General features: G+C 72.9%; 57 protein-coding genes, 1 tRNA gene and 1 pseudogene (1 of these 59 cut by a window edge). 19 read left to right on the top strand and 40 right to left on the bottom strand.

Annotated features, from left to right (window positions below; all coding sequences use genetic code 11):
- The 3 genes in view from ACYVP9_RS05440 to ACYVP9_RS05430 are tightly spaced (each overlapping or abutting the next) and all read left to right on the top strand, a layout consistent with a single transcriptional unit that may run on beyond the window.
- Window positions 1-605: the 3' portion of a S8 family peptidase gene (locus ACYVP9_RS05440; protein ID WP_460603685.1), read on the top strand. Its footprint begins 751 nt before the window's first position; 605 of the gene's 1,356 nt are visible here — the last part of the coding sequence; its start codon lies off the left edge, out of view; it ends in the stop codon at window positions 603-605.
- Window positions 602-1,393, top strand: coding sequence for a 2OG-Fe(II) oxygenase (locus tag ACYVP9_RS05435; protein WP_460603684.1), 792 nt, complete (start codon window positions 602-604; stop codon window positions 1,391-1,393). Before ACYVP9_RS05440 ends, ACYVP9_RS05435 begins: the two co-directional genes overlap by 4 nt.
- Entirely contained in the window at window positions 1,390-2,106 is a 717-nt protein-coding gene (locus ACYVP9_RS05430; protein ID WP_460603683.1) for an SDR family NAD(P)-dependent oxidoreductase, read from the top strand. Before ACYVP9_RS05435 ends, ACYVP9_RS05430 begins: the two co-directional genes overlap by 4 nt.
- On the opposite strand, the gene ACYVP9_RS05425 is transcribed toward ACYVP9_RS05430, so the two are convergent.
- The 6 genes from ACYVP9_RS05425 to ACYVP9_RS05400 form a co-directional block, all read right to left on the bottom strand.
- Window positions 2,093-3,322 carry a type VII secretion-associated serine protease mycosin gene (locus ACYVP9_RS05425; protein ID WP_460603682.1) on the bottom strand — a complete coding sequence of 410 codons (1,230 nt, stop codon included), beginning with the start codon at window positions 3,320-3,322 and terminating at the stop codon, window positions 2,093-2,095. The two genes, ACYVP9_RS05430 and ACYVP9_RS05425, sit on opposite strands and share 14 nt — an antisense overlap.
- Complete coding sequence (tatA, locus tag ACYVP9_RS05420; protein ID WP_460603681.1) at window positions 3,319-3,678, bottom strand: Sec-independent protein translocase subunit TatA; 360 nt, start codon at window positions 3,676-3,678, stop codon at window positions 3,319-3,321. The genes ACYVP9_RS05425 and tatA overlap by 4 nt, the downstream gene beginning before the upstream one ends.
- Window positions 3,679-3,821: 143 nt before the next feature.
- Window positions 3,822-5,219 (bottom strand): HflX GTPase family protein, encoded by a 1,398-nt coding sequence (gene hflX / locus ACYVP9_RS05415; RefSeq protein ID WP_460603680.1) that lies wholly within the window; start codon window positions 5,217-5,219, stop codon window positions 3,822-3,824.
- On the bottom strand, window positions 5,216-6,064 hold the full coding sequence (gene dapF / locus ACYVP9_RS05410) for a diaminopimelate epimerase (protein WP_460603679.1): 849 nt from the start codon (window positions 6,062-6,064) through the stop codon (window positions 5,216-5,218). The genes hflX and dapF overlap by 4 nt, the downstream gene beginning before the upstream one ends.
- On the bottom strand, window positions 6,061-6,978 hold the full coding sequence (gene miaA, locus ACYVP9_RS05405) for a tRNA (adenosine(37)-N6)-dimethylallyltransferase (protein ID WP_460603678.1): 918 nt from the start codon (window positions 6,976-6,978) through the stop codon (window positions 6,061-6,063). Before miaA ends, dapF begins: the two co-directional genes overlap by 4 nt.
- Window positions 6,971-7,714, bottom strand: a complete 744-nt coding sequence (locus ACYVP9_RS05400) for a class III extradiol ring-cleavage dioxygenase family protein (RefSeq protein WP_460603677.1) — start codon at window positions 7,712-7,714, stop codon at window positions 6,971-6,973. Before ACYVP9_RS05400 ends, miaA begins: the two co-directional genes overlap by 8 nt.
- A 69-nt stretch (window positions 7,715-7,783) precedes the next feature.
- Here ACYVP9_RS05400 and ACYVP9_RS05395 point away from each other — a divergent pair, with 69 nt between their 5' ends.
- The gene (locus tag ACYVP9_RS05395; protein ID WP_460603676.1) at window positions 7,784-8,983 is read left to right on the top strand and encodes a DUF349 domain-containing protein; all 1,200 of its coding nucleotides are present in this window, start codon (window positions 7,784-7,786) and stop codon (window positions 8,981-8,983) included.
- Window positions 8,984-9,043: 60 nt separating this feature from the next.
- Complete coding sequence (locus ACYVP9_RS05390) at window positions 9,044-9,559, top strand: limonene-1,2-epoxide hydrolase family protein (protein ID WP_460603675.1); 516 nt, start codon at window positions 9,044-9,046, stop codon at window positions 9,557-9,559.
- Here the strand turns inward: ACYVP9_RS05390 and miaB are convergent.
- Complete coding sequence (gene miaB, locus ACYVP9_RS05385; RefSeq protein WP_460603674.1) at window positions 9,556-10,977, bottom strand: MiaB/RimO family radical SAM methylthiotransferase; 1,422 nt, start codon at window positions 10,975-10,977, stop codon at window positions 9,556-9,558. The two genes, ACYVP9_RS05390 and miaB, sit on opposite strands and share 4 nt — an antisense overlap.
- Before the next feature lie 56 nt (window positions 10,978-11,033).
- Here miaB and ACYVP9_RS05380 point away from each other — a divergent pair, with 56 nt between their 5' ends.
- Both ACYVP9_RS05380 and ACYVP9_RS05375 read left to right on the top strand, forming a co-directional pair.
- Complete coding sequence (locus ACYVP9_RS05380; protein ID WP_460603673.1) at window positions 11,034-11,396, top strand: hypothetical protein; 363 nt, start codon at window positions 11,034-11,036, stop codon at window positions 11,394-11,396.
- On the top strand, window positions 11,393-12,391 hold the full coding sequence (locus ACYVP9_RS05375; RefSeq protein WP_460603672.1) for a serine hydrolase domain-containing protein: 999 nt from the start codon (window positions 11,393-11,395) through the stop codon (window positions 12,389-12,391). Before ACYVP9_RS05380 ends, ACYVP9_RS05375 begins: the two co-directional genes overlap by 4 nt.
- A 28-nt stretch (window positions 12,392-12,419) precedes the next feature.
- Here the strand turns inward: ACYVP9_RS05375 and rny are convergent, their stop codons facing one another.
- From rny to ACYVP9_RS05355, 4 genes are all read right to left on the bottom strand, one after another.
- Window positions 12,420-14,162, bottom strand: a complete 1,743-nt coding sequence (gene rny, locus ACYVP9_RS05370) for a ribonuclease Y (RefSeq protein WP_460603671.1) — start codon at window positions 14,160-14,162, stop codon at window positions 12,420-12,422.
- A gap of 304 nt (window positions 14,163-14,466) precedes the next feature.
- On the bottom strand, window positions 14,467-15,258 hold the full coding sequence (locus ACYVP9_RS05365) for a regulatory protein RecX (protein WP_460603670.1): 792 nt from the start codon (window positions 15,256-15,258) through the stop codon (window positions 14,467-14,469).
- 41 nt (window positions 15,259-15,299) lie between these two features.
- Window positions 15,300-16,349, bottom strand: a complete 1,050-nt coding sequence (recA, locus tag ACYVP9_RS05360) for a recombinase RecA (protein ID WP_460603669.1) — start codon at window positions 16,347-16,349, stop codon at window positions 15,300-15,302.
- A gap of 257 nt (window positions 16,350-16,606) precedes the next feature.
- A complete protein-coding gene (locus ACYVP9_RS05355) occupies window positions 16,607-16,798 on the bottom strand; it encodes a DUF3046 domain-containing protein (protein WP_460603668.1) in 192 nt (63 codons plus the stop codon).
- A gap of 58 nt (window positions 16,799-16,856) precedes the next feature.
- Between ACYVP9_RS05355 and ACYVP9_RS05350 the strand changes: the two genes are divergently transcribed.
- Together ACYVP9_RS05350 and ACYVP9_RS05345 are read left to right on the top strand one after the other, a co-directional pair.
- Complete coding sequence (locus ACYVP9_RS05350) at window positions 16,857-17,501, top strand: GNAT family N-acetyltransferase (protein WP_460603667.1); 645 nt, start codon at window positions 16,857-16,859, stop codon at window positions 17,499-17,501.
- Window positions 17,498-18,160, top strand: a complete 663-nt coding sequence (locus ACYVP9_RS05345) for a DUF429 domain-containing protein (RefSeq protein ID WP_460603666.1) — start codon at window positions 17,498-17,500, stop codon at window positions 18,158-18,160. Before ACYVP9_RS05350 ends, ACYVP9_RS05345 begins: the two co-directional genes overlap by 4 nt.
- A 3-nt stretch (window positions 18,161-18,163) precedes the next feature.
- On the opposite strand, the gene ACYVP9_RS05340 is transcribed toward ACYVP9_RS05345, so the two are convergent.
- Window positions 18,164-18,517 (bottom strand): PNPOx family protein, encoded by a 354-nt coding sequence (locus tag ACYVP9_RS05340; RefSeq protein WP_460603665.1) that lies wholly within the window; start codon window positions 18,515-18,517, stop codon window positions 18,164-18,166.
- A 14-nt stretch (window positions 18,518-18,531) separates the two neighbouring features.
- Between ACYVP9_RS05340 and ACYVP9_RS05335 the strand changes: the two genes are divergently transcribed.
- Window positions 18,532-19,368 carry a DUF72 domain-containing protein gene (locus ACYVP9_RS05335; RefSeq protein ID WP_460603664.1) on the top strand — a complete coding sequence of 279 codons (837 nt, stop codon included), beginning with the start codon at window positions 18,532-18,534 and terminating at the stop codon, window positions 19,366-19,368.
- Window positions 19,369-19,395: 27 nt separating this feature from the next.
- Here the strand turns inward: ACYVP9_RS05335 and ACYVP9_RS05330 are convergent, their stop codons facing one another.
- The 13 genes from ACYVP9_RS05330 to rpe all read right to left on the bottom strand — a co-directional run bounded on the left by ACYVP9_RS05330 (window position 19,396) and on the right by rpe (window position 31,189).
- Entirely contained in the window at window positions 19,396-21,615 is a 2,220-nt protein-coding gene (locus ACYVP9_RS05330; protein WP_460603663.1) for a serine/threonine-protein kinase, read from the bottom strand.
- A 1-nt stretch (window position 21,616) separates the two neighbouring features.
- Window positions 21,617-21,688, bottom strand: a tRNA-Gln gene (locus ACYVP9_RS05325).
- A gap of 78 nt (window positions 21,689-21,766) precedes the next feature.
- Window positions 21,767-23,737 carry an acetate--CoA ligase gene (gene acs, locus ACYVP9_RS05320; RefSeq protein WP_460603662.1) on the bottom strand — a complete coding sequence of 657 codons (1,971 nt, stop codon included), beginning with the start codon at window positions 23,735-23,737 and terminating at the stop codon, window positions 21,767-21,769.
- A gap of 127 nt (window positions 23,738-23,864) precedes the next feature.
- On the bottom strand, window positions 23,865-24,341 hold the full coding sequence (locus tag ACYVP9_RS05315) for a PH domain-containing protein (RefSeq protein WP_460603661.1): 477 nt from the start codon (window positions 24,339-24,341) through the stop codon (window positions 23,865-23,867).
- A gap of 14 nt (window positions 24,342-24,355) precedes the next feature.
- On the bottom strand, window positions 24,356-25,204 hold the full coding sequence (gene hisG / locus ACYVP9_RS05310) for an ATP phosphoribosyltransferase (protein WP_460603660.1): 849 nt from the start codon (window positions 25,202-25,204) through the stop codon (window positions 24,356-24,358).
- A gap of 39 nt (window positions 25,205-25,243) precedes the next feature.
- Window positions 25,244-25,507: a phosphoribosyl-ATP diphosphatase gene (locus tag ACYVP9_RS05305; protein ID WP_460603659.1), complete on the bottom strand. Its 264-nt coding sequence runs from the start codon at window positions 25,505-25,507 to the stop codon at window positions 25,244-25,246.
- 27 nt (window positions 25,508-25,534) lie between these two features.
- Window positions 25,535-26,614 carry an adenylate/guanylate cyclase domain-containing protein gene (locus ACYVP9_RS05300; RefSeq protein ID WP_460603658.1) on the bottom strand — a complete coding sequence of 360 codons (1,080 nt, stop codon included), beginning with the start codon at window positions 26,612-26,614 and terminating at the stop codon, window positions 25,535-25,537.
- A 10-nt stretch (window positions 26,615-26,624) separates the two neighbouring features.
- Window positions 26,625-27,071 (bottom strand): universal stress protein, encoded by a 447-nt coding sequence (locus ACYVP9_RS05295; protein ID WP_460603657.1) that lies wholly within the window; start codon window positions 27,069-27,071, stop codon window positions 26,625-26,627.
- Between the two features lie 57 nt (window positions 27,072-27,128).
- Window positions 27,129-27,620: a 6,7-dimethyl-8-ribityllumazine synthase gene (gene ribH, locus ACYVP9_RS05290; protein ID WP_460603656.1), complete on the bottom strand. Its 492-nt coding sequence runs from the start codon at window positions 27,618-27,620 to the stop codon at window positions 27,129-27,131.
- Window positions 27,617-28,861: a bifunctional 3,4-dihydroxy-2-butanone-4-phosphate synthase/GTP cyclohydrolase II gene (locus ACYVP9_RS05285; RefSeq protein WP_460603655.1), complete on the bottom strand. Its 1,245-nt coding sequence runs from the start codon at window positions 28,859-28,861 to the stop codon at window positions 27,617-27,619. Before ACYVP9_RS05285 ends, ribH begins: the two co-directional genes overlap by 4 nt.
- Window positions 28,858-29,469, bottom strand: a complete 612-nt coding sequence (locus ACYVP9_RS05280) for a riboflavin synthase (protein WP_460603654.1) — start codon at window positions 29,467-29,469, stop codon at window positions 28,858-28,860. Before ACYVP9_RS05280 ends, ACYVP9_RS05285 begins: the two co-directional genes overlap by 4 nt.
- Before the next feature lie 11 nt (window positions 29,470-29,480).
- Window positions 29,481-30,530, bottom strand: a complete 1,050-nt coding sequence (gene ribD / locus ACYVP9_RS05275) for a dihydrofolate reductase family protein (RefSeq protein ID WP_460603653.1) — start codon at window positions 30,528-30,530, stop codon at window positions 29,481-29,483.
- Window positions 30,527-31,189 (bottom strand): ribulose-phosphate 3-epimerase, encoded by a 663-nt coding sequence (rpe, locus tag ACYVP9_RS05270; protein WP_460604300.1) that lies wholly within the window; start codon window positions 31,187-31,189, stop codon window positions 30,527-30,529. Before rpe ends, ribD begins: the two co-directional genes overlap by 4 nt.
- A gap of 208 nt (window positions 31,190-31,397) precedes the next feature.
- Here rpe and ACYVP9_RS05265 point away from each other — a divergent pair, with 208 nt between their 5' ends.
- Window positions 31,398-32,306, top strand: coding sequence for a hypothetical protein (locus ACYVP9_RS05265; RefSeq protein WP_460603652.1), 909 nt, complete (start codon window positions 31,398-31,400; stop codon window positions 32,304-32,306).
- A gap of 5 nt (window positions 32,307-32,311) precedes the next feature.
- On the opposite strand, the gene ACYVP9_RS05260 is transcribed toward ACYVP9_RS05265, so the two are convergent.
- The 3 genes from ACYVP9_RS05260 to def are packed head-to-tail and all read right to left on the bottom strand — an operon-like array spanning window position 32,312 to window position 35,155.
- On the bottom strand, window positions 32,312-33,685 hold the full coding sequence (locus ACYVP9_RS05260) for an RsmB/NOP family class I SAM-dependent RNA methyltransferase (protein WP_460603651.1): 1,374 nt from the start codon (window positions 33,683-33,685) through the stop codon (window positions 32,312-32,314).
- Window positions 33,678-34,604: a methionyl-tRNA formyltransferase gene (gene fmt, locus ACYVP9_RS05255; RefSeq protein WP_460603650.1), complete on the bottom strand. Its 927-nt coding sequence runs from the start codon at window positions 34,602-34,604 to the stop codon at window positions 33,678-33,680. The genes ACYVP9_RS05260 and fmt overlap by 8 nt, the downstream gene beginning before the upstream one ends.
- Window positions 34,604-35,155 (bottom strand): peptide deformylase, encoded by a 552-nt coding sequence (def, locus tag ACYVP9_RS05250; protein ID WP_460603649.1) that lies wholly within the window; start codon window positions 35,153-35,155, stop codon window positions 34,604-34,606. The genes fmt and def overlap by 1 nt, the downstream gene beginning before the upstream one ends.
- Window positions 35,156-35,233: 78 nt before the next feature.
- On the opposite strand from def, the gene ACYVP9_RS05245 reads away from it, so the two are divergent.
- The gene (locus ACYVP9_RS05245) at window positions 35,234-37,063 is read left to right on the top strand and encodes an MFS transporter (RefSeq protein ID WP_460604299.1); all 1,830 of its coding nucleotides are present in this window, start codon (window positions 35,234-35,236) and stop codon (window positions 37,061-37,063) included.
- Between the two features lie 19 nt (window positions 37,064-37,082).
- On the opposite strand, the gene ACYVP9_RS05240 is transcribed toward ACYVP9_RS05245, so the two are convergent.
- Window positions 37,083-37,769, bottom strand: a complete 687-nt coding sequence (locus tag ACYVP9_RS05240; RefSeq protein WP_460603648.1) for a hypothetical protein — start codon at window positions 37,767-37,769, stop codon at window positions 37,083-37,085.
- A 193-nt stretch (window positions 37,770-37,962) separates the two neighbouring features.
- Between ACYVP9_RS05240 and ACYVP9_RS05235 the strand changes: the two genes are divergently transcribed.
- The gene (locus ACYVP9_RS05235) at window positions 37,963-38,241 is read left to right on the top strand and encodes a GlsB/YeaQ/YmgE family stress response membrane protein (RefSeq protein WP_460603647.1); all 279 of its coding nucleotides are present in this window, start codon (window positions 37,963-37,965) and stop codon (window positions 38,239-38,241) included.
- A gap of 9 nt (window positions 38,242-38,250) precedes the next feature.
- Here ACYVP9_RS05235 and ACYVP9_RS05230 read toward each other — a convergent pair whose 3' ends face one another.
- The 4 genes from ACYVP9_RS05230 to rpoZ form a co-directional block, all read right to left on the bottom strand.
- Window positions 38,251-40,143, bottom strand: a complete 1,893-nt coding sequence (locus tag ACYVP9_RS05230) for a primosomal protein N' (protein WP_460604298.1) — start codon at window positions 40,141-40,143, stop codon at window positions 38,251-38,253.
- A 174-nt stretch (window positions 40,144-40,317) separates the two neighbouring features.
- Window positions 40,318-41,511 (bottom strand): methionine adenosyltransferase, encoded by a 1,194-nt coding sequence (gene metK / locus ACYVP9_RS05225; protein WP_460603646.1) that lies wholly within the window; start codon window positions 41,509-41,511, stop codon window positions 40,318-40,320.
- Between the two features lie 131 nt (window positions 41,512-41,642).
- Window positions 41,643-42,878 carry a bifunctional phosphopantothenoylcysteine decarboxylase/phosphopantothenate synthase gene (coaBC, locus tag ACYVP9_RS05220; protein ID WP_460603645.1) on the bottom strand — a complete coding sequence of 412 codons (1,236 nt, stop codon included), beginning with the start codon at window positions 42,876-42,878 and terminating at the stop codon, window positions 41,643-41,645.
- A gap of 22 nt (window positions 42,879-42,900) precedes the next feature.
- Entirely contained in the window at window positions 42,901-43,188 is a 288-nt protein-coding gene (gene rpoZ, locus ACYVP9_RS05215; RefSeq protein WP_460603644.1) for a DNA-directed RNA polymerase subunit omega, read from the bottom strand.
- A 281-nt stretch (window positions 43,189-43,469) separates the two neighbouring features.
- On the opposite strand from rpoZ, the gene ACYVP9_RS05210 reads away from it, so the two are divergent.
- The gene (locus tag ACYVP9_RS05210; RefSeq protein WP_460603643.1) at window positions 43,470-44,750 is read left to right on the top strand and encodes a serine/threonine-protein kinase; all 1,281 of its coding nucleotides are present in this window, start codon (window positions 43,470-43,472) and stop codon (window positions 44,748-44,750) included.
- A 4-nt stretch (window positions 44,751-44,754) separates the two neighbouring features.
- On the opposite strand, the gene ACYVP9_RS05205 is transcribed toward ACYVP9_RS05210, so the two are convergent.
- Complete coding sequence (locus ACYVP9_RS05205; protein WP_460603642.1) at window positions 44,755-46,017, bottom strand: hypothetical protein; 1,263 nt, start codon at window positions 46,015-46,017, stop codon at window positions 44,755-44,757.
- Window positions 46,018-46,043: 26 nt separating this feature from the next.
- On the bottom strand, window positions 46,044-46,487 hold the full coding sequence (locus ACYVP9_RS05200) for a hypothetical protein (protein WP_460603641.1): 444 nt from the start codon (window positions 46,485-46,487) through the stop codon (window positions 46,044-46,046).
- A 118-nt stretch (window positions 46,488-46,605) separates the two neighbouring features.
- On the opposite strand from ACYVP9_RS05200, the gene ACYVP9_RS05195 reads away from it, so the two are divergent.
- The 3 genes from ACYVP9_RS05195 to pntB all read left to right on the top strand — a co-directional run bounded on the left by ACYVP9_RS05195 (window position 46,606) and on the right by pntB (window position 50,174).
- On the top strand, window positions 46,606-47,058 hold the full coding sequence (locus tag ACYVP9_RS05195) for a hypothetical protein (RefSeq protein ID WP_460603640.1): 453 nt from the start codon (window positions 46,606-46,608) through the stop codon (window positions 47,056-47,058).
- Between the two features lie 150 nt (window positions 47,059-47,208).
- On the top strand, window positions 47,209-48,735 hold the full coding sequence (locus ACYVP9_RS05190; protein WP_460603639.1) for an NAD(P) transhydrogenase subunit alpha: 1,527 nt from the start codon (window positions 47,209-47,211) through the stop codon (window positions 48,733-48,735).
- Window positions 48,732-50,174: a Re/Si-specific NAD(P)(+) transhydrogenase subunit beta gene (pntB, locus tag ACYVP9_RS05185; protein WP_460603638.1), complete on the top strand. Its 1,443-nt coding sequence runs from the start codon at window positions 48,732-48,734 to the stop codon at window positions 50,172-50,174. Before ACYVP9_RS05190 ends, pntB begins: the two co-directional genes overlap by 4 nt.
- Before the next feature lie 6 nt (window positions 50,175-50,180).
- Here the strand turns inward: pntB and gmk are convergent, their stop codons facing one another.
- Complete coding sequence (gmk, locus tag ACYVP9_RS05180; RefSeq protein WP_460603637.1) at window positions 50,181-50,759, bottom strand: guanylate kinase; 579 nt, start codon at window positions 50,757-50,759, stop codon at window positions 50,181-50,183.
- A 44-nt stretch (window positions 50,760-50,803) separates the two neighbouring features.
- Between gmk and ACYVP9_RS05175 the strand changes: the two genes are divergently transcribed.
- Complete coding sequence (locus ACYVP9_RS05175) at window positions 50,804-51,745, top strand: aldo/keto reductase (protein ID WP_460603636.1); 942 nt, start codon at window positions 50,804-50,806, stop codon at window positions 51,743-51,745.
- A 54-nt stretch (window positions 51,746-51,799) separates the two neighbouring features.
- Here the strand turns inward: ACYVP9_RS05175 and ACYVP9_RS05170 are convergent, their stop codons facing one another.
- Window positions 51,800-52,639, bottom strand: a complete 840-nt coding sequence (locus tag ACYVP9_RS05170) for an isopenicillin N synthase family oxygenase (RefSeq protein ID WP_460603635.1) — start codon at window positions 52,637-52,639, stop codon at window positions 51,800-51,802.
- A gap of 214 nt (window positions 52,640-52,853) precedes the next feature.
- Between ACYVP9_RS05170 and ACYVP9_RS05165 the strand changes: the two genes are divergently transcribed.
- The gene (locus ACYVP9_RS05165; RefSeq protein WP_460603634.1) at window positions 52,854-53,330 is read left to right on the top strand and encodes a molybdenum cofactor biosysynthesis protein; all 477 of its coding nucleotides are present in this window, start codon (window positions 52,854-52,856) and stop codon (window positions 53,328-53,330) included.
- A 15-nt stretch (window positions 53,331-53,345) separates the two neighbouring features.
- Here ACYVP9_RS05165 and ACYVP9_RS05160 read toward each other — a convergent pair whose 3' ends face one another.
- The 3 genes and pseudogenes from ACYVP9_RS05160 to ACYVP9_RS05150 form a co-directional block, all read right to left on the bottom strand.
- Window positions 53,346-53,918, bottom strand: coding sequence for a hypothetical protein (locus ACYVP9_RS05160; protein ID WP_460603633.1), 573 nt, complete (start codon window positions 53,916-53,918; stop codon window positions 53,346-53,348).
- Window positions 53,915-54,340, bottom strand: coding sequence for an alkaline phosphatase family protein (locus ACYVP9_RS05155; protein WP_460604297.1), 426 nt, complete (start codon window positions 54,338-54,340; stop codon window positions 53,915-53,917). Before ACYVP9_RS05155 ends, ACYVP9_RS05160 begins: the two co-directional genes overlap by 4 nt.
- 261 nt (window positions 54,341-54,601) lie before the next feature.
- Window positions 54,602-55,941: pseudogene (locus ACYVP9_RS05150) on the bottom strand (alkaline phosphatase family protein); the annotation flags it as partial.
- Window positions 55,942-56,174 lie beyond the last annotated feature (233 nt).

Raw genomic sequence — 56,174 nt, 5'->3', positions numbered from 1 at the left:
GCCCCGGCGCCCGCATCATCGGCGTCGACACGTCCGCCGCATCCGGTTACGGCTACGCGTTCGGCACCAGCGAGGCCGCCGCGATCGTCAGCGGTGGTTTTGCGCTGTTGCGCGCAAAATATGCGGACGAGTCCCCGCGCCGCATCGTCGCACGCATGCTCTACACCGCCCGCCAGTTCGAGGGCAGGCAGGGCGCCCGCAACTCGTCCTGGGGTTTCGGCGTCGCCCGGCCACGGGTCGCCCTCACCGACCCCGTCCCGACGGACGCCCCGAACCCGATCTACGACGCCCTGGACCAGCTCGACGGCTCCGGCTCGCCGTCGTCGCCCGGTTCGTCGCCGACCTCGGCCCCGAGTTCGGCACCGACGGCGGGCACCCCGGCCTCGGGACCGGTCACCGACACACCGGGCGGCGCCACCACCCCGGCCCCCGGTGCGCAGGGTGACGACGACGGCGGTGGCGACGGGGTCATCATCGGCGTGCTCGTCGCCGTCGTGGTGCTGCTGGCGATCGTGCTGGCCGTGGTGCTCGCCCGCCGCCGCCGTCCGTCCGGCCCTCCCGGCGGGTACCCGCCGGCCCCGCCGACCGGGTGGGGTGGGCCGTGACCACCGCGACCACGGCGCCACCCGCGCTCGAGGACGTCCTCGCCAACCGCCGGTGGGTGAGGCGCGGGTTCCCGTTCCCTCACGTGGTGGCGCAGAACGTCTTCACCCCCGAGTTCTACGGCCTCCTCGACGCCGAGTTCCGCCGTATCGAACGCGAGCAGCCCGAGGCGTTCCAGCGCAACATGGCCGGTTACGACGCGACCGGCGCGATGCTCGACCACCATCGCGACGGCCCGCTCGGCATCTTCGTCAGCCGGGCCTGGCACGACCTGCTGGCCGGGGTCGGTGGCATCGACGATCCCACCGGCGACATGACGGCGAGCCTGCACCACCACGAACCCGGCAGCGCCGACGGCTGGCCGCACCAGGACCTCAACCCGGGCTGGTTCGGCGAACCCGCCGGCCCGGACGAGGTGCGGCTGCCCTACGACGGCCCGCCCGAGCGACGCGTCGCCTACCACCACGGCACCCGCGCCGAGGGCGTGCCGGCACGCGAGACCGTCCGGGCGGTGTCGGCGTTGTTCTACCTCGCCAACCCGCCCTGGGAACCGGGCGACGGCGGCGAGACGGGCCTCTACACGGTGGGCGGGCAGTCACGGCCGACGCTCACCGTGCCGCCGGTCAACAACTCCCTGGTGCTGTTCGAGTGCAGCCCGTTCTCGTGGCACGGGTTCCTGTCCAACCGCGTCAAGCCGCGCAACAGCGTGGTCATGTGGATCCACCGGCCGAAGGACGAGGTCGTCCGACGGTGGGGCGACGACAGCATCCGCTACTGGAGCACCCCGTGACCGAGCGCAAGCGGGTGTGCGTCCTCACGGGAGCGGGCGGCCGCCTGGGGGCGGCGTTCTGCCGGGCCTACGCAGCGCAGTACGACATCCTGGCCGTCTGCCACCGGCGGGGCCCCGCGGTGCCGTCGCAGCACGAACGGTTCGTCGACCCGCTCGACGCCGACGCCGTGCTGCCCGAGAACGAGGCGTCGGTCTACGCGCTGTACGCCGATCTCGAGCAGGACGGTCAGGTGCAACGCGTCGTCGACGTCGCCCTCGCCCGGTACGGCCGGGTCGACCTGCTCGTCAACAACGCGGCAGTGCAGCACTTCCACCCCGCGGGGCTGCTCGACCCGGTCGGGTCCTTCGCCGACGCCGAACGCTTCTTCCGCCTCAACGTGGTGGTGCCCGCCCAGCTCGCGGGCACGCTCGCCCACGAGTCCTGGCGCCACCGCGCCGACGAGAACCGGGCCGCGAACGCGAACGTCGTCAACATCTCGAGCACGTCCGGCTCCCGTGTCTACGGCGGCGGACAGGCGGTGTACGCCTCGTCGAAGGCCGCGCTGAACCACATGACACGGCACCTCGCGGCCGAGTTCGCGGCCTTCGGGGTGCGGGCCAACGCGGTGGCGCCCGGCGCGTTCCCCGCTCAGGTCGCGACGGAGACCGTCGCCGCCGCGATCGCGCGGCTCGACCGCGAGGACGTCACCGGCAAGGTGCTCATCGTCGAATGAGGTCGCGGTCGTCGAGCGCCGCCGGGGGCAGCTGCGCCGGCCGACGCCGACGCATCACGGTCGCCGCCGTGACCGCCACGACCGACAGGGCCAGCAGCGCGTAGGCGACGCCGAGGGCGAGGTGCTGCAGGCTGCGATCGGGGGCGGCGGGCAGCGGCGGCGCGGCGACCCGGCGGGCACTCGGCGTGGGCAGCGGCTGCGGATCGTCGGCCACCGGCGAGGTCACCGCGAGGTACGGGTTCACGATGCCGTAGCCGTAGGTCGGGCTGGGCACGTCGGTCGGCGGGGCGTCGGCGGTCGCCTCGATGCGGTCGCGCACCTGGGCGGCGGTGATGCCCTTGTGCGAGGCGATCACCAGGGCTGCCGTGCCGGCGACGTACGGCGCGGCGTAGCTGGTGCCGCTGTCGACGGCGAAGCCCTGCAGCGCGCTCAGGACCGGCACGTTCACGCCCGGCGCGGCCACCGAGACGTACGAACCCCTGTCGGAGAACTTCGGTACCACGTCGGTGCTGTCGGAGGCCGACACCGCGATGATGTTGTCGTACTTCGGTGACCACGCGGCCGGGTAGGCCGGCGGCTTCGCCTGCTGCTGCCCGTCGTTGCCGGCCGCGGCGACGAGCACGATGCCCTTGCGCTGCGCGTAGGCGACGGCCGCCTCGAGCGCGGGGGTGGGGCTCGCGACGGTGAGCGAGAGATTGACGACGCGTGCCCCCCGCTGGATCGCCGCGACGATCCCGCGCGCGAGCCCGTCTGAGCCGCCGACGCCGTCCTTGTCCGACTGCCGGATCGGAACGATGGCGGCCGCGGGTGCGATGCCGACGAAGTTCGAGGAGTCGGACGGCTGCGCCACGATCAACGAGGTGACGGCGGTGCCGTGGCCGATGCAGTCTGTGAGGTCGGTCGGCGCGTACCCCTTCCCGACCACGTTCAGGCCCGGACGGATATCGGCCCTGCGCAGCTGCGGCTGGGTGTCCGTGCCGGACGCGCTCCAGTTGAGCCCGCTGTCGACGACGCCGATGGTGACGCCGGCGCCCCGGGTCACCGACCACGCGCGGGCGAAGTTCAGGCGCTGCTGTGGCCAGAACGACGTCGCCTCGCCACCGGGTTTGACCTCGCACTGGTCGTCGGGGGCCGCCGAGGCCGCGACCGGAGCGCCGAGACCGGCGGACAGACCGCCGAGCAGGACCAGCGCGGCCAGCGCCGCGCGGCGCCTCACCGGGCGGAGCGGCCGTTCGGGCTCGGCGTGGGGCGCGGACGGCTGCGGGCCGGCTCGGCCGCCGCGGTGGAGCCGGCGGACGGATTGCGCACGACCTGCGCCTGCGGAACCGGACGCTGGGCGGGCGCGATCTGCTTCGCCTGCGGAGCCTGCTCGACCTCTCGGTGGGCCGACTGCTCGTCGCGGGCTTCCTCGCGCGCCTTGTCGTCCTCGTTCAGGCCCTTGATCTCGGTCTTGAACACGCGCAGCGACCGGCCGACGGAGCGCGCCATGTCGGGCAGCTGCTTCCAGCCGAAGAACAGGATCGCGCCCACGACGGCGATCACGATCCAGTGCCAGATCTGGAACCCACCCATCGGTGCGCCTCCTTCGTGGTGCGGTGCGTTTCGCCCAGGCTACGCCGGGACGGGTGTCGACGCGGTGTCCGGCAGGGGTGCCGCCCGGTGAACACAGGCAGTTCGTGCCCGACGCCCAGCCCGGTTCCGTCCGGCGGCGATCCTCAGACCCCGGCGGACGCGAACGGCTCGAGCTGGCGGGCGAGCATCTGGTCGACGCGGGCGTGCAGCAGGGTGCCGCCGGCGGTGTGGTCCTCGCGCAGCACCTCGCCGCGCTCGTGCACCTTGGCGACGAGCTCGCCGCGGTCGTAGGGCACCAGCGCGGTGATCTCGACGTCCGGGCGCGGCAACCGCGCCGCGACGACCGCGCGCAGCTCGGCCAGTCCGGTGCCGGTGCGCGCCGAGACGAAGACCGGGCCGTGGTCACCGGCGCCGGGGCCGGACGCCAGCTGACGCAGCCGGATCACGGTCTCCTCGTCGATCGCGTCGCACTTGTTGAACACGATCTGCTCGGGGACGTCGGCGGCGCCCGCGATCTCGGCGAACACCTGGCGGACGGCCTCGATCTGCGCGGCCGGGTCGGCGTCGGAGGCGTCGACGACGTGCAGGATCAGATCGGCGTCGGCGACCTCCTCGAGGGTCGAGCGGAACGCCTCGACGAGCTGCGTGGGCAGGTGCCGGACGAACCCGACGGTGTCGGCCAGCGTGTACGCGCGGCCATCGTCGGTCTCGGCCTTGCGGACGGTCGGGTCGAGCGTCGCGAACAGGGCGTTCTCGACCAGCACCCCGGCGTCGGTGAGCCGGTTGAGCAGCGACGACTTGCCGGCGTTGGTGTAGCCGGCGAGCACCACGCTCGGCACGTGGCGGGCCGAACGCTGCGACCGTTTCACGTCGCGCGCCGTCTTCATGTCCTTGATCTCGGAGCGCAGCTTGCTGATGCGCGAGGAGATGCGGCGGCGGTCCATCTCGATCTTGGTCTCACCGGGGCCGCGGCCACCGATGCCGACACCGTTCGCGGCGCGACCGCCGACCTGCCGGGACAGCGACTGACCCCAGCCGCGCAGCCGCGGCAGCATGTACTGCAGCTGGGCCAGTTCGACCTGCGCCTTGCCCTCCTTGGAGCGGGCGTGCTGCGCGAAGATGTCCAGGATCAACGCGGTGCGGTCGACGACCTTCACCTTCGTGACCCCCTCGAGCTGGCTGAGCTGGCCGGGGGTGAGCTCGCCGTCGCAGATGACGGTGTCGGCGCCGTGGGCGACGACGAGATCGCGCAGCTCCTTGGCCTTGCCGGAGCCGATGTAGGTGGCGGGGTCGGGCTTGTCGCGGCGCTGGATCACGCCGTCGAGCACCTGGGAGCCGGCGGTCTCGGCGAGGCGCGCGAGCTCGGTCAGCGAGTTCTCGGCGTCGACGGCGGTGCCGGAGGTCCAGACACCGCAGAGCACGACGCGTTCGAGGCGCAGCTGGCGGTACTCGACCTCGGTGATGTCCTCGAGTTCGGTCGAGAGGCCGGCGACGCGCCGCAGCGCGTTGCGTTCTTCGAGATGGATGTCGGGTTCGGTCATCGTCCGTCCATGGTGGCACGCAGCCACGCGTCGTCCACGTCGATTTCGGCGAGCAGCACGGCGGGACCGGTCAGTTCGACGTCGCCGGGGGTCCACCGGACCCAGCAGGTGCCGCCGGGGACGTCCACGCGCCATTCGCTGCCGTCCGGGCCGACACCGTCGGAGGTGGCCGCTGCCACGGCGGCCGCGCAGATGCCGGTGCCGCAGGAGCGGGTCTCCCCCGAGCCCCGCTCGTGCACCCGCATCGCGAGGTGGCGCTCGCCCCGGCGCACGACGAACTCGACGTTCTGGCCGTGCGGCAGCGGCGGCTCGACGACCGGCGGGCGGGACAGGTCGAGCCCGGCGAGCGTCACCTCGTCGGGGACGGGCACGACGACGTGCGGGTTGGGGATCTCCAGCGCCGTGCCGGCGGCGGAGAAGTGAGGAGCGGCGGTGGCGATCGGCCGGTCGGCAAGGACCCGGGGCAAACCCATCAGCACAGTGACGTTTCCGTCCCCGCGGGCTCGCGCACTTCGGATCCCGCCGCGAGTCGCCACCGCCGCTTCCTGCTCAACGAGCGACCCCCTCTGGAGGTATCGCAGAAAAACGCGCAATCCGTTTCCGCACATCTCGGCGACGGATCCGTCCGCGTTGCGGTAGTCCATGAAGAAGGCCGCGCCGGCCGCGAACTCCTTCGACTCGGGGTGGTTCTCGCTGCGGACGACCCGCAGCACGCCGTCGGCGCCGACGCCCGCGCGCCGGTCGCACAGCAGGCGGACGGCCTCCGGCGGCAGGTCGATCGCGCCGTCGAGGTCCTCGAGGATCAGGAAGTCGTTCTCCGTCCCGTGCCCTTTGACGAACTTCACACGTCCACGATACGGAGTGCGGCGTCCACGAGCCCGGGATCCGCGGCGTCCAGCCAGTGCACCCGCGGGTCGCGGCGGAACCACGTGCGCTGCCGCTTCACGAACCGGCGGGTGCCGAGGACCGTCAGCTCGATCGCCTCGTCGAGGTCGCCGGTCACCTCGCCCGCGTCGTCCACGACGGCGAGCAGCTGCTGGTAACCCAGCGCCTTGCCGGCGGTGGGGCTGTCGCGCAGCCCGGCCGGCAGCAGGGCGCGGATCTCGTCGAGCAGGCCGGCGGCCATCATGCGGTGCACGCGGACGGACACCCGCTCGCGCAGGTCGTCGCGGTCGAGCCCGACCTGCACGGTGTCGTAGACGGAGTCGAAGCCCGGCATGCGCGCGACGAAGGGCCGTCCGGTCAGCTCGATGACCTCCAGCGCGCGGACGATGCGCCGACCGTTGGACGGCAGGATCGCCGCCGCGGCCACCGGATCGCGCTCGGCCAACCGGGCGTGCAGCGCCTCGGGGCCCTGGTCCTCGAGCGCGGCGTACAGGCCGGCCCGCAGCGCCGGCGACTCCCCCGGGAAGTCGAGGTCGTCCAGCGCCCCGCGGACGTACAGCCCGGACCCGCCGACCATGATCGGCAGCTTGCCGCGCGCGGCGATCGCGTCGATCGCCTCACGGGCCAGCGCCTGGTACTGCGCGACCGCGGCCGACTTGGCGAGCGGCCAGACGTCCAGCAGGTGGTGCGGCACGCCCCCGCGCTCGTCCTCGCACAGCTTGGCGGTGCCGATGTCCATGCCCACGTAGAGCTGCATCGAGTCGGCGTTGACGATCTCGCCGTCGAGCCGTTGCGCGAGCGCGACGGCGAGGTCGGACTTGCCCGTCGCCGTCGGCCCGACGACGGCGAGCACCCGGACGGAACGGTCAGGCACGCAACCACGTCGCCACGAAGTAGCCGACGCCGAACGGCGCGTCGTCGTAGGTCACGTCCGCCTGCCAGCCGTCGGTGAGCCCGGCGCGGGTCAGCAGGTCGGCCGTGGCGCGCCAGGCGGGGACGCCCGCGGCGAGCTGCCGGGCACCCTCGTCCGCATCGAGCCCGGCGAGCGCGAATGCGCGCCCGGACGCGAGCGCGGCGGCGACGTCGCGGTCGTGCGCGCCGGCCCGCTCGTCCAGGTAGCCGGGGGCCTTCTCGGTACGCCGCGCCGACCCGTCACCGACCACGAGCAGCGCCACCTCGCGCTCGCTCATCAGGACGTCGTCGACGGGGACGCCTCCCGGCCAGTCGTCGCCGACCGACACGGCGAGGGCGGGCAGGCGGATGCCGGCCAGGTTGTGCAGCAGGTGCGCGCCCACCGTCAGCGCGGGGGTCAGCGGCACTCCCCCGCCGCACGACACGCCGCCGAGCTGCACCTCGTAGCCGGCAGCACCGCCGGCGCCGCCGGGCTCGAACCCGTCCAGCCCGCCGCGGCTGAAGCGCGTGTGCACGGTGCTCGGGTCGGACGGCTGCGCGGCCCCGCCGACCACGACGACGTGGTGCGCGCCGGCACAGACGGCCTGCACCGCGGCGCGGCAGGACGCCCGCGCCGGACCCAGTTCGATGTCCAGCCCGCGCCCCACCGTCGGCACCAGCGCGGGCGCCTGCGGCACGAAGGCGACAGCGGTGATCACGTGGTCCGAGCCTAGTGGGGCCCGGTACGCGCGACACGCCGCTACGACACCCGTGTTTGAATGCTCGCTATGACTTCCGGAGGGTCGTCGGACTGGGGACGCATCGACCCCGACGGCACTGTCTACGTCCGCACCGCCGACGGCGAACGGGCCATCGGCTCGTGGCAGGCCGGCGACGTCGCGGCGGGACTCGCGTTCTACACGCTGCGCTACGACGACCTCGTCGCCGAGGTGACGCTGCTCGAGAAGCGGCTCGCGTCCGGCGCGGGCGACCCGAAGGCGGTGCGCACGCAGGCGGCAACCCTGCGCGAGTCGCTCGCGACCGTCGCCGCGATCGGCGACCTGGACTCCCTCGGCACCCGTCTCGACGCGATCGCCGCGACGGCCGACGAGAAGGCGGGCGAGGCGGCCGCCGCCAAGCAGCAGGCGCGCGCCGACGCGATCGCCGCGAAGGAGGCGCTGGTCGCCGAGGCGGAGAAGATCGCGTCCTCCGGCACGTCGTGGAAGGCGTCTGGCGACCGGCTGCGGGCCATCGTCGACGAGTGGCGTCGCATCAAGGGCATCGACCGCAAGACCGACGACGCGCTGTGGAAGCGGTTCGCCGCCGCCCGTGACGCGTTCGGGCGTCGGCGCGGCCAGCACTTCGCGCAGCTCGATGCCGAACGCGGCCAGGTCAAGCACGTGAAGGAACAGCTCATCGCCCGCGCCGAGGAGCTGTCGTCGTCCGACGACTGGCGCGAGACGACGCAGGCGATGCGCGATCTCATGACGGAGTGGAAGGCCGCGGGCCGTGCCGGACGCGACGTCGAGGACCAGTTGTGGGCGCGGTTCCGTGCCGCGCAGGACGCGTTCTTCGCGCGCCGGTCCGAGACGTTCGCCGAGCGCGACGCCGAGCAGCTGGGCAACCAGAAGCAGAAGGAGGAGTTGATCGCCAAGGCCGAGGCGATCGACGTCTCCGACCCCAAGTCGGCGCAGTCGCACCTGCGCGACCTCCAGTCGCAGTACGACGAGATCGGCCACGTGCCGCGCGACGCCATGCGCCGACTCGACGACCGCATGCGCGCGGCCGAACAGCGCGTGCGTGACGCGGTCGACGCCGAGTGGCGGCAGGGCAGCGCCGAGTCGAACCCGTTCCTCACCGCGCTGCGCGAGCGGCTCGCAGAGGCCGAGGCGAAGCTCGAACGCGCCCGCAAGGCCGGTGACGAAGCGCGTATCCGCAAGGCCGAGGACGAGGTCGCCCAGCGCCGCGCGCTGCTGCCCGATCGGTAGCCCGGCCGCGCCCGAAATCGGGTCTCCCGACACGCCGAGAGGTGGGGTTATGGTCTGCCGATGCCATCGACGCCCACCCCGGCCTCGGCCGCGCTGCCGAGTGATCCGATCACCACGCCGTCGGCGCCGCAGCCGGTCGTGGAGGCGTTCCTCGACGCGCTGGTGAGCGCCGATCCCGAGCGGGCGTCAGAGCTGCTGGCCCCCGACGTCGTGTACTCGAACGTGGGTCTGCCGAGCATCCGCGGCCGCGACGCGGTGGTCCGCACGATCGCGCGTCTCGACCGTCCGCGGGTGTCGTTCGAGGTGTACGTGCACGCCATCTCGGCGGGCGTGACCACCGTGCTGACCGAACGCACCGACGTGCTCGCGTACGGCCGCTTCCGCATGCAGTTCTGGGTCACCGGCCGCTTCGACGTGGTCGACGGCCGCATCACGCTGTGGCGCGACGCATTCGACTACGTCGACGTGCTGCGGGGGTCGCTGCGCGGGCTCGTGGGTCTCGTGGTGCCGCGCTGGACCCCCGCGGTGCCGATCCACCCGGCGACCGCGCCGGGGCGCCACACCCGCAAGCGTTAGACCGGCCGCGTCCCGATCGTCAGCAGCTGCGGTTGCGGCACGTGGGCCGAGGGCGTGCCGCGCCAGGACCGGTGCTGCCGGACGCCGCCGTCGGCGGTCAGGTGGTGCGGCGCCGCGGCGGTCACCTCGGCGGTGACGACGTCACCCGGGGCGGCACTGCCCAGCACGTGCACCAGCCGTCCGTCACGGGCACGTCCCGAGACGCGTCCGGTGGCCGCGTCCTTGCGTCCGCCGGTGGTGTTGACGAGCACCTCGACCTCGGTGCCGACGAGCGCCGACGCCTCCTCGGCCGCGATGCGCTCCTGCAGCGCGATCAGCCGGTCGTAGCGTTCGGTGACGACGGCAGCCGGCACCTGCTCGTCCATCGTTGCGGCGGGCGTGCCGGGCCGCTTCGAGTACTGGAACGTGAACGCGGACGCGAACCGCGCCGCGGCGACGACCTCGAGGGTCTGCTCGAAGTCGGCGTCGGTCTCGCCCGGGAACCCGACGATGATGTCGGTGCTGATCGCGGCGTGCGGCATGGCGTCGCGCACCCGCTCGACGATGCCGAGGTAACGCTCGCGGCGGTAGCTGCGGCGCATCGCGCGCAGCACGGCGTCCGACCCCGACTGCAGCGGCATGTGCAGCTGCGGCATGACGTTCGGTGTCTCGGCCATCGCGGCGATGACGTCGTCGGTGAAGTCGCGCGGGTGCGGGCTGGTGAACCGCACCCGCTCGAGACCGTCGATGTCGCCGCACGCCCGCAGCAGCTTCCCGAACGCCTCGCGGTCGCCGAACGAGCGTCCGTAGGAGTTGACGTTCTGGCCGAGCAGGGTCACCTCGACGACGCCGTCGTCGACCAGCGCGCGGATCTCGGCCAGCACGTCACCCGGACGGCGGTCGGTCTCGGTGCCGCGCAGGCTCGGCACGATGCAGAACGTGCAGGTGTTGTCGCACCCGACGCTGATCGACACCCACGCGCTGTGCGCCGAGTCGCGGCGGCTGGGCAGGTCGGACGGGAAGTTCTGCAGCGCCTCGACGATCTCGACCTCGGCCTGACGGTTGTGCCGCGCGCGCTCGAGCAGGACAGGCAGACTGGCCAGGTTGTGCGTGCCGAAGACGACGTCGACCCAGGGCGCGCGCTCGACGATGCGGCCGCGGTCCTTCTGCGCGAGGCACCCGCCGACCGCGATCTGCATGGCGGGGTTCGCCTGCTTGGCGGGGTACAGGTGGCCGAGATTGCCGTACAGCCGGTTGTCCGCGTTCTCGCGCACCGCGCAGGTGTTGAACACGACGAGGTCGGCGGTGGCGTCGTCCGCCTTGACGTAGCCCGCGCCCTCGAGCAACCCCGCGAGCCGTTCTGAGTCGTGCACGTTCATCTGGCAGCCGTACGTGCGGATCTCGTACGTACGGGGCGGGGTCTCGGTCGGCGCGCTCATCTCGGCACCGAGGATACGGACCGGCGGGAATTCGACGCGGGTGGTGCAATAGCCGGGTGAGCCTGACGGACGCCCGCATCGTCGACGTGAGCAACGCCGTCCTGCGCGTGCTCGGTCTGCCACCGAACGCCGAGATCGGCTCCGACGACGGTGAGTTCGTGTTCGTGGCGACGACGACCCCGGACGGCGAGGACGTGGTCGGCAGCCAGGGCATCGTCCGCGGGGCGTCCGCGTCCGAGGCCGCGGTGCAGCTGCTCGACGGGCTCACGAACGACATCAGCGAGACGTCCGCGTTCTGGGGTGTCGCGTTCCCCCGCTGCCCCGGCCACGACCACCCGGCCGACTACGCGGCGGACGGTGACGCCGTCGTGCTGCGCTGCCCGGCCGACGGCCGCGAGCTCGTGCGGGTGACCCCGTGACGCGCACCAGCCCGGACCTCGCCTCCGCCCTGCACGACGTGACCGACGGCTTCTCCGGCGTGGTGTCGGTGAGCCGGGGGACGTCCGTCGAGTTCGAGCAGGCGTACGGGCTCGCGGACCGCGCGCACGGTGTCGAGATCACCGTCGACACCCGCTTCGGCATCGCGAGCGGCACGAAGGGGTTCACGGCCGTCACGGTCGCGGCGCTGCTCGGACGGGGGCTGTCGCTCGACACCATCGCCCGGTCGCTGCTCGGCGGGGACCTGCCGCTGGTGCACCCGGACGTCACCGTGGCGCACCTGCTCGCACACACGTCCGGCATCGGCGACTATGTGGACGAGGACGCCGGCGGGTCGGTGGACGACTACGTGCTGCGTGTGCCGGTGCACACGCTCGGCGACACCGAGGGCTATGTCGCCGCGCTCGACGGCTTCGCCCAGACGTCGCCGCCGGGCGCGCGCTTCGCCTACAACAACTCCGGCTACGTGCTGCTGGCGATCATGGCCGAGCGCGCCACCGGGACGCCGTTCCCGGCCCTCGTCGGGCAGCACACGTTCGGGCCGGCCGAGATGTGGGAGTCGGCGTTCCTGCGCTCCGACCGGCTGCCGGGCAACGCCGCCATCGGCTACCTGGACGACGGGCGGACGAACGTGCTGCATCTGCCGGTGCGCGGCTGCGGCGACGGCGGCGTCTACTCGACGGCGGGCGACCTGCGCCGGTTCTGGACGTCGCTGTTCGCCGAGCGCATGGTGCCGCGGCACCGCGTGGCCGAGCTGGTGCGGCCACGCAACGCCGTGCCGTCCGAGGGCAAGCGCTACGGCCGCGGGTTCTGGCTGCACGCGACCGGCCCGCAGGTGATGCTGGAGGGCTGCGACGCGGGTGTGTCGTTCCGCTCCGTGCACGACCCGACGTCCGGTCTCACCCACACCGTGCTGTCGAACACGACCAGCGGGGCGTGGCCGGTGACGCGCCGGCTGGACGACCTGGTGCGCTGAACGCGGTCAGTAGGCGGTCAGTGCGCGGTCAGTGCGCGATCTCGGTCGAGCGCGACTCGCGCACGACCGTCACCCGGATCTGACCGGGGTAGGTGAGCTCGTCCTCGATCTGCTTGGCGATCTCGCGCGCCATGACCGACGACGCCAGGTCGTCGACGGCGCCGGGCTCGACCATGACCCGCACCTCGCGTCCGGACTGCATCGCGAACACCTTCTCGACACCGTCGTGCTCGCGGGCGATCTCCTCGATGCGGGCCAGCCGCTTGACGTAGTTCTCGAGCGACTCGCGGCGCGCACCCGGACGGGAGGCCGAGCAGGTGTCGGACGCCTGCGTCAGCACGGCCTCGATCGTGCGCGGCCGCACCTCGTTGTGGTGGGCCTCGACGGCGTGCACGACCGCCTCGTCCTCGCCGTACTTGCGCAGCAGTTCCGCGCCGACGATGGCGTGGCTGCCCTCGACCTCGTGGGTGAGCGCCTTGCCGATGTCGTGCAGGAACGCGCTGCGCTTGACGAGGGTGGGTTCGATGCCCAGCTCGGCCGCCATGACCCCGGCGATGTGCGCGGTCTCGAGCAGGTGGCCCAGCACGTTCTGGCCGTAACTGGTGCGGTACTTCAACCGGCCGATGGTGGGCATGAGCCGCTCGTCGACGGGCCCGATGCCGGCCTCGGCGACGGCGTCGCGGGCGGCCCGGAGGCACTTCTCGTCGACCTCGGCCAGGCTCTGCTCGTAGGCGTCCTCGATGCGGTGCGGGTGGATGCGGCCGTCGGCGACGAGCTTCTCGAGCGTGAGCCGGCCGACCTCGCGGCGCACCGGGTCGAAGCAGCTGAGCAGCACGGCCTCGGGGGTGTCGTCGATCAGCACGTTGACGCCCGTGACCGCCTCGAACGAGCGGATGTTGCGGCCCTCGCGGCCGATGATGCGCCCCTTCATGTCGTCGGCCGGCAGGTGCAGCACGCTGACGACGGCCTCGGAGGTCTGCGAGCTCGCAACGCGCTGCACCGCCTCGGTGACGATGGCGCGGGCGCGTTCGGTGCCCTCGGCGCGGGCCTCGTCCTCGATCGTGCGGGCGAGGACGGCGGCGTCCCGGCGCGCGGACGTCTCGACGGCGGCCAGCAACTCGGCGCGCGCGGTCTCGGTGTCGAGGCCGGCGATGCGCTCGAGCTCGGCCCGGTGCTCGGCCTCGGCACCGCGCAGCGCCGCGCGGGCGGCAGCGAGTTCGCGCTCGCGGGCCTCCAACGTCTCCCCCGCCGATTCGAGCTCGGCGGCCTGGCGCTGCAGTTCGGCGGCACGTTGCGCGAGGCGGGTCTCGTGCGCGTCGAGGCGGGACTCGGTCTCGTCGAGCCGCTGGACGCGGGCGGTGAGGGCGGCCTGCTGGCGCTCGAGGTCGGCCGTGAGCGCGGCGACCCGGTCGTCGGCGGCACGGCGCGCCTCGGCGACCACGGCGGCCGCCTGCTCGCGGGCCTCGGACACGAGGGCGGCGGAGGATCGGCGCGCCTCGGCGAGCGCGGTGTCGGCCTGCTGGCGGGTGGCGTCGGCGTCGGCCCGGGCCTGGCGGCGAGTCTGGTCAGCGTCGGCCCGCGCCTGCGCGCGGGTCGTCTCGGCCGCTGCCCGTTCGGCGGACGCCGCCTCGGCGGACGCCCGTTCGATGGAGGTGGAGTCCTGGTCGGCGCCGTGACGGCCCGCCGGGCCCGGTCGGCGGGACCAGGCGAACACCGCGAGGACACCCAGGACGAACACCGCTGCGACCGCCGCGTACCAGACCCCGGTCATGTGCGCGTCTCCTGTCGCTCGACGGACGGGCGACCGTGACGACGGCCGCCGAACCAGGACGAGCGCTGCGTGCGCTGCACACGCGTCCCGCGGCGTGCGGGCGCGTGCTCAGGTCGGGACGGTCCGGCGATGACGCCGGGGCGGGGCGGCTCCCTCCAGCATCGGCGACGAGGACGTTATGTGCGGGCGATCGGTCCCGAGGGGACCCGAGCGCCTCGGCAAGGCGTTCTTCCTGGTCTGTCAACACTATTAACGGCAGCCAGACAATTCAAGTGCGGCGCCGTGCGGCCGATCGGACCCCCGGTCAGTCGGGCTCGAGGAACCCGCTCTCGGCAGCGGGGTCGGCGTCCGACTCGGCCACGGCGGCACGGACGACCTCGTACGCCAGACCGCTGGAGTAGCCCTTGCGGGCGAGCAGCCCGACGAGCCGGCGCATCCTGACCTCGGCAGGCAGGGCCGACAGGGAGCGCAGTTTGCGGGCGACCAGGGCCTCGGCGCGGCGGCGTTCGTCGTCGGCGTCGATACCGGCCACGGCCTCGCGGACCGTGTCGTCGTCGAAACCACGCTGGCGCAGCTTGGTGGCGATGGCGCGTCGCGCCAGGCCGCGCTCGCGGTGCTGTGCCCCGGCGACGGTGACCGCGAGCTCGGCGTCGTCGATCAACCCGACCTCGGTGAACCGGTCGAGCACGGCTGCGGCCACGGCGGAAGGGATCTCGCGTTTCGCCAGGGCCTGCTCGAGCTCGGACCTGCTGCGGGCACGACGCTCGAGCAGCCGCAGGCACACGATGCGGGCGACGGCGGCCGGATCACCCGGCGGGTCGTGGCGCGTGTCCTCGGGCGGCGGTGCTGGCGTGTCGTCGGCGCTGCGCCGGGCTGCCGGACGTGAGGTCCGGCGCGACGCGGGACGTTCGGCGGTAGGGCCCCCCAGCCTTTCCGCCGTCGTCCCGCGTCGCGCCGTGTCACGGGCGGCCGGGCCACCACGGGTGCCGGACATGCGTCCGGCCGCGGCGTCACGCGCCTGCTGTGGGCCGGGGGCTGCGTCGGCGGCGGCCTCCCGGGCGTTCAGTTCGGCGACGAGTTCCTCGGCCGAGCGCACGATCTCGCGTTCCTGTTCTCGTGGTGGCGCGACACGCCGGGTCAGAAGTCGACGGGCGCCGGCAGCGGCTCGACCGCGCCGTCGGCGACGCTGGCGCCGATGCCCAGCTTCTCCTTGATGCGCTTCTCGATCTCGTCGGCCAGGTCGGGGTTGTCACGCAGGAAGTTGCGGACGTTCTCCTTGCCCTGCCCGAGCTGGTCGGTCTCGTACGTGTACCAGGCGCCGGACTTGCGGATCAGCCCCTGATCGACGCCGACGTCGATGAGCGAGCCCTCGCGGCTGATGCCCTCGCCGTAGACGATGTCGAACTCGGCCTGCTTGAAGGGCGGGGCGACCTTGTTCTTGACGACCTTCACGCGGGTGCGGTTGCCGACCGCCTCGGTGCCGTCCTTGAGGGTCTCGATGCGCCGGACGTCCATGCGGACGGAGGCGTAGAACTTCAGCGCCTTGCCACCCGTGGTGGTCTCGGGCGAGCCGAACATGACGCCGATCTTCTCGCGCAGCTGGTTGATGAAGATCGCGGTCGTGCCCGAGTTGTTGAGCGCGCCGGTGACCTTGCGCAGCGCCTGGCTCATCAGCCGGGCCTGCAGGCCGACGTGGCTGTCACCCATCTCGCCCTCGATCTCGGCGCGGGGCACGAGCGCGGCGACGGAGTCGACGACGATGATGTCGAGCGCGCCGGAGCGGATCAGCATGTCCATGATCTCGAGCGCCTGCTCACCGGTGTCGGGCTGGCTGACCAGCAGCGAGTCGGTGTCGACGCCCAGGGCGCGGGCGTACTCGGGGTCGAGTGCGTGCTCGGCGTCGATGAACGCGGCCACGCCGCCGGCCGCCTGCGCGTTGGCGACCGCGTGCAGGGCGACCGTGGTCTTGCCGGAGCTCTCGGGGCCGTAGATCTCGATGATGCGACCGCGGGGCAGGCCGCCGATGCCGAGCGCGACGTCGAGGGCGATCGAGCCGGTGGGGATGACCTCGATGGGCGCCGCCACCCGGTCGCCCAGCCGCATGACCGCGCCCTTGCCGTGCTGCTTGTCGATCTGGGCCATCGCGACCTCGAGGGCCTTGTCGCGGTCGAAGCTGGTTGCTGGCATGAGAACCCCTCTGGGTGTGGAAGTGCCGCATTCGGTTGGTCAGGGGCGACGCTAGGACGACCCACCGACAGAACTGGCGCGGCTCGCACGACCTGGGGACAACGGGCCGCGGGAGCTGGTGCGTCAGACCATCTGTGGACGGCCGGCGTGCCGTCGTGGGGCCGACAGTAGCCGAACACCTGTTCGACTGGGGTACGACACGCGGCGTGTCGCCCGCAGGTGTCGGCGCGGCTGCGCGAGCAGCTACGAGAGCAGGTTCAGCGCAGCTGGGAGGGCATCTCGAACTCGGCGCACACGGCGCGCCAGACCTCCTTGGCGTCGACCCCGTCGGCCAGCGCCTCGTCGATGGTCCTGCCGAGTCCGGGCAGCCGGTAGTCGTGCGCGAGGCTCGCGGCGTAGGCGGCGCCGAAGCGCTCGTCCATCCGTCCCCAGAATTCCGTCAACCGCACGCGTCCCACAGTAGGCAAGCCCGGCACACGTCCGCGACGCGCCTGGGACGATCGTGTCGTGCCGACCCCTCCCAGCACTGCCGCCGTCCCCGACCTGTGGTTCGCCCTGCCCGTCCTCGCCGGTTCGCTGGTCCGCCTCGAACCCCTGGCGTGGGAGCACGCACCCGGCTACCTCGCAGCCGGCCGCGACGACGAGGACCTGTTCCGGTGGCTCAACACGCCCGGGTCGGTGTCGGGCGCCCCGCGCGGCGAGGACGACGCCCGCGCCGACATCGCCGCGGCCCTCGCCGCCCGCGCCCGCGGCGAACGGTTCGCCTACGCCCAGCTCGACGCGGCGGACGGGCGGTTCGCCGGCACGACGTCGCTCTACGACGTGCACCCGGCCACCCGCACCCTCGCGATCGGCCACACCTGGCTGGGCGCGCGGTGGCGCCGCACGGGCCACAACACCGAGTCGAAGCTGCTGCTGCTGTCGCACGCCTTCGACTCCCTCGGCGCCGCGCGCGTCGTCTGGCACACCGACATCCACAACACGCGGTCGCAGGCCGCGATCGCCCGGCTCGGCGCGACCCGCGAGGGCGAGCTGCGCAAGCACCGGCTGCGCCGGGACGGGTCGTGGCGGACCACCGTGCAGTACTCGATGACCGACGACGACTGGCCCGCTGCCCGGCAGTTCCTCTCCGACCGGCTCGCGCGCGGATGACCGTCGTCGGCGTCGACGGCTGGAAGGGCCGGTGGGTGGCCGCCGTCGTGTCGGGACGACGACTCGGCTGGCAGGTGCACGCCACGTTCGCCGACGTGCTCGACGCCCATCCGGACACCGTCGTCGCCGTCGACATGCCGATCGCGACGACGGACGGCCCGCGCGACGTCGACGCCGCCGGACGCGGCTGGCTGCGTGCCCACGGCGGCCCGTGGCAGTCGATCTTCCTCGCCCCGACGACGAGCACGGTCGCCGCGTTCGAGGCGGGTCGGACGCACGCCGAGGCGATGGCGGGCCTGCCCGCCGGGGCGCGCACCTCGATCCAGGCGTGGAACCTGATCCCGGCGATCGTCCAGGTGCGCGACGCGCTCGCGGAGCGCCCGTCCGCGGTGGTGGTCGAGGCGCACCCGGAGTGCTCGTTCCGGGCGATGGACGAGCGCATCGGGCTCGCGTCGAAGAAGACTGGGCGCGGCGCAGGCGTCCGGTTGCGAGCGTTGTCGCTCGACCTCGACGTCGACCTCGCCGCCGCGCCCGAACTCGTGCCCGTCGACGACCTGCTCGACGCGGCCGCGGCCGCGTGGACGGCCGCGCGCTACGAGCGCGGCGCGCACCTCACGCTGCCGGAGGGGGCGGCCGCCGCTCCGCGGATCGTCGTCTGAGGTTCAGAACGCGATGCGGACGGTGACCGAGCCCGTCGGGCCGCGCTCCACCCGGGCGAACCCGTCCTTCTCCTGCCCGCCGGTGCGCACCCTGACCGCGCCACCCGAGCCGGTGAAGTTGCGCCACCAGGTCTTCGCGGACGGCACGGCGACCAGCACGAGCAGGTCGCCGGTGGCCTTGTCGCGGCGGTAGTTCACCGGCACCGTGATCCGGCGGCCGGAACGCCGTCCGGTGTAGCTCAGTTCGGCGAACCAGCGCCCGAGCAGCCGCCCGCCGGGGCCGGTGTGCAGCAGCGGCTGCATCGCGTGGCGGTTGAACGTGGCCACGGTGCGGCGGAGGAGGGCGGCGGCGTCCACGGCACCATGATCCCGTGGCGCAGCCGGGGAACACCGCGGGGGTGAGCGTGCGCATCGGGACGTCCGGGTGGCGCTACCCGCCGTGGCGCGGGGTCTTCTACCCGAAGGGCCTCGCCCAGCGCCGCGAGCTCGAGTACCTGTCCCGGGCGATGAACAGCGTCGAGATCAACGGCACGTTCTACAGCCTGCAGCGACCCGAGAGCTTCGCGCGGTGGCGGGACGAGACACCCGACGGCTTCACCTTCGCGATCAAGGGTCCGCGGTTCGTGACGCACATGAAGAAGCTCGCGGACGTCGAGGCCCCGATGGCCAACTTCTTCGCCAGCGGCCTGCTGGCGCTCGGCCCGAAGCTCGGACCGGTCCTGTGGCAGCTGCCGCCGAACCTCGGCTTCGACCCCGCGCGGCTGGAGCGGTTCTTCGCGCTGCTCCCCCGTGACACCGACGAGGCGGCGTGGCAGGCACGTCATCACGACGAGCGGCTGACCGGCCGCGCGTTCACCGACGTGCTCGCCCCGGGACGACTGCGGCACGCCCTCGAGGTGCGGCACCGCAGCTTCGTGACGCCCGCGTTCGCCGACCTGCTGCGCGAGCACGGCGTCGGGTGCGTGCTCGCCGACACCGCCGGACGGTGGCCGGTGCTCGAGGAGATCACCAGCGACCTGATGTACGTGCGCCTGCACGGCGACGTCGAGCTGTACGCGTCCGGCTACACCGACGAGGCACTCGACCGGTGGGCGGCGCGCATCCGCGCGTGGACCGACGCGGGCCTCGACGTGCAGGTGCACTTCGACAACGACGTCAAGGTGCACGCACCCTTCGACGCGATCCACCTCGCCGAGCGGGTGCGCTGAGGCCGGCGGCGCGCCGAAGATGGCGGCTCAGCGCACCGGGAGCACCCAGGGGTGCGTCGTCGTCCACCCCGTCAGCCGCAGGCCGCGCGGGCAGCGTCCGGCGTCGTCGAACCGACCGCCGTCGAGCACGTGCTCGATGCCCCCGCGGACCATCGGCAGCGCCGCGGCGGCGGTCGCCGGCCGCCACGCCCGCACGGTGTCACGGGCCTCGACGCGGGGGACCATCGACAGCAGGAACAGCGCCTGCCGGACGGCGTACGCCGCGTCCTTCACCGCGGACAGCGGGCGTGGCGAGCTCTCAGCGCGCGCCAGCGCGGCGCCGGCGACGTCGAGCGCGTCGCGGGCCAGGTCGGTCCACGGGCGGGTCGGCACGACCCCGACCTCGACGAGCGCGGCCAGGTTGTGCGTGGTGATGATCTGCGCCTGCTCGATGACGGTGCCGTTCGCCGCCACGCTCGAGACCTCGGGGCCGACGCCGCTGCGCGCCCGGCACACGTCCGCGAGGTCGACGCCGTCCGGGTGCGCGGCGGCGGGCGCCCACCACCGCGACCGCCGGGGCGCAGGCCCGGGGGGTGCGCGGAAGACGGAGTAGTCGATGCCGTAGTAGTCGGCGTAGGCCGTGCCGGCCAGCCGCCCGGCGGCCAGCGCGGCGGCGCGGGTGAAGCTCGCGCCGAACCGCCCCATGAAGATGTCGGCCGCGAGTTCCTCGGTGAACGGCACACGATGGCCCGCGGCGTCGGAGAGCGTGCGGAACTCCTGCACGAGCGGGTTCGGGACGACGGTGCCCGGAAAGTGGTCGAGGTACAGCGCGCCGACGCGGCGCAGCACCGCGTCGGCCTCGTCCGACGGGCGGGTCGCGTGCGACGCGACCGCCTGCACCCACGGCAGCTCGGAGAGCTGGACCTGCGACGCCAGATCGAGCAGCAGCAGCGAGCGGCGACGGCGGAACGCGTGGTAGCCGGCTGCCATGAGCCGGCCCAGCGCGGGGTCGGGGTAGGACGCGGCGACGACCGACGCGGTGATGCCGGGTACCAGCTCGGCCAGTACCTCGCCCGACGGGACGGTGCCGTCGGCGAGCAACTGCTCGACCGGGGCCGACCGGGTGCGGGCCAGCGTGCGCTCGACGATCGGCGGCATCGGCGTGCCCTCGGGGGCCGGCTCGTCCGCGGTGACCGGGTGCACGTAACGCCACGGGTCGGCCAGGCCGTCGTCCGGGTCGGTGAGCGGCAGGCGCGCGGCCGCGACGCCGGCGAGATGGGCGTACGTCGGACGCTGCGCCACCTCGCGCTGGTCGTCGCGGACTGCGGCGAGGGCGCGCGAGCCGGGCTCGCCGCGCTTGGCGACCATGCTGCGTACGACCGACGCGACCATCCCGGCGCGCCGCGGCCCGAGGCCCCGGCCGTCGAGTTCGGCGCGCGTGGCGTCGAGCAGGATCGCGAGGTTCTGCTTCGGGTTGCGGTGCTTGGTGCACAGCGTGTGCGCCGCCGCGAGCAGCCGGTACTCCTCGAGCAGCGCGGTCGCGTGCGTGCGCCATGCGCTGTCGGCGGCGGTCACCGGGCCCGTCCCGACGCGGCGGCGCCACAGGGCGAGAACGCGGTCGGCGAAGGGGTTCCAGACCGTGAGCGCCTCGCGCTGGCGGGCGAGGGGCAGCGGCGTGCGCCGGTGCGCGAGCACGGCGTGGGCCCGTCCGACCGAGGTGCGGTGCACGGTGTCGGGCGGGGCCGCCGCCCGGTCGACGACCCGGGGCGTGAAGCGCAGCCGGGCGGCCAGCGGCGCGAGGGTCTCGACGAGGTCGAGCGCCGCGGCCCGGTCGCCCGCCCGCAGCAGCCACGCGACGGTGAGCAGCGCGGCGTTCTCCGGCAGGTCGACGCGGTAGGTGCCGGTGTCGAGCAGCCGTTCCAGTCCGGCGAGACCGGCGTCGGTGAGGTGGTGGGCGAACAGCGCCTCGCGGCGCGGCGCCACCTGCAGACGGGCGGCCAGCGCGATCTCGTCGTCGGCCAACGGTCCGCCGGCCGCGGGCTCACCGGTCGCGAACCCGCCGCGGAGCACCTCGAGCGTGACCCACGGAGGCAGACCCGCCACGGGCGCGCGCGAACCCACCGTGACCGTCCCGTCGGCCATCGCTCCGAGTACGCGGGACCACTGCCGGACCCGCTCGTCCGCGCGGGCGCGGGTGGTGCTGTCCTCGTGGGTCGAGGCGGTCGCGAAGGCGGCGGCCAGTTGGAAGCGGGCGTACGAGCTCGTCATGCCGACGTGGCGGGTGCTGCCCCCGCGCCCTCCGGGTCCAGAGCCCGGTGCTCTGCTGCTGAGCTACACGTCGTGGCGTTGCGCCGACGACGTTAGCGGCTGCCGCACCGTGTTTCCGGGTTGTCCACAGGGGCGGACGCCCCGGACCGGGTCAGTCGTCGGCCGGTGCCTTGTCGGCCTTGTCCTTGATGAGGTCCATGACGGACGAGTCCGTCAGCGTGGTGACGTCGCCGAGCTCCTTGTGGTCGGCGACATCGCGCAACAGGCGGCGCATGATCTTGCCCGACCGGGTCTTGGGCAGCTCGGCGACGACCATGATCTGCCGGGGCTTCGCGATCTTGCCGATCTCCTTCGAGACGTGGTCGCGCAGCTCCTGCACGAACTCGTCGCCCTCGGTGCCCTCACCCTTGCCGCGCGGGATGACGAAGGCGACGATGCCCTGCCCCGTCTGCGGGTCGGACGCACCGACGACGGCGGCCTCGGCCACCTTGGGGTGCGAGACCAGCGCCGACTCGACCTCGGTGGTCGAGATGCGGTGTCCCGACACGTTCATCACGTCGTCGACGCGACCCAGCAGCCAGTAGGACCCGTCGTCGTCCTTCTTCGCGCCGTCGCCGGCGAAGTAGAACCCCTGCTGCTCGAAGCGCTGCCAGTACGTCTCCTTGAAGCGCTCGGGGTCACCCCAGATGCCGCGGGTCATCGACGGCCACGGCTCGGTGAGCACGAGCAGGCCACCACTGCCGTTGCCGACGGCGTTGCCGTCGTTGTCGACGACCTCGGCCCCGATGCCCGGCAGCGGCCCGACGGCCGAGCCCGGCTTGAGGGTGGAGACCCCCGGTAGCGGGCTGATCATCAGCGCGCCGGTCTCCGTCTGCCACCACGTGTCGACGATGGGGGTCTTGCCGCCGCCGAAGTTCTCCCGGTACCAGACCCACGCCTCGGGGTTGATCGGCTCACCGACGGACCCCAGCACCCGCAGCGACGACAGGTCGTGCGCGGCCGGGACCTCCTCACCCCACTTCATGAACATGCGGATGGTCGTCGGCGCGGTGTACAGGATCGTCACCTTGTTGCGCTCGATCATCTCGAACCAGCGGTGCTCGTCCGGGTGGTTCGGGACGCCCTCGTACATGAACGAGGTCGTGCGGTTGGCCAGCGGTCCGTAGACGATGTAGCTGTGGCCGGTGATCCAGCCGATGTCCGCGCCGCACCAGTAGAGGTCCTCGTCGGGCTTGAGGTCGAACACGGCCCAGTGCGTCCACGCGGCCTGCGTGAGGTAGCCGCCGGACGTGTGCAGGATGCCCTTGGGCTTGCCCGTGGTGCCGGACGTGTACATGACGAACAGCGGGTGCTCGCTGTCGAAGAACTCGCACTGGTGCTCGGGCGAGGCCTGTTCGACGGTGTCGTGCCACCAAACGTCGCGACCCTCGGTCCAGGCGACGTCCTCACCGGTGCGCTTGACGACGAGCACCGAGCGGACGTCCGGACACTGCTCCAGCGCCTCGTCGACGGCCGGCTTGAGCGACGACGCCGCCCCGCGCCGGTACCCGCCGTCGGACGTGATGACCACTTGCGCGTCGCAGTCCTGGATGCGGTCGCGCAGGGCCGCGGACGAGAAGCCGCCGAACACCACCGTGTGCGGGGCGCCGAGCCGGGCACACGCCAGCATCGCGACGACCGTCTCGGGGATCATCGGCATGTAGATCGCGACGCGGTCGCCGGTCTTCACGCCGAGCTCGACCAGCGTGTTGGCGGCGCGGCAGACGTCGTCCTTGAGCTGCGCGTACGTGATCTCACGTGTCTCGTCGGCGGGTTCGCCCTCCCACCGGATCGCGACCTGGTCGCCGTGGCCGTCCTCGACGTGCCGGTCGACGCAGTTGTAGGCGACGTTGAGCCGTCCGCCGACGAACCACTTCGCGAACGGTTTGTCGGACCAGTCGAGCACCTCGGACCACTTCTGGTCCCAGCTCAACCGCTCGGCGGCCTTCTCCCAGAACGCGAGCCGGTCCCGGCCCGCCTCGTCGAACGCGGCGGCGGTGACGTTGGCGGTCTTCGCGAACTCCGCGTCCGGCTCGAAGCGGCGGTCCTCGTTGGACAGGTTCGACAGCGTCGACTCACTCATGCGCGTCCCCGCTTCGCTCCGGGCGCGCACGAGGCTCCGAGCACGCTGTGCCGATGATTCGCTCGCTGACGCTCACTCATGATGTCAACGTATCCATGGGCGGGGTGTACCGAAACCCGCCGTTCGCTCAGTCGGTGCCGGGCTCCGGCGGCCTGCTCGCGGCGTGGAGGGCGCGCAGCTTGCGCATGGTGTCGACGGCGTACTCGCCGTCCATGCGCTGCACCGCGTAGATCGCGAGCCGCTCGTTGCCCGGCAGTCGCAGCTGTGCGAACCGCACCGACTTCGGGAACTCGACCGCGACGACGGCCTCCCACGGGATGAACCGGTAGGAGCCGAGGTAGCTCTTGCTGTGCACGCCCGTGGCGTCCGCCCGCATCCGCGGCCGGGCCGGGAGCCGCAACCCACCGGCGACGATCAGCCCGAGGATCACGGTGAAGATCTGGTCGCTCTCGGCGAAGTAGGCGCCCGCGTTCGCGTCCTTCATGAAGATCGCGACGAGGACGAACACGATCAGCGCCACCGCGGCGCTCGCGTTGGCGATGCGCGCCGTCTTGACCGGACGGGCCTCGACGACGGTCCCGGTGTCGCTGCCGGTGTCGCTCACGGACGCTCCCCCGCTCACAGCCGGCAGGCCGCGATCGCGGTGACGAGGACGCCCCGGGCGCCGAGCTCCCAGAGCTCGTCCATGACGCGGTTGGTGTCGCGCCGCTTGACCATCGAGCGGACGGCGCACCAGCTCTTCTCGTGCAGCGGCGCCACCGTGGGCGACTCGATGCCGGGCGTGATGGCCACCGCCTGCGCGACGAGTGCCTCGGGGATGTCGTAGTCCATCATCACGTACTGCCGGGCGATGATCACGCCCTGCAGCCGCCGCACCAACTGGTCGACGGCGGCCTGCGCCGACTCGCCGCCCTGCCGGCGCACCAGCACCGCCTCGCTGGTCAGCAGCGGCTCGCCGAACACCTCGAGGCCGGCGTTGCGCAGGGTCGTGCCGGTGGAGACGACGTCGGCGATCACGTCGGCGACGCCGAGCTTGACCGACGTCTCGACGGCACCGTCGAGCCGGATGACCTCGGCGGAGATGCCGTGCCTGGTCAGGTAGGACGTCACGACGCCCTCGTAGGCGGTGGCGATGCGCTTGCCGGCGAGCTCGTCGACGGACGCGATCGTGCCGGCGATGGCCGCCCAGCGGAACGTCGAGCCACCGAAGCCGAGCGGCAGGATCGGGTCGGCCTTTGCGCCGGAGTCGAGCAGCAGGTCCTCGCCGGTGATGCCGACGTCGAGCTGGCCGGAACCGACGTAGGTCGCGATGTCACGCGGCCGGAGGAAGAAGAACTCGGTGTCGTTGTCGGCGTCGTACAGGACGAGCTCGCGGCTGTCGCGGCGCTGGCGGTAGCCGGCCTCGACGAGCATCTGGCTGGCGGGCTCGGCGAGCGAGCCCTTGTTGGGAACGGCGATGCGGAGCATGAACAGTGCCTTGTCCGTGGGTAGGGGCGGTGGGCGCTCCTACAGATGTCGGTAGACGTCCTCGAGCTCGACGCCGGCGCCGAGCATGATCACCTGGATGCGGTAGAGCAGCTGGCTGATCTCCTCTGCCGCGCGCTCGGCCGACTCGTGCTCGACCGCCATCCACACCTCGGCGGCCTCCTCGACGACCTTCTTGCCCTGCTCGTGCACGCCGGCGTCGAGGGCGGCGACCGTGCCCGACCCCTCGGGACGGTCGCGTTGGCGTTCCCGCAGCTCGGCGTACAGCTCGTCGAAGGTCTTCATCTCGGGGCCCAGCCTACCGAGGGGGCCTCAGCGCTCGGCGCGCCGCAGCCGCCAGGGTCTCAGGTGGCTGAAACCGCGCACCGACTCCGGGCGCACCGACTTGAGGTAGAAGCGCTCGTCACCGTGGAGCGTCTCGCGCATCACCTTGTCGACCAGCACCGTGCCGGGACGCGCGATGGACGTCAGCCGGCTCGCGATGTTCACGGTCGAGCCGTAGACGTCGCCCAGCCTGCTCACCACCGGTCCGAACGCCACCCCGCCCCGCAGCGGCGGGAGGTCGGTGGGCCCGTCGTCCCGTTCGACGAGGTCCAGCGCGATGTCGGCGGCGGCGACGGCGTCCTCGGCCTGGAACATGACCTCGTCGCCGATGGTCTTGACGATGCGGCCGCCGTGCCCGCCGACGACGTCGGTGGCCAGCGATTCGAAGGCCTCCAGCAACCGCCGCAGCTCGGCCTCGGTGGCGCGTCGGGTCAGGGCCGTGAAGCCGGACATGTCCACGAAGCCGATCGCGAGCTCGGTCGCGAGCGAGGCCGAGACGTCCGACCCGGACGGCGTCGCCCGGGCCGCGGCACGCGCGAAGAAGGCGACCAGCTGCCGACGCCACACGTAGTTCTGCAGCTGCTCGATCGGCGGGCCGACCTCGTGCACGACGTCGACCAGCGCGTCGGCCGACCGCAGCACGTCGGGGTGGTCGGCGAGGGTCTGCAGGATGAGCTGTCCCTGCCACGAGGCGAGCCGCGAGAAGGTCTGTCCGAACAGGCGCGTCATCGCCGACACCAGTTCGTCGTCGGCGAACCCGGTGCCGCGCAGCTGCTGGACGAGTTTCACGGCCTCGACGTCACGGTCGGTGTAGACGGCGTCGTCGGCCGTCCCGGTCGCGAAGCCGAGTGCCCGCCACAGCGACGCGGCCTCGTCCCGGGTGACCCCGGCCCGCTCGGCCACCTCGTCGGCGGTCCAGCGGCGCGGGCCGTCGAGCAGGGCCTGCTCGACGCGCTCGAACAACCGGGGGACGTCGACGGCGGCGGCCTCGGCGATCTGCCCGACCGGTTCGGCAGCGCCCGCTGCGGCGTCCTCCGGCGGGTCGGCAGCGGCGCCGGGGTCGGTCACGACGGGCGGGTCAGCCGGTCGTGTGCACGACGAGGACGTCGATGGGCATGTGGCGGACGATGTCCTGCGGCACCGAGCCGAGGATCCGTCCGGCCAGGGTGTTGAGGCCGCGGTTGCCCACGACGATGAGGTCTGCGTCGCGCTGCTTCACGAGCTCGCGCAGCGAGGCGGACGGCTTGCCCTGCAGGGTCACCGTCTCGACGGACGTCGCGCCCGCCGCGGCGGCGCGGTCACGGGCGCGGCTGACGGTGTCCTCGGCGGGTGCGGACCCGACCACCTGGTAGGCGTCCTCGCCGAGTGCGTCCTGGGCGGACGTGTCGGGCTTCTCGGGCTCGTAGGCGCAGGCGACGACGAGGGTCGCGCCGGTGTCGGCGGCGATGGCTCCGGCGCGGTCGACGGCGAGGAACGAGGTGTCGGAGCCGTCCGTGCCGACGACGATCGTGCGGTAAGCGGCCATGGTGCGGATCAACCTTTCGCGGGGAACGGTCGCTGCCGACCCTAGCGGCAGCGGCGGTCAGCCGCGCGGGTACGCGCGGACCAGGAGGGCGGTCGCGAGGGCCGCCTGCGCGGCCTCGTGACCCTTGTCCTCGTGGGACTCGGGCAGCCCGGCGCGGTCGAGCGCCTGCTGCTCGTCGTCGCAGGTGAGCAAGCCGAACCCGACGGGCACGCCGAAGCGGACGGACACGTCGGTGAGCCCGTCGGTCGCGGCCTGGCACACGTAGTCGAAGTGCGGAGTGCCACCGCGGATGACGACGCCCAGCGCGACGATGGCGTCGAAGCCCTGCGTGCCGACGCCGCGGGCGAGCCGTCCGGCTACGACCGGCAGCTCGAACGCGCCCGGCACGCGGAACTCGGTCACCCGCTCGACGCCGGCCTCGGCGAGCGCCCGGCGGGCGCCGTCGAGCAACCCGTCCATGACGGCGGTGTGCCACTGCGCGGCGACCACGGCCACGCGCAACCCGCTTGCACCCTCCACCGACAGCGCCGGTGCGCCCTCGCCGCTCAACTCCCCGCCTCCGTCTCGTCGAAGAAGTCGTCGGCGTGACCCATGCGGTCACGCTTGGTCTGCAGGTAGCGCAGGTTCTCGGGGTTGGCGTGCACGGGCAACGGTTCGCGGCCCAGGATGCGCAGCCCGTAGCCCTCGAGGCCGGCACGCTTCGCCGGGTTGTTGGTGAGCAGCCGCATCGACCTGATGCCGAGGTCGACGAGAATTTGCGCACCTGTGCCGTAATCACGCGCGTCGGCAGGCAGACCGAGCTCGAGGTTGGCGTCGACGGTGTCGGCCCCGGCGTCCTGCAGCTGGTAGGCCTGCAGCTTGTGCAGCAGGCCGATGCCGCGGCCCTCGTGGCCGCGCATGTACAGCACCACCCCGCGACCCTCCTTCGCGACGGCCGCGAGCGCGGCGTCCAGCTGGGGTCCGCAGTCACAACGCAGCGAGCCGAACACGTCGCCGGTGAGGCACTCGCTGTGGGCGCGCACGAGCACGTCCTCACCGTCGCCGATGTCGCCGTAGACGAAGGCGAGGTGCTCGCGTTCGTCGTAGCTGGACGAGTAGCCGAACGCCGTGAACTCGCCGTAGCGCAGCGGCACGCGGGCCGAGGCGACGCGCGTCACCAGCTTCTCGAACCGGCGGCGGTAGGCGATGAGGTCGGCGATCGAGATCAGCGCGAGCTCGTGCTCGTCGGCGAAGGCCCGCAGTTCGGCGGCGCGGGCCATGCCGGCCGGGTCCTTCTCGCTGACGACCTCGCACAGCACGCCGGCGGGGTGCAGCCCGGCCAGCGTGGCCAGGTCGACGGCGGCCTCGGTGTGGCCCGGACGGCGCAGCACGCCGCCGTCCTTCGCGCGCAACGGCACGACGTGGCCGGGGCGGGCGAACGCGGTGGCGTCGGAGTCGGGGTCGGCCAGCAGCCTGATGGTGTGGGCGCGGTCGGCGGCCGAGATGCCCGTGGTCACGCCCTCGCGCGCGTCGACGGTCACGGCGTAGGCGGTGCCGCGACGGTCCTGGTTCGAGTGCACCATCGGCGGCAGGTCGAGCCGGTCGGCGTCCGCCTCGGTCAGCGACGCGCAGACGTACCCGGACGTGTAGCGGACCATGAACGCGACGAGCTCGGGGGTCGCGAGTTCGGCGGCGAAGATGAGGTCGCCCTCGTTCTCACGGTCCTCGTCGTCGATGACGACGACCGCACGCCCGGACTTGATGTCCGTGATCGCGCGCTCGATGGGGTCGAGTCGGACGGGGCTGCTCACGCGCGGGTGTCCAGCAGTCGGGCCACGTACTTCGCGAGCACGTCCACCTCCAGGTTCACGGGGTCGCCCTCAGACTTGTTCCCGAGCGTGGTGGCGCGCAACGTCTCTGGGATCAAGCCCACCTCGAACCAGTCGGGCCCGACGGCCGAGACCGTGAGCGACACGCCGTCGACGGCGATCGACCCCTTCTCGGCGACGTAACGGGCCAGCTCGGCCGGCAGGCCGAAGCGGACGGTCTCCCACACGTCACCCGGTGTGCGCGACACCACGCTTCCGGTGCCGTCGACGTGGCCCTGCACGACGTGGCCGTCGAGGCGGGCGTCCGCGCGCACCGCGCGCTCGAGGTTGACGCGGTCGCCGACGGCGAGGGCACCGAGCGACGAGCGCGACAGTGTCTCGCCCATCACGTCGAAGGCGATCTCGACCTGCCCGGCGGCGCCGTCCCATCCGACGACGGTGAGGCACACGCCGTCGACGGCGATGGACGCGCCGTGCACGAGGTCGTCGGTGATCGTGGCGGCGCGGACGGTCAGCACCGCCGACTCGCTGCGGCCGGCGTTGCTGAGCGCGACGACCTCGCCCGTCTCCTCGACGATTCCGGTGAACACTCGATCTCCCGTCAGGCTTCGTCCCACTGCGGCCGGGCGACGATCTTGACGTCGTCCCCGATGCGCGCGACCGACTCGATGTCCAACCGCAGCGCGTCGGTCAGTGTTCCGATACCTGCGTCACCCAGGGCCGACGGCCCGGAGCCGAGAAGGGTCGGCGCGAGGTAGGCGACGACCTCGTCGATGCAGCGGGCCTCGACGAACGCGCCCGCCAGGGTGGGCCCGCCCTCGAGCAGCACCTGCCGCACCCCGCGGTCGTAGAGGGCCTTCAGCGCGAACTGCGGCACCGCGGTGTCGAGCACCAGGGTCTCGGCGGCGTCGTCGAGAACGCGGGCGTCCGGGGCCACGCGGTGGCGGCGGTCGAGCACGACCCGCAGTGGCTGGCGCCCCACGGGCAGCGCCGTGCCCACCTCGGGCTCGGCGGGGCGGACGGTCAGGTGCGGGTCGTCGGCCAGCACGGTGCCGCTGCCGACCACGATCGCGTCGACCACCGCACGCAGGTGGTGGGCGTCGGCACGCGAGGCCGCGGAAGAGATCCACCGGGCGGTCCAGTCGGCGGCGGCGACGCGACCGTCCAGGGTGGCCGCGTACTTCCAGGTGACGAACGGCCTGCCGGTGCGCATCGCGTGCAGCCACGGGCGCAGCGCCCCGCTGGCCGCGGCGTGCTCCTCGATGCCGCCGGCGACCTCGACCCCGGCCTCGCGCAGCGCTGCCGCCCCGTCGGCTGCCTCGGGGTTGGGATCGGTGACGGCGAAGACCACCCGGCGGACGCCGGCCTCGAGCAGCGCCTCGACGCAGGGACCGGTGCGTCCGGTGTGGTTGCACGGTTCGAGGGTGACGACGACGGTGCCGCCGCGCGCGGCCTCCCCCGCCGCGCCGAGGGCGACCACCTCGGCGTGCGGGCCACCGGCGGGGGTGGTGGCCCCCTCACCGGCCAGCCGTCCGTCCGCCGACAGCACCACGGCGCCGACCGCCGGGTTCGGGCTCGTCGTGCCGCGCACCAGGTCTGCCAGCGCCAGCGCCCGATGCATGGCGGCCTGCTCGGCCTCGGTGACCGTCATGCACGTGCCATGGCGGTGCGGGCCTGGTCGCGCAGCGCCTCGACCGCGCGGGACGGGTCGTCGGCACCGAACACGGCCGAGCCCGCGACGAACACGTCGGCGCCGGCCTCGGCGGCAGCCTCGATGGTGTCGGGCGCGATGCCGCCGTCGACCTCGACGAACAGTCGCAGGTGACCCGAGCGCACGTGCTCGCGCGCCCACCGCACCTTCGGCAGCGTCTCGGCCATGAACTCCTGCCCGCCGAAGCCGGGCTCGACGGTCATCACCAGCAGCGTGTCGAACTCGCGCAGCAGGTCGAGATAGGGCTCGATCGGGGTACCGGGCTTGACCGACAGGCCGGCCAGCGCCCCGGCCGCGCGGATCGCGCGTGCCGTCTCGACCGCGTCGTCGCCCGCCGCCTCGACGTGGAAGGTCACGTTCGTCGCGCCCGCCTCGGCGTACCCGGGGGCCCAGCGCAGCGGGTCGTCGATCATGAGGTGGCAGTCGAGCGGCAGCTCGGTGGCGGCGTACAGGCTCTTCACCACGGGCAGCCCGAGCGTCAGGTTGGGCACGAAGTGGTTGTCCATCACGTCGACGTGCAGCCAGTCGGCCCGCGACACGCTGTCGGCGGCGTCCGCCAGCCGGGCGAAGTCGGCGGACAGGATGCTGGGCGCGATCATCGGCTCGGCGCCGCCGGAATGGGCCGTTCCGTGCCCGGGATTCGTCACCACCCTGACCTTAGCGACGATGGGCCGGGCCGGTTCCGCAGGGACGTTGGACCCGATCTTCTCCACGGTCCGGGCAAACCGGTCCGCCCGTCTGGGCAGTGCGACGACGAGATGTTTGGCTGCGCGCGACCTCGATCTCCCCGCTCGACAGGAGCCCACGGTGACCGCTGCGCGACGCCTCGCCCTCTGCGTACTCGTCGGTGCTGCGCTGACCGTGTCCGCGTGCGGATCGGACGGCGGAACGACCGTGTTCGGCGGCACCTCGGACCCGTCGGCGGCGGCGTCGGGTGCCGATCCGGCCGCAGCGTCCGACCCCGCGGCGTCCGATCCTGCCGCCTCCGACCCCGCAGCCTCCGACCCCGCCTCCGCCCCCGCCTCCGACGACGCCGGGACCACGAGCGGCTCGACGACGCCGAGCGCGGCCAGCGGCATCGGGGCGTGCACGGACCCCGGGGCGAGCTGGTGCGACACCTTCTCCGACGAGGACAGCGGGTGGGAGTCGCACGAGCCCACCAGCACCTCTGACTTCACCAGTGGCTACGACACGGCCACCGAGACGTACCACCTCGCCAACCCGCAACCGGGCCTCAACTACGCCACCGCCCCGGTCAGGACGACGGGCTTCACGCCGACGGGCAGCGTCCAGCTCGACGTCGACCTCGGCACCCGCAACGCCGCCAGCGGCGGTGCCGGCTTCGTGTGCTGGAGCGCGACGGCGCGCAACGGCACCGGGTACTCCGGGTTCGTGCTCACCCTCACGTCGTCGGTCGCGATCATTTCCGTCCGCAGCGCCACCGACGGCGTCGACCACGTCATCGCCAAGCGGACCGGCGTTTCCGGCCTGACCTCGGGCACGTCGCAGCACTTGTCGGCCCAGTGCGTGCAGCGCGCCGACGGGTCGGCCTTCCTGGCGATGCGCCTGGACGGCACGCCGCTGGTCAGTACGACGTACGCCAACTCGACGAGCACGTACTCCTGGAGCGTCTCCCCCGAGGTCGCGCTGCAGGTGCACGGCCCGGCGGACGTGTACTTCGACGACTTCGCCGTCAGCAGGATCCAGGGCAGTTAGGCCGGTCAGGCCCGCACGAGCGCGAGGAACATCGCGTCGGTGCCGTGGCGGTGCGGCCACAGCTGCACCGTCGGCCCGTCGCCCAGGTCGGGGACGCCGGGGAACAGCGGCCGTGCGTCCTCGAGCCGGTGGCCGGCCACGACGTCGGTCGTCTCGGCGGGGTGCGGCGAGCAGGTGACGTAGGCGACCACCCCACCCGCACGGGTGACCCGCAGCGCGGCGGCGAGCAGCTCGCGCTGCAGCGCGGCCAGCTCGGCCACGTCGTCGGCGCGCCGCCGCCACCGGGCCTCGGGACGGCGCCGCAGCGCGCCGAGTCCGGTGCACGGCGCGTCGAGCAGCACCCGGTCGTAGGACCCCTCGAGCGCGCGGGCGTCACCGACGGTGACCTCGACGCCCCAGTGCGCGGTGACCGATCGCACCAGCTCGGCACGGTGCTCGCGTCGCTCGTTGGCGACGAGCGTCGCCCCGCGGCCGGCGGCCAGCGCGGCGAGCAACGCCGCCTTGCCGCCGGGACCGGCACAGGCGTCGAGCCAGCGGGCGTCCGGCCCGTCGAGCGGCGCGGCGGCGAGCGCGAGCGCGCACAGCTGGCTGCCCTCGTCCTGGACGCCCGCGCGCCGTTCGCGCACCGCGGCGAGCGACCCGGGTTCGCCGCCGTCGAGCCGCACCGCGTAGGGCGAGTACGGACCGGCCACCCCGCCGGCCTCGAGCAGTTCGTCGCGGGTGCTGCGGCCGGGCCAGGCCACGAGGTGCGTCTGCGGCCGGGCGTCGTCGGCCTCGAGCGCGCGGCCGGTCTCGGCGAGGTCGCCGGACGGGTCGTCGCCGAGCGCGGCCGCGAACGCGTCCGCGATCCACACCGGGTGCGCGTGCCGCAGGGCGAGCGCCTCGAGCGGCGGCAGGTCGCGGGTCAGTTGGTCTGTCCAACCCTGCCAGTCGTGCGCGGACACCTTGCGCAGGACGGCGTTGACGAAGCCGCCGGCCCGTCCGTGGCCGACAGCGGGCGCGAGGTCGACGGTGGTGGTCACCGCGGCGTGGGCGGGGATACGGGTGCGCAGCAACTGGTAGGCGCCGAGCCGCAGCAGGTCGAGGACGCCGGGGTCGACCTCGCGCAGATCGCGGTCGACGCAGCGGGCCAGCACCGCGTCGAGCGTGCCCTGCGCGCGCAACGCGCCGTAGCCGAGCTCGGTCGCGAGCGCCGCGTCGCGTCCTTCGAGCCGGCGCTCGGTGATCAGCCGCGGCAGCGCCAGGTTGGCGTACGCGTCGTCGGCGCGGACGGCCACGAGCAGGTGCCAGGCGACCTGCCGGGCCGGATCAACCGGACCACGACGAGGACGGTTCTGCGAGCGCTGTGGGCGCTGTGGCCGGCGGGGCCGCTCAGCCACACCGCTCCCCCGGTTCGAGCCGCGCCCCGCGGGCCCAGTCGGCGGCCGGCATCGGACGCTTGCCGGCCGGCTGCACGGTGCCCAGCGCAACCTCGAGCGTGCCGGTGCCGGCGAGCACGGCGTCGCGCACGACGGCCAGTTCGCCCGGCGCCAGCGAGGTGCCGGCACGCAGCGAGACGGCACCCAGCTTGATCCGCTCGCCGCGGAAGGTCGTCCAGGCACCGGGGTTGGGCCAGCAGGCGCGGGTCAGCCGTTCGACGTGACGTCCGGGTTCGGCCCACGGCACCTCGGCGTCGGCGACCTCGATCTTGGGGGCGAAGGACACACCGTCGGCGCTCTGCGGCTGGGGGTCCAGCACGCCGTCCTCGATGCCGTCCATGGTGGCCACCATCAATCCCGCACCGCTGTCGGCCAGCCGTTCGAGCAGATCGCCCGCGGTGTCGGTCGGCCGGATCGCCTCGGTGACGACTCCGAACACCGGGCCGGTGTCGAGGCCCTTCTCGATGAGGAACGTCGACGCGCCGGTGACGTCGTCACCGTGCAGGATCGCGTGCTGCACCGGCGCCGCGCCGCGCCAGGCCGGCAGCAGCGAGAAGTGCAGATTCACCCAGCCGTGGGTGGGAATCTCCAACGCACTGGGCGGCAGCAACGCGCCGTAGGCGACGACGGGGCAGCAGTCGGGCCCGAGTTCGCGCAACTGCTTCTGGAAGTCGGGGTCGGACGGCGTCGCCGGGCTCAGCACCGGAATCCCCACCTCACGGGCGGTGGCCGCCACGGGCGACTCGGTGGTACGGCGCCCGCGGCCGGCGCGCGCCGGCGGGCGGGTGACGACCGCGACCACCTCGTGGCGGGGCGACTCGAGCAGCGCGCGCAGCGTGGGAACGGCCGGCGACGGGGTGCCGGCGAGGACGAGCCGCATTACCGCGGACGCGGGGACTCGTGCGGGCTGACCTTGACCGTGGGCGCGGGCAGGCCCGCCCACTCCGCCTCGCGGATGGCCTTCATGGCCGCCTTGCGGGCCTCGGGGTCGAGCCGGTCGACGAACAGGACGCCGTCGAGGTGGTCGGTCTCGTGCTGGATGGCGCGCGACAGCATGGCCGAACCCTCGATGGTGATCGGATCGCCGTACATGTTCTGGCCGTGGGCGATGACGTGTTCGCGCCGGCGGCAGTCGAACTGCAGTCCCGGGATGGACAGGCAGCCCTCGGGGCCGTCCTGCTCCTCGTCGGACGGGAAGTGCAGCACCGGGTTGATCAGGTGCCCCGAACCCCCGCCCTCGCGGATGTGGAAGGTGAACACCCGCAGCCCGACCCCGATCTGCGGCGCCGCCAGGCCCTGGCCGGGCGCGTCCATCATCGTCTCGGTGAGGTCGGCGACGAGGGTGCGCAACTCCTTGTCGAAGTCGGTCACGACGTCGGCCGGGGTGCGCAGGACGGGGTCGCCGAAGAGTCGGATGGGCTGAACGGTCACATTTTCGAGTTTAGGCGAGCACGCGTGCCTGAGATTTAGTTAGGATGCCTAACGAACGAAAGGACACCCGTGTCACTGTTGAACCGCGCGACCACTCCGGCCGCCCCGTCCGACCGTCCCGACGACCACGCGGCAGCGCACGAGCGCCGCGTCGCGCTGTCGGTCACGACGGTCGGCATCCTGGCCGCCACGCTGAACTCCTCGATCCTGCTCATCTCGCTGCCGGCGATCTTCCGCGGCCTAGGCCTCGATCCCCTGGCGCCGCAGAACATCTCCTACCTGCTGTGGATGCTGATGGGTTTCCTGCTCGTCACCGCCGTGCTCGTGGTGACGTTCGGACGCCTCGGCGACCAGTACGGCCGGGCGAAGCTGTTCAACCTGGGCTTCCTGATCTTCACCGTGGGCTCGATCGGGTGCGCACTCGTGCCCAACGGCGGTGCCGCGGGTGCGCTCGAGATCATCATCTGGCGCATCGTGCAGGGTGTCGGCGGCGCGATGGTCATGGCGAACTCGACCGCGATCATCACCGACGCGTTCCCGCCCGCCCGCCGCGGTTTCGCGCTCGGCGTCAACCAGGTCTCGGCCCTCGCGGGGTCGTTCCTCGGTCTCATCATCGGCGGACTGCTCTCCGAGTGGGACTGGCGCGCGGTGTTCTGGGTCAGCGTCCCGATCGGCGTGTGGGGCACGTGGATGGGGTACCGCACCCTGCACGACAAGCCGCGCGACACGTCACGCCGGATCGTCATCGACTGGTGGGGCAACCTGGCGTTCGGCGTCGGTCTCATCGCCCTGCTGATCGGCATCACCTACGGCCTGCAGCCCTACGGCGGCCACACCATGGGCTGGACCTCGCCGCTCGTGCTGACCTGCGGCCTCGGTGGGCTGGCGTTGCTCGTCGCGTTCGTGGCCATCGAGTTGCACGTGGCCGAGCCGATGATCGACATGCGGTTGTTCCGCATCCGCGCGTTCTCCGCCGGGCAGGCGGTCAACCTGCTGGCCTCGATGTCGCGCGGTGGCCTGCAGTTCATGCTCATCATCTGGCTGCAGGGCATCTGGCTGCCGCTGCACGGCTACGACTTCGAGGACACCCCGCTGTGGGCGGGCATCTACATGGTTCCGCTGACGCTCGGCTTCCTCGTCGCCGGACCCGCGTCCGGCGCGATCTCCGACCGTTTCGGCGCTCGTGCCTTCGCCACCGGCGGCCTGCTGCTCACCGCTGCCACCTTCGCCGGGCTGATCGCGCTGCCCGCGGACTTCGACTACCGCATCTTCGCGGCGCTGCTGGCCCTCAACGGCATCGGCATGGGCCTCATGGCCGCACCGAACTCCGCCGCCATCATGAACGCGGTGCCGGCGTCCTCGCGCGGCGCCGCCTCCGGCATCCGGGCCACCGGCATGAACGCCGGCATGGTGCTGTCGATGGGCGGGTTCTTCACGCTCATGGCCGTGGGCCTGGCCGGACGGCTGCCGGACGCGATGAACTCCGGTCTGGTGCAGGCGGGCGTCGACCCGTCCCAGGCGGCCGCGGCGTCGCACGCCTCCCCCGTCGGCATCCTGTTCGCCGCGTTCCTCGGCGGTAATCCGATCAAGGAACTCGTCCCCAACGCGAGCCCGGCCGTCGCCGACAAGATCTACAACGGCTCCTTCTTCCCCGACCTCATCAGCGATCCGTTCCGCCACGGCCTCGCGATCGCGTTCACCGCGTCGATCGTCATGCTGCTGGTCGCCGCGGGTGCCTCGCTCATGCGCGGCAAGAAGTTCGTGCACGCCGACGCCCACAGCGACTCCGTCGTCGGCGCCATGGAGGACGGCCTGGCCCGCGAGGGCGACGCGCTCGCCGTCCCGGCCGTGCCCGGCGAAGAGGTCGCGTACGAGGACGCCGTCGCCGGCGGACGCCACCGCGACTGACCCCTGCGTGCGGGACGGGTCAGAGCTCGTCCCGCACGCCGGCCTCGGCCTCGACGCCGTCGTCGCCACGCCGCAGCGTCGGCAGTACCGCACGTCCCGTCACGTCCTCGAGCGTGTACGCGACACCCGCGTACAACCCCACCGCACTCAGCGCGAGTCCGATGCAGCCGCTGACGGTCGCGGACGCCGCCGAACCGCCGAGTTCGAACACCCCTGACGTGACGAAGCGGACGGCTCCCAGCGCGACGATGACGGCGATCAACGGTTTGCTGCGGACGGAGGTCGACAACGGCGCGAGCAACGCCGCCGCGGCGGCGATCAGCAGCAGCCCCAGCGCCGGACTGTGTCCTCCCGGTGGGGTGACGAGGCCGACCAGGCCGGTCGCCGTCCAGGTGCCGGCGTACACCGCGGCGGCCACGGCGAAACCGCCGTCGCGGGCGAGGACGGCAAAGACGAACCCGAGCAGCTGCAACGGCGCGACGAAGCCAAGCAGGCACAGCGCGAGCGCCTGACCCTGGTCGTCGGCCAGCCAGCCGAACTGCTTGCCGCACAGCATCAGCGAGCCGACCGTGAGGCCGAGCAGGCCCACGGGCAGGGGCGAGGCCAGCGGACGACCCTGCGACCCGTCCTTGTGGTCGCCGTCGTCCTTCTGCTCGTCGTCGCGCGCACGAAGACCTTCGCGCACAGGATTGCCGTCAGCGCCCACGGCCCCACGGTGCCCGCGCGAGCGCCCTTTCTACCCGTCGTGGGTCCGAAAATCCCACCGACTCGCCGGTAACCGATCAACCCCACCGAACTGGTTACAACGCGCACCCATCGGGCATCACTGACACATCAGCGTCAGCGAGTGGTCCGCAACCGGAGCGGACGCCGCGCGCCCCTTCCAAGGAGACACTCACATGCTCGGACTGATCATCAGCCTCATCGTCATCGGCCTCATCGCCGGCGCCGTGGCCCGGCTGCTCATCCCCGGCAAGCAGGACATCTCGATCCCGATGACGATCCTCATCGGCATCGTCGGCTCGTTCGTCGGCGGGTTCCTCGGCTACCTCATCTTCCACAAGGACAGTTCCGAGGGCTTCTTCCAGCCGTCCGGCATCATCGGCTCGATCATCGGTTCCGTGATCGTGCTGCTCATCTGGCTGAAGGTCGGCGGCCGCCGTACGGTGCGCGGCTGACACCAGAACTCACAGCACCTGGAGCGGGTCGAGGTCGATCCGCACCGGGTCGGCGTCGCGGCGGGCCGATCGGCCCGCCGCGGCGGTCTTTAACGCGCGGGCGAGCGCGACGCCCTCTCCGCGCCGGACGCGGACGAGCACCCGCTCGGTGTCGTCGCCGGCGGGCACCGGCCCGACGACGTCCGCCGACGCGGGCAGGTGGGCGGCGGCCATCAGTTCCGCCACCGCCACCGGCGTGCCGGTGAGCGAGGCCATGCGCGTGGCCGGCGGCAGGCCGAGCTCGTCGCGTTCGCTCAGTTCGCGCCGCGCCGCGCCGCCCGGGTCCCACCGCACGAGCGCCTGGACGACCGGCAGGCCGGCGTCGGCGCCGACGACCACCGTGCCGCCCGGACGGACGAGCGCCGCCGCGTTGCACCATCGGCGCAGGGTCTCCTCCCCGGCGCGCAGGTCGGGGCGTGACAGCAGCGCCCACCCGTCGAGCAGCAGCGCGGCGCCGTAGCCGCCGGCCGCGGGCGGTTCGGCACCGGGCGTGGCGACGACCACGGCGGGTGCCGCGTCGACGGCATCGACGACCCGGTCGCCGCCCGACGTGCGGACGGTCACCCCGGGGAACGCCCGCCCGAGCTCCTCGGCGGTGCGCGCCGAACCGACGACGACCGCACGCAGGGCACGCCCGCCGCACTCGGGACACCGCCAGTCGGCCGCGGGCCGACCGCACCACCGGCAGCTGGGCACGCCCTCGCCGTGGGCGGCGAGCGGGCCGCTGCAGACCGTGCAGCGCGCGGGGGTGCGGTCGCGGGCGCACGCGAGGGCGGGCACGTAACCGCCGCGGGGCACCTGGACGAGCACGGGCGCCCCCGCGGCCAGCGCCTCGCGTGTGGTGCGCCAGGCCAGGCTGGGCAGTCGTGCCGCCGCGGCCGCCGGGTCGCGTGCCACCTCGATGTCGTCGCCCACCGGACGCACCCGGGGCATCGCGGCGCGCAACACCGCCCGGTCGGCGACCACTTCGTGAGCCCAGTTCGTCTCGAGCAGCAGCTGCGCCTCGGCGGTGCGGGCGAAGCCCGCGACCAGCAGCGCCGCGCCCGTCATCGCGCTGCGCAGCGCGAGCACGTCGCGCACGTGCGGGTAGGGCGCCCGCGGTTCGGCGTGCAGGTCGTCGCCGTCGTCCCAGATCGCCAGCAACCCGGGGTCGGCGACCGGCGCGTAGGCGGCGGCCCGGGTGCCGATCGCCACGCGTACGACCCCGCGCCGCACGGCCAGCCAGCGCCGGTAGCGCTCGGCGGGACCCAGATCGGCCGACAGCGCGACGTGGCGTCCCGTGCCGAGCACGCTGGTGACGGCGGCGTCGAGGCGGGCGAGGTCGCGCACGTCGGGCACGACGACGACGGCCCCACGTCCGGCGTCGTGGGCGCAGCGCACGGCCTCGGCCAACCGGTCGGCCCAGTCGTCGTCGGGCAGCACCGCCTGTACGGCGCGTGCGGCCCGTCCGTCCGCCACGGCCGCGAGGAACGCGGCACCCGCGCGGTAACGCGCGAAACCCGGATCGGGCGGGTCGGGCAGCTCCCCCGCGTCCTTGGGCACCGACGTCTCGGCCCTCGCGTGGCGTGACGGCACACCGAGCCGGACGACGTCGACGAAGTTGCCCGCCCACCGATCGGCGACGGCGCGGAACAGCGCCACCGTGTCGGCGGTCAGGACGGGTTCGTCGCCGACCGTCCGCTCGACGAACGCGAGCTGCCCCTCGTGCTCGGAACGGTCGACCCGCTCGAGCACGTACGCGTCGACCAACCGTCCGGCGAAGCGCACCCGCACCCGGGACCCGGCGTGCACGACCTCGTCGAGCGTCGCCGGCACGAGGTAGTCGAACGGGCGGTCGAGGTGCGGCAGCGGGACGTCGACCATCAGCCGCGCGACCGGGAGCGCGGCCGCCGGTTGCCGTTCGGCCCGCGGGGCGGGCGTGCGGCGGGTGCTGGTCACGGTGTCATGACTAGCAGCCGGGGACGACGATTCCGCCGTCGGGGACGCAGAACGCCCGGCACCCACGAGGGGTACCGGGCGTCGGGACAGGCGGTGTGCTTACCCGTTGGCGAGCTTCGCCAGCTGCTCGGCGCGGTCGGTGCGCTCCCACGTGAAGTCGGCGTCCTCGCGGCCGAAGTGGCCGTAGGCGGCGGTCTTCGCGTAGATCGGCCGCTTGAGGTCGAGGTCGCGGATGATCGCGGCCGGACGCAGGTCGAACGTCTGCGTGATGGCGTCCTCGATCTTGTCGATCGCGACGGTCTCGGTGCCGAACGTCTCGACGAACAGGCCCACGGGCTCGGCCTTGCCGATCGCGTACGCGACCTGGACCTCGCAGCGCGTCGCGAGCTTCGCGGCGACGACGTTCTTGGCGACCCAGCGCATCGCGTAGGCGGCGGAGCGGTCGACCTTCGACGGGTCCTTGCCGGAGAACGCGCCGCCGCCGTGGCGGGCCATGCCGCCGTATGTGTCGACGATGATCTTGCGACCGGTCAGGCCGGCGTCGCCCATCGGGCCACCGATGACGAAGCGACCGGTCGGGTTGACGAGCAGGCGGTAGTTCGAGGTGTCGATGTCGAGGCCCGACACGACCGGCGTGATGACGTGCTCCTCGATGTCCGGCTTGAGCAGGGTGTCGAGGTCGATGTCGTCGGCGTGCTGCGTGGAGAGCACGACGGTGTCGAGGCGCGCGGGCAGGCCGTCGACGTACTCGATGGTGACCTGCGTCTTGCCGTCGGGGCGCAGGTAGGGCACGGTGCCGTTCTTGCGCACCTCGGTGAGTCGCTCGGAGAGGCGGTGCGCCAGCCAGATCGGCAGCGGCATGAGCTCGGGCGTCTCGTCGCTGGCGTAGCCGAACATCAGGCCCTGGTCGCCCGCGCCCTGGGAGGCGATCTCGTCGTCGCTGGACTCGACGCGCTTCTCGTAGGCGGTGTCGACGCCCTGCGCGATGTCGGCCGACTGCGCGCCGATCGAGATGCTGACGCCGCAGGACTCGCCGTCGAAGCCCTTGCGCGACGAGTCGTAACCGATCTCGATGATGCGGTCGCGGACGAGCTTCGGGATGTCGACGTAGGCCGACGTGGTGACCTCGCCCGCCACGTGCACCTGGCCGGTCATGATGAGGGTCTCGACGGCGACGCGGCTGGCGGGATCCTCGGCCAGCAGGGCGTCCAGGATCGAGTCGCTGATCTGGTCGGCGATCTTGTCCGGGTGCCCTTCGGTGACGGACTCGGACGTGAAGAGGCGACGGGACACGAATACTCCGGCTTCTCGGCGGTGGGGACGGCCCCGGGCTCGGGGGCACGGGCCATCTCTGCACCGCAGGTAGGGAACAGATGGATTCCGCCGGAGTCTAACGAATCCCCCGGCAACGGGCCCCGTGACGCTCAGGCGCTCCCGGGATGAGCTGCCGGTCGTGCGGTGAGTCGGGCGGCGACGGCGTCCCACACGGCGGCCGCGAGCAGGTGCTTGGGGCCGCGTTCGACCTCGTGCTCGGAGCCGTCGCGGCCGAGGATCACGGCCGCGTTGTCGGGTTGGCCGAACGCGACGCCCGGGCCCACCGCGTTGACGACGAGCAGGTCGCAGCCCTTGCGCCGCAGCTTGGTGCGGCCGTGGTCGAGGACGCTGCCGGACTCGTCGCCGGTCTCGGCGGCGAACCCGACCACGACCTGGCCCGGCCGCCCGGCGGCGACGACCTCGGCCAGCACGTCCGGGTTCTCGACGAGAGCGACCGGGGACGGCGCGGAGCCGTCCTTCTTGATCTTGTGCCCGGCCGCGTCGGACGGGCGGAAGTCGGCGACGGCGGCGGCCATCACCACCGCGTCGGCGCCACCGGCGGCGGCATGGACGCCGTCGCGCAGCTCGCGGGCCGAGCCGACCGGCACGACGTCGACCCCCGCGGGCGCCGGCAGCTCGACGTTGGCGGCGACGAGGGTGACCCGGGCACCACGGGCGGCAGCGACGGCGGCCAGCGCGACGCCCTGCTTGCCCGACGAGGCGTTGCCGAGGAAGCGGACGGGATCGAGCGGCTCGCGCGTGCCGCCGGCGCTGACGACGACGTGGCGGCCGGCGAGGTCCCGCGGCAGCGCGTCCGGCCGGCGCAGCAGCAGCTCGGCCAGCAGCGCGATCTCGGCGGGCTCGGGCAGCCGGCCCTTGCCGGTGTCGGCGCCGGTGAGGCGACCCGTGGCGGGGTCGAGCACGACGCAGCCGCGGCGACGCAGGGTGGCCACGTTGTCGACGACGGCCGGGTGCTCCCACATCTCGGTGTGCATCGCGGGCACGAACAGCACCGGGCACCGTGCGGTGAGCAGGGTGTTGGTGAGCAGGTCGTCGGCCAGGCCGTGCGCCGCACGGGCGAGCAGGTCGGCGGTGGCAGGAGCGACGACGACCAGCTCGGCGCGCCGCCCGAGGCGCACGTGCGGCACCTCGTCGGCGTCGGTCCAGACGTCGGCGTGGACCGGGTGGTGCGACAGCGCTGCCCAGGTGGGCGCGCCCACGAACTCGAGCGCGGACGCGGTCGGGACGACGCGGACGTCGTGGGCGTTCTCGACCAGCTTGCGCAGCAGGTCGGCGACCTTGTAGGCGGCGATACCGCCGCCCACGCCGAGGACGACGGCGCTCACGGGTACCGGGTGGTCGGCGCGGTCAGATCGTCTCGGCGGGCGTCTCGGCCTCGGCCGGGGCGGGCTCGCTGGGCTTGAACTCGATGAGGTCGCTGTTGATCTCACGCATGGCGATCGACAGCGGCTTCTCCTGCGGCGCGGTCTCGACGAGCGGGCCGACGTACTCGAGCAGGCCCTCGCCGAGCTGGCTGTAGTAGGCGTTGATCTGACGCGCCCGCTTGGCGGCGATGATCACCAGCGCGTACTTCGACTGCGTGCGGTCGAGCAGCTCGTCGATGGGCGGGTTGGTGATGCCTTCGGGTGAGGACACGACTCAGCTCTCTGTAGCGTTCCGGGAATCGGCGCGGCGCCTGTGGTCACACGGCGCGCGTCCGACCCACCACGATACCGCGCGGGCCCTCCCGACGCCCAATCCCGCCGTCCGGCGCGCCGTTTGCATGTGCGAATGTCCGGTGCGACGATGTGCAGGTGAACCTGTCCGCCGCGCCGACCCGCGCCCTCCCCGGGCGCGGGCCCGCCGCGGCCACCGGCACGGTGCGGCGCGCGGGCCGCCCGACGCTGCTGCTGGGCAGGTCCCCGGATAATGGCCCCATGACCGATGTCGTCGCCGGGCGGTTCGCCCTGTGCGACCCCATCGCCCGTGGTGGCAGCGGCACGGTGTGGCGGGCGTTCGACCGCAAGCGCCAGGTGTTCTGCGCGGCGAAGGTGCTGCGCCGTCGGGACGCGGGCGACCTGCTGCGTTTCGTCCGCGAGCAGTCGGTGCGCATGTCGCACGACCACGTTCTCACGCCGTACTCGTGGGCAGCCGAGGACGCGCACGTCGTGATCGCCAGCGAGCTGGTCGACGGCGGGTCGGTGCACACCCTGATCAACGACTACGGCCCGCTCTCCCCCGGCACCGTCGCGGTCATGCTCGACCAGCTGCTCGAGGCGCTCGAGCAGGTGCACGGGGCGGGGCTCGTGCACCGCGACGTCAAGCCCGCGAACCTGTTGCTGCGCGCGACCGGCACCGGCCCGATCCAGCTCATGCTCAGCGATTTCGGCCTCGCGCTCGGCGCCGACGACGCCCACCTGACCCAGGTCGGCACCGTCGTCGGCACCCCGGGCTACCTCGCCCCCGAACTGGTGCGCGGCGACGTGGGGCCGTCCGTCCAGCAGGACCTCTTCGCGGCCGGGCGGGTCGCGGCCGCCCTCGCGAGCGGCGTCGAGCCGGCGCAGCTCGGCGAGCCCACGGACGTCTCGTCCCTCCCGCCCGGACGGCTGCGCGACGTCGTGGCCTCGCTCGGCTCCGTCGACCCCTCGATGCGGCCGTCGAGCGCGCAGGAGGCCCGTGCCTGGCTGCGCGACGTGCCCCGCGACCCGGTGCCGCGCACCCGCGACGGGGACGCGATCGACGTGCTGCACCAGCTGCCCCCGCTGCCGCAGGAGGCGCTCGTCGAAGCGGGCGCGGTCCCGGGCGCCGGTCCGTCGGCCGCACCGTTCGCCGTCCCGGCCGGCGAGCAGACGATCCCGCCGGGGTACGTCACCGGTCCCCCGCAACTCTCGCCGGGTGCGCCGTACGGCAGCCCGCCCGTCGCGGCACCCTCCGCCCGGCGCCGCCGGGTCGGGCTGCTGCTCGCCGCAGCGGCGGTCGTCGTCGCGGCGGGCGTGTCCGTACCGCTGCTGCTCGCGTCCGGCGACGACGCAGCGTCACCGCAGCCGCGCCCCTCCACGACACCCACGGCGACGACCGGCGGCTCCTACGACCCGCCGGGCGTGACGGTCAACCAGATCTGTTCGTTCACCGACGAGGGCGACCGGCGCGCGGCGGCAGGCGGCACCGTCCGGTGCGCCCGCACCGCCGACGGCACCTACGTCTGGGTGCGCGACTGAGCCGTCACGCGTGACGGCGACGCCGGCCGCGCAGGCCGACGATCGCGATGCCGAGCAGCACCACCACCGCGGCCGCACCGACCGCGACGGCGGCGGGCACATTGCCCGTCCCGTCCTCGGCGGCGGCCTGCACCGTCGACGCGCCCGACGTGGGCGCGGCGTAGCTCGGTGAGCCGGACGGCTCGCCGAACACCTGCACCTGCAGGGTGTAGGAGAACTTCGCGTCGCCGCCGAAGTCGTCGTTCTCCGTGGTCGTCAGCACGAAGTAGTAGTCGCCGGCGATGTCGTAGCCGGACACAGCGTCCTGCGTCGACGTGCGGTTCTCGTAGCGCACGGGGGCGAAGGTGGCGCCGGTCAACCGGTCGCCTCCCGGGTCCTCGTCCAGCGAGTAGACGCTGTCGGTGCCCGGTGCGGTCGTCACCGGCTGGCGGGCGGGGTTGCGGACGACCGCCTTCACGTCCACGGAGCCGGCGCCACCGTCGCGACCGGCGAAGGTCACCCGGTACGCGAAACGCTGTCCCCAGTCGAGATGCACCCGCACCACGTGGAAGTCGTCGCCGTCCAGCGTGTCGCCGTAGACGCCGGAGCCGATGAGCGGCGCCGTGGCGTACGTCGTGCCGGATCGCAGCCGGGCAGCGGGGCCGACGAGCCGGGGTTCGAGGCTCGCCGGGCTGGTGCCCGCGGCGGACGGCAGACCGGACGTTGCGGTCACCCGGGGCTCGAGCCTGTACGACAACTCGAAAGGCACCGGTGTGGCAGCGGCCGCGTCCCCGCCACGCGTGACCTCGGCGATGAGGGTGCCCGCCGGGCAGGCGTCCTCGTCCCCGGTGCCCACCGCCCCCGGGCTGACCGTGACGTTGACGGGGGTCGGATCCCCGGTGATCGAGTAGCTGCGGTTGTCGGCACAGGTCGAGTCGTCACCGGGCGCGCTGAGCGAGATCGACAACGAGATCGACTCCTCGTCCGACGCCGACGCCGGTACGCCGACGGTTGCGGCCAGATACGGCGTCTCTCCCCGCGCGGTCTCGATCGCGTAGAACAGCGACGACCCGTCGGACCCAGTGGAGTCCGAGCCCGCCGCCAGCCGGTCGACGTAGCTGCCGGGCGTCAGCGCGACGGCTGATCCCGCGTCGCGTCCGCCGGTGATCGTCGCCCCGGACGGTTGGAACGGACGCGCATCCGCCGGGCGGACGAGCGCGCACAGCGCGAGCACCGCCGTCACGACGGCGAGCGTCGCGGCGACGGTGCGGCGGGCGGCTGCGTGCACCGGTCGATCCTCGCGGATGCGTCCCGTCACCGGGCGGGCGGGACGGCGAGGACGCGGGTGTCGCGGTAGACGGGCATCCGCACCGGCTGCCGGACGGGGCGCGCCGTGGGCGCCGGGGGCACCGCCCGGCGCGCCTTCGGCCGGCGGAACAGCATCACCGCGCCGAGCAGGCCCGGGACGACGACCGCGGCGGCGCCGCCGATCGCGACGATGGTCGAGGTCGTGGTGGAGCCGGGGTGAGCCGGAGCGGGCTCGTCCGCCCGGCCGGCGCCCGCGTGCCGGTCGACCGGCGCGGTACTGGCCGGCGGCGTGTAGGTGGTGGGCGCCGGGCTCGGCGGCGGGCCGTTCGGGTCCTGCGGCGGGATGGCGTTCGCCGGGGCGGCGGACAGCAGGACGGCGACGACGAGAGCGGTCAGCGCGCCCAGCACGAACAGGGCGGCCCGACGGGTCGTCGTGAACATCGGTGACATCGCGAACTCCTTCGTCGTAGCCTTCGCAGGTGCAAAGCTCTTCCTCCTCGAGGGTGCAGGCGGCGGGGCGTCCGCGCGATGGGAAGGGCTCCCCCTCCCCGGCGACACGGTCGCGCGGATGAACACCGATGACGTCGTGGCCCAGCAGGTCGCGCTCTACGGCGAGCCGCTGTCGGTGCGATTCGGCCGGTTGCTGCAGGCGTACGGGATCCCGCAGTCCCGGCTGGCGGCCGCCATCGGGCTGAGCGCGCCCATGCTCAGCCAGCTCGCCACCGGACAGCGGGTGAAGATCAGCAATCCGGCGGTGCTCGCCCGGCTGCTGCGCCTCGAGCAGCTCGCGGGCTCGCCGGCCGTCCGCTCGGGCGACCCGGCTCGCATCGCGGCCGCGCTCGACGAGGTCGCCGCGTCCCGTCCGCAGCTCACGACCGAGGTCGCCGACGACGGTGGACGCGCGGTGGCGCACCTGGCCGCGGTGGCAACGCCGGACGAGCTGGCGGCGGCGGCCGCAGCCGTCCCCGGGAGCCGGCTGGCCGCGCTGCTGGACGCCGCCGCGTCACATCGGCGGACGTGACCCGGGGCACGGCGCCGCTCGACGCCACGATCGGTTCGCTAGGTTCCGACGAGCACCGCTGTCGCCAAGGACAGCTCAGGTATCACCCAGCCAGGACCGTAGGCCGCGCCCCACCGGGTCGGCACGGCGCGACGACGGGAGACCCGCACTGTGCGCATCGGCGTGACCAAGGAGGCGAAGCCCGGCGAGACGCGGGTGGCCGCGACGCCCAAGACGGTCGAGCAGCTCGTCAAGCTCGGGTACGACGTGATCGTCGAGACGGGCGCGGGCGAGCCGTCCAGCTTCGCCGACACCGCCTACTCCGAGGCCGGCGCCGCCGTCGGCGGCGCGGCCGACGTGTGGTCGTCCGACGTCGTGTTCGGCGTCAACGCGCCCACGGACGAGCAGCTGGGGATGCTGCGCGACGGCGCGACCGTCGTCGCCCTGCTCTCCCCCGCGCTGAACCCCGAGCTGGTCGAGAACCTGGCGTCGCGCCCGATCACCGCGCTCGCGATGGACGCGGTACCCCGCATCTCGCGCGCGCAGTCGCTCGACGTGCTCAGCTCGATGGCCAACATCGCCGGCTACCGCGCCGTCGTCGAGGCCGCCCATGTCTTCGGACGGTTCTTCACCGGTCAGGTCACCGCCGCGGGCAAGGTGCCGCCGGCGAAGGTGCTCGTGGCGGGCGCCGGTGTCGCCGGCCTCGCCGCGATCGGCGCCGCCTCCAGCCTGGGAGCGATCGTGCGGGCGACCGACCCGCGTCCCGAGGTCGCCGACCAGGTGAAGTCGCTCGGCGGCGAGTTCCTGGCCGTCGACGTCGAGCAGGAGCAGACCGGCACCGGATACGCGACGGCGACGAGCGAGGACTACGACCGCCGCGCGGCCGAGATCTACAGCGAGCAGGCCGCGGACGTCGACATCGTCATCACCACCGCGCTGATCCCCGGCCGCCCCGCACCGAAGCTGCTCACCGCCGAGCAGGTCGCGCTCATGAAGCCCGGCTCGGTGGTCGTCGACATGGCCGCCGCGCAGGGCGGCAACGTCGCCGGGTCGGTGGCGGGCGAGGTCGTCACCACCGACAACGGCGTGACGATCATCGGTTACACCGACCTCGCCGGACGCCTTCCGGCGCAGGCCTCGCAGCTCTACGGCACCAACCTCGTCAACCTCATGAAGCTGCTGACGCCGGGCAAGGACGGCCAGGTCGTGCTCGACCTCGACGACGTCGTGCAACGCGGCATCACCGTCGTCAAGGACGGCGAGAACATGTGGCCGCCGCCGCCGGTCCAGGTGTCGGCCGCACCCGCGGTGAAGCAGGCGGCGGTGAGGGAGAAGCCGCCGGAGAAGCAACCGATGTCGGTGGCACGCCGGCTGACGTTCGTCGGCGTCGGCGTGCTCGTGCTGTTCCTCGTCAACGCGTTCGCGCCCGACCCGCTGCCGCAGCACTTCACCGTGCTCGTGCTGGCGGTCGTCGTCGGCTACTACGTGATCGGCAAGGTGCACCACGCGTTGCACACGCCGCTGATGTCGGTGACGAACGCGATCAGCGGCATCATCGTCGTCGGCGCGATGCTGCAGCTCGAGCAGGAGTACACGGTGATCCGGGTGCTGGCGTTCGTCGCCGTCCTGCTGGCCAGCATCAACGTCTTCGGCGGGTTCGCCGTGACCCGCCGCATGCTCGGGATGTTCAGCAAATGACCGCGCAGTCGGTCGCGACGGCCGCGTACATCGTCGCCTTCCTGCTCTTCATCATGAGCCTGGCCGGGCTGTCCCGACACGAGTCGTCGCGCCTCGGCGTGCTGTACGGCATCAGCGGCATGGTCATCGCCCTCGCCGCGACGGTCGGGGTGGTCGCGAAGGACGCCGAGACGGTCGCGATCGTCCTGCTCGTCGTCGCCGTCGTCATCGGCGGTGCCGTCGGGTTGTGGCGGGCGAAGATCGTCGAGATGACCGGCATGCCCGAGCTCATCGCGCTGCTGCACAGCTTCGTCGGTCTCGCCGCCGTGCTCGTGGGGTGGAACGGCTACTACGAGGTCGAGGGCGGACACGGCACCGCTGTCGGCGTCCAGGGTTACGAGGCCCTCGGACGCGCCGCCGACGACGCCAACACCCTGCTCAACATCCACCACGCCGAGGTGTTCATCGGCGTGTTCATCGGCGGCGTGACGTTCACCGGCTCGATCGTCGCGAACCTCAAGCTGTCGGCGAAGATCAAGTCGGCACCGATGATGCTGCCGGGCAAGAACCTCATCAACCTCGGCTCGCTCGCGCTGTTCGTGGCGTTGACGATCTGGTTCGTCGCGTCCCCGAATTTCGGCCTGCTGGTGGCCGTCACGATCCTGTCGCTCGCGCTGGGCTGGCACCTGGTGGCGTCGATCGGCGGCGGCGACATGCCGGTCGTGGTGTCGATGCTCAACAGCTACTCCGGCTGGGCGGCGGCGGCGTCGGGCTTCCTGCTCAACAACGACCTGCTCATCGTCACCGGCGCGCTCGTGGGCTCGTCCGGTGCGTACCTGAGCTACATCATGTGCCAGGCGATGAACCGCTCGTTCATCTCGGTCATCGCGGGTGGTTTCGGCATCGAGGCGGGACCGTCCGCCGACACCGACTACGGCGAGCACCGCGAGATCACCGCCGAGGAGACCGCCGAACTGCTCAAGGAGGCGTCGTCGGTCGTCATCACGCCCGGCTACGGCATGGCGGTGGCGCAGGCGCAGTACCCGGTCGCCGACCTCACCCGCAAGCTGCGCGAGCGCGGCGTCGAGGTGCGCTTCGGCATCCACCCGGTCGCGGGTCGTCTGCCGGGGCACATGAACGTGCTGCTGGCCGAGGCGAAGGTGCCCTACGACATCGTGCTCGAGATGGACGAGATCAACGACGACTTCGCCGACACGTCCGTCGTGCTCGTCATCGGCGCGAACGACACGGTGAACCCGGCGGCGACCGACGACCCGTCCTCCCCCATCGCCGGCATGCCGGTGCTGCGGGTGTGGGAGGCGCAGAACGTGGTGGTCTTCAAGCGGTCGATGGCGGCGGGCTACGCGGGTGTGCAGAACCCGCTGTTCTTCCGCGAGAACACCCAGATGCTGTTCGGCGACGCGAAGCAGCGGGTCGAGGACATTCTGCGCGCCCTCTGAGGGCTCTCAGTCGGGGCCGATGACGAGGGCGGCGACGGCGGCGGCCGCCTCCTCGACGTCGTGGTTCACGACGACGTGGTCGAACTCGTCGGCGGCGGCCATCTCGACCTCCGCGCGTTCGAGGCGGCGGCGCATCGCGTCGGCGTCCTCGGTGCCCCGTCCGCTCAGCCGCTGGGCGAGTTCCTGCGCCGACGGCGGCGCGAGGAACACGAACCGCGCCTCGGGCATCGTGGCCCGTACCTGCCGGGCGCCCTCCAGCTCGATCTCGAGCAGCGTCGGCACGCCCTCGGCCAGGTGGTCGAGCACCTGCTGCCGCGGCGTGCCGTAGCAGTTGCCCGCGAACTCGGCGTGCTCGAGCAGCTCCCCTTCGTCGATCATGCGGTCGAACTCGGACAGGTCGACGAAGCGGTAGGCGACGCCGTGCTGCTCGCCCGGGCGGGGCGCGCGCGTCGTCGCCGACACCGACACCCACACCTGCGGCACGAGGTGGCGCAGCGCGGCCACGACCGTCCCCTTGCCGACACCGGACGGTCCCGAGAGCACCGTCAGCCGGGCCGGCTGCCGGCCACCCTCCGTCCCCGTCACCCCAGCGAACCTAGTGCAGCGCCTGCGCTCGTACTGTCGGAGGTATGGAGATCCGCCGCCTCGGCAATTCAGGCCTCGCCGTGTCCGTCGTCGGGCTCGGCACCAACAACCTCGGCATGAAGCTCGACATGGAGCAGAGCCGCGAGGTCGTGCACGCCGCGCTCGACGAGGGCATCACGCTGTTCGACACCGCCGACTCGTACGGCACGTCCGAGGAACGCCTCGGCGAGCTGCTCGCCGGCAGGCGCGACGACGTCGTGATCGCCACCAAGTTCGGCAGCGACAGCCGCGCCCGCGGCAACGACAACGGCGAGGACTGGAACGCCCGCGGGTCGCGCCGCTACATCGTGCGGGCCGTCGAGTCGTCGCTGCGACGGCTGCGGACGGACTGGATCGACCTGTACCAGATGCACCGTCCGGACGACCTCACCCCGATCGAGGAGACGTTGTCGGCTCTCGACGACCTCGTCCGCGCGGGCAAGGTGCGTTACCTCGGTTCGTCCAACTTCACCGGCTTCCAGATCGCCGACGCCGAGTGGACGTCGCGCACCCGCGGTCTCGAGCGCTTCGTCAGCGCGCAGAACGAGTACAGCTGGCTCGAACGCGGCCTGGAGGCCGACGTCGTCCCCGCCCTGGAGCACTACGGCCTCGGGCTGCTGCCGTACTTCCCGCTGGCCAACGGCCTGCTGACGGGCAAGTACCGACGTGGCGAGGCGCCGCCGAAGGGCAGCCGCATCGAGGCGTTCGGGCGGCAGTCGTCCCTCACCGACGAGGTGTTCGACGTCGTCGAGGCCCTGGAGTCGTTCGCGAAGGCCCGCGACATCACGCTGCTGGACGTCGCCATGGGCGGGCTCGCCGCGCAGCCGGCCGTCACCAGCGTCATCGCCGGAGCGACGTCGCGCGACCAGGTCGTCCGCAACGTCGCGGCGGGCAACTGGCAGCCGACCCCGTCCGACCTCGCCGAACTGGACGAGATCACGTCCTGACACGACGAACGGCCCGCACCCGTGAGGGTGCGGGCCGAACGTGTCGAGCGGGAGTTACAGCGCCTCGACCGGCGGCAGGCCGAACATCGACGGGGCGTTGCGTACGTCGTCGCGGATGTCGGTCTTCACGTCGCCGGTGTCGACCCAGCTGTACAGCGGCTCGTCGATCTCCGGATTCACGAAGTACATGATCGACTGACGGTCGTCGAGGCCGTGGTTGCGCACCTGGTGGTACAGCGGCTCGACCGCGCCGCCGGTCAGTGCGGTGAGCACCGAGCCCGGCATGATCACGATCTCGTCGGCGGCCGGCAGCATCGGCTCGACGCGGTCGACGGCGCCGCCCTCGGCGTAGATCTCGAGGCCGGGCGCGGTCGGGTGCAGCACGGTCACCATGTGACCGTCCTCGTGCTTGTCCTGCAGGAACTCGCGCGACGCCGGGGCCGGGATGGAGTAGTTGATCTGCAGGTAGGCGGCCTTCTCGAAGGCCGGGGCGCGGTCGGCGCCGAAGTGCTGCGCGATCTCGTCCAGGATGGCCTTCACCAGCGGGGCGAGGGTGTCGCGGTAGTCGAGGAACGAGCCGGTCAGCGGCTCGATGTCGTGCGCGTTGGGGATGAGGTCCAGGCGGCTGGACCACACGGTGAAGCACTCGTTCATGTCCGGGCGCTCGGGCGAGATCGAGTACTCGATGCCGAAGGGCCGGTAGCCGTAGTTGTGGTCGGCGCTGCCGTGGCGCAGCTTCTCCTCGAGCGGCTGCTCGAAGAACCGGACGGCGGTGTCGATGGCGTTGGTCAGCGTCGCTGCGCCGAGTTCGTCGAGCTTCACCACGGCGTAGCCGTGATCGACGATGTCCTTGGCCGCCTGTGCGATGACAGGGGGGACGAGAGTGCTGGTCATGGTTAGGCCTTCCCTGTGGGGAAGCGAGGGTTCTCGCTGAACGGTTCCGGCGCCCGGACGGGCGACGGCGGGCCACAGCCCGCGGCGACCATACAGACCGCGGATGGGGTCCGGGGGGAGGCCGGAGGGATTTGTCAGGTTTCCGTTAGGCCCGTGTCAACGGGACGAAAGGACCCTCAACCCTCGGTCACCGGGCGGTCGGCATCATGGTCCGGTGCCCGAGATCGTCGAGCTGCTGGTCTCCCCGCAGCACCGGTACGAGGGCCGGCCGGGCCCGCTGGCGCCGCCGCTGGAGCCTCCGGACGAACTGGTCGACGCCGTCACCGTCCGCGCCGGGCTGGGTCTGGTGGGTGACCGGTACTTCAACCGCGCGGCGCACCGTGACGCCTCGGTCACGGTCATGTCGGCCGAGGCGCTCGCGCCCTGGGGCGCGGGTCTCGTCGCCGCCCGCCGCAACATCCTGCTGCGCGGAGTGGACGTCGACGCCGCGCAGGGGCGGGTGCTGGCCCTCGACAGCGGCGACGGGCCCGTCCGGCTGCGGCTCGTCCGGCCCGCCCGGCCGTGCGCGTGGCTGGACCACACCGTCGGCCCCGGGGCGTGGAAGGGACTGCGCGGGCACGGCGGCATGCGGTGCGTGCCGTTGGACGACGGGGTGCTGCGGGTGGGTGCGGTGACGGTCGGCTGGTCGTGACGCCCGTCCGCCGACTCAGTCGTTCTCGACGACGAAGTCCCAGACGGCGACCAACCGCCCGTCAGGCTGCCAGCGCATGACGCCCTCGCCCGTGGCGATGACGACCCGCAGCGGGAAGCTGACGCGCGCGCCCGGCCGGATCACGGACGGTGGCCGGGGTGAGCCCGGCACGAGCCGCGGACGGTAGATGGTGCCCTCGTCGTCGAGGGCGACGAAGTCGGCCACGCGCACCGGCACGGGCGCCGTCGCGCCGGACAGTGTGACCGTCCACGTCGCGGTGGTCGCCTCCTGCACCTTCGGCAGCCCCTCGCCGGGCACCACCGGACCCAGCACCGTCGCCCGCACGGTCCCGGCGCCGACGCGCGCCACGACGACGTCGCCCTGCGAGGTCACCGCGGGCCGCCCCGGCCCGCCCGACACGGGCTTGTCCGCCTCGACGGCCGGTGTCGGGAGGAAGGTGGGCAAGGCGCCGTAGGTGTCGTCGCTCCGGCTCGCCGACACCGAGGCATGGCCGGACCCCGCCGAGCACCCCGCGACGACCAGCACCGCTCCGGCGGCGAGCACGGCGCAGGCGGCGCGGGCGATCACCGCCGCCCGCGGTGCCCGGCGGCCGTGAACACGTCCCGTCCGAAGGGGGCGAGACCGTCCTGCGCCGCGAAGCCGAGGTGACCGCGTCCGTCGAGACCGCCGGACACGGTGCCGGCCGGCAGGCGGCCGCGGTCGTGACCGCGGCTGACCTGGAAGACGTCCTCCATGGTGCGCAGCCAGCTGTAGTGGTTGTAGAAGGTCCTGCTCACGGTTCCGGGGCGGATGAGTGGGCTGATGAGCACGCTGCCGGTCTGGCCGCCGCCGGTCGTCGGGTCGGTCCGGTCGAACAGCAGGTCGGCGGTCTGCCCCGGCTGCAGGTGGCCGGGTTCACCCTCGCCGCTGAGCGTCAGCGTGGTGACCGGGCCGGTGGGCGTGACCGCGTTGCCCGCGGAGTCGACCAGCTGGAACGACGAGTTGATCACCGAACCGGTGTTCGTCGTCGGGAACTGCGGGCCGGTGTTGCTGACGGCGCCGACGAAGGTGCCGGCCGGGATCGGGCTGGTGCCGCCCGGCCCGCTCGCGGCGGTGACCTCGCGGCCCGTGTCGTCGGCGACGATCGACGGGTCCTGCACGTAGGTCGACACGGAGGACGCGCTGACGGCGTCGGTGCGCGGGCCGGGGCTCGTCGAACCGCCCCCGAGCACCAGGCCGTTCACGCACCTCGCCGGGACGCCCGGAGACGTGCAGGGGGCGGGACGGTCGACGAACGCGTTGTTGCCCGGGCCGGGGAACAGCTGGTTGCCCGCGGCGTCCTGCTTCAGTGGCGTGTTCGGTCCGGTCGGCTCGTAGTGGACGTTGCGGCCGTGCAGGTTCTCGGCGGCGGTGTCGGCGACGATCGAGGTGTGCGCGTCCGGGGCGACGTGCATCGTCGGGCCGTAGGCGTTGGCGTTGTTGAACGAGTTGCCGGTGTAGGTGAACGCCGGGAAGCCCTCGTCGAAGGTGATGTCGATCAGTCCGCCGTCCTTGAACGCGGGCGACCGCTCGATCATCGGGATGTAGTAGCGCAGGAACAGGTCGGCCGCGTAGAGCCCGCCGGTGAAGTTCTTCTGCTTCGTGGCCTGCGGGTCGGGCGACGGCTTCTGGTACCGCGGGTGGCCCTGCGCGTCGAAGGCGCCCGACAGGTTGTTGCCCTTGCAGACCGCGTCGTGGGCATCGCTGCAGTTGTTCGGCGTGATCCAGCTGAACGCCGGCGTCGTCGACTCCTTCTGCAGGTCGTGGAACAGCCCGCGGGACGGGTTGTCGAGGTTGGCGATGTGCCGGGAGTCGCAGTCCGAACCGCCCTGCACCGGACGGGTCAGGCCCGGCTGCGTGGTGCCGTCCGCCCGCTTCGTGCCGGTGATCGCGTGGAACCACGAGAAGGGGAAGTGCTTCGACACGTACTGGTCGTCCGGCTGCGCGCCGGTGAGCGAGGTGACCCCGGACGGCAGTGGGTGATCGGCCGTGGGCGTCATGACGGTCGGGTTGGTGGTCGGGTCGTTCGCGGCGGTGCCCGGGCCGCCGCAGGGGGCGTCCTCACGGTCGGGCACGGCCTGCAGGTCCTGCGCGTAGCCCTTCCACGTCCGTCGGGCGGCGTCGAGCTGGTTGAACAGCGTCGGCACGCCGCGCGGGTAGGTGCAGCCGTTGGTGCCGTTGGCGGCGTTTGCGCCGGCGGGCGAGGCCAGCTGCCCCGCGTCGCGTCCGCGCCGCACGATGTCGTGGTCGGTCCCGAAGTCGAAGTCCTTCACCGGGCAGTCGGCCTGCAGGTCCGGTTGGGTGGCCTGGCCCGAGACGAGGGTCTCGTAGTTGTCCTGGCTGAAGTGGCCGGTGCCGTAGTAGTTCTTCAGCAGCGCGCCCTGTGCCGGCAGTGACTTCCAGAGGTAGCTGTTGCGGTTCAGGCCGGTGAAGGTCGCGTCGAACGACTTGTTCTCGAGGACGATCAGCACACGTGCTTGATCTGACCCGGACGCAGCCCGGTGCTCGAGATGGTGACCCCGCCGCGCGACGGGGGCGGGGCGGCCGACGCCGACACGACGGACAACCCCAGTGCGGCCACCGCGACGGCGGCGAGACCCAGACCGGCACGACGACGACGCGAAGCGGCGATTCTCATAAGCAGTTCTTAGCAAACCGCACGACAAGACCGGGTGAGGCGCCCGAATCGGACGATTCCCGCGCGTCGTTCCCGCGCGTCGTTCCCGCGCGTCGTTCCCGCGCGTCGTTCCCGCGCGTCGTTCCCGCGCGTCGTTCCCGCGCGTCGTTCCCGCGCGTCGTTCCCGC

Source organism: Jatrophihabitans fulvus (assembly GCF_054781375.1).
Note: the sequence above shows the minus strand (reverse complement) of the source record. Positions and strands in the feature narration are given on the sequence as shown.

Coding starts and splice junctions, on each gene's coding strand:
- tatA (WP_460603681.1), bottom strand. CDS start 3,678: ATGGGTGGGTTCCAGATCTGGCACTGGATCGTGATCGCCGTCGTGGGC.
- hflX (WP_460603680.1), bottom strand. CDS start 5,219: ATGACCGAACCCGACATCCATCTCGAAGAACGCAACGCGCTGCGGCGC.
- ACYVP9_RS05395 (WP_460603676.1), top strand. CDS start 7,784: ATGACTTCCGGAGGGTCGTCGGACTGGGGACGCATCGACCCCGACGGC.
- ACYVP9_RS05390 (WP_460603675.1), top strand. CDS start 9,044: ATGCCATCGACGCCCACCCCGGCCTCGGCCGCGCTGCCGAGTGATCCG.
- miaB (WP_460603674.1), bottom strand. CDS start 10,977: ATGAGCGCGCCGACCGAGACCCCGCCCCGTACGTACGAGATCCGCACG.
- rny (WP_460603671.1), bottom strand. CDS start 14,162: ATGACCGGGGTCTGGTACGCGGCGGTCGCAGCGGTGTTCGTCCTGGGT.
- recA (WP_460603669.1), bottom strand. CDS start 16,349: ATGCCAGCAACCAGCTTCGACCGCGACAAGGCCCTCGAGGTCGCGATG.
- ACYVP9_RS05345 (WP_460603666.1), top strand. CDS start 17,498: ATGACCGTCGTCGGCGTCGACGGCTGGAAGGGCCGGTGGGTGGCCGCC.
- ACYVP9_RS05330 (WP_460603663.1), bottom strand. CDS start 21,615: ATGACGAGCTCGTACGCCCGCTTCCAACTGGCCGCCGCCTTCGCGACC.
- acs (WP_460603662.1), bottom strand. CDS start 23,737: ATGAGTGAGTCGACGCTGTCGAACCTGTCCAACGAGGACCGCCGCTTC.
- hisG (WP_460603660.1), bottom strand. CDS start 25,204: ATGCTCCGCATCGCCGTTCCCAACAAGGGCTCGCTCGCCGAGCCCGCC.
- ACYVP9_RS05305 (WP_460603659.1), bottom strand. CDS start 25,507: ATGAAGACCTTCGACGAGCTGTACGCCGAGCTGCGGGAACGCCAACGC.
- ACYVP9_RS05295 (WP_460603657.1), bottom strand. CDS start 27,071: ATGGCCGCTTACCGCACGATCGTCGTCGGCACGGACGGCTCCGACACC.
- ribD (WP_460603653.1), bottom strand. CDS start 30,530: ATGACGGTCACCGAGGCCGAGCAGGCCGCCATGCATCGGGCGCTGGCG.
- rpe (WP_460604300.1), bottom strand. CDS start 31,189: ATGATCGCGCCCAGCATCCTGTCCGCCGACTTCGCCCGGCTGGCGGAC.
- fmt (WP_460603650.1), bottom strand. CDS start 34,604: ATGCGGCTCGTCCTCGCCGGCACCCCGTCGCCGGCCGTTCCCACGCTG.
- ACYVP9_RS05235 (WP_460603647.1), top strand. CDS start 37,963: ATGCTCGGACTGATCATCAGCCTCATCGTCATCGGCCTCATCGCCGGC.
- ACYVP9_RS05230 (WP_460604298.1), bottom strand. CDS start 40,143: ATGGTCGACGTCCCGCTGCCGCACCTCGACCGCCCGTTCGACTACCTC.
- ACYVP9_RS05210 (WP_460603643.1), top strand. CDS start 43,470: ATGACCGATGTCGTCGCCGGGCGGTTCGCCCTGTGCGACCCCATCGCC.
- ACYVP9_RS05200 (WP_460603641.1), bottom strand. CDS start 46,487: ATGTCACCGATGTTCACGACGACCCGTCGGGCCGCCCTGTTCGTGCTG.
- ACYVP9_RS05195 (WP_460603640.1), top strand. CDS start 46,606: ATGAACACCGATGACGTCGTGGCCCAGCAGGTCGCGCTCTACGGCGAG.
- pntB (WP_460603638.1), top strand. CDS start 48,732: ATGACCGCGCAGTCGGTCGCGACGGCCGCGTACATCGTCGCCTTCCTG.
- ACYVP9_RS05175 (WP_460603636.1), top strand. CDS start 50,804: ATGGAGATCCGCCGCCTCGGCAATTCAGGCCTCGCCGTGTCCGTCGTC.
- ACYVP9_RS05170 (WP_460603635.1), bottom strand. CDS start 52,639: ATGACCAGCACTCTCGTCCCCCCTGTCATCGCACAGGCGGCCAAGGAC.